Annotated in this window: 50 protein-coding genes and 3 pseudogenes (2 of these 53 running past the window's edge); 21 read left to right on the top strand and 32 right to left on the bottom strand. The window is 73.4% G+C overall.

The genetic code is table 11. The features are described 5' to 3' along the window. Positions 1–168, bottom strand: partial view of a histidine kinase gene (locus tag P3T27_RS03485; protein WP_280674221.1) — the 5' portion only. Its footprint begins 648 nt before the window's first position; the window shows 168 of its 816 coding nt (coding positions 1–168); it begins with the start codon at positions 166–168; the stop codon falls past the left edge of the window. A 154-nt stretch (positions 169–322) separates the two neighbouring features. Here P3T27_RS03485 and P3T27_RS03480 point away from each other — a divergent pair, with 154 nt between their 5' ends. From P3T27_RS03480 to hemC, 3 genes are all read left to right on the top strand, one after another. After that, positions 323–1,048, top strand: a complete 726-nt coding sequence (locus tag P3T27_RS03480; protein WP_280674220.1) for an ABC transporter ATP-binding protein — start codon at positions 323–325, stop codon at positions 1,046–1,048. Beyond that, the gene (locus tag P3T27_RS03475) at positions 1,045–3,354 is read left to right on the top strand and encodes an ABC transporter permease (protein WP_280674219.1); all 2,310 of its coding nucleotides are present in this window, start codon (positions 1,045–1,047) and stop codon (positions 3,352–3,354) included. Before P3T27_RS03480 ends, P3T27_RS03475 begins: the two co-directional genes overlap by 4 nt. Positions 3,355–3,457: 103 nt before the next feature. Next, positions 3,458–4,393, top strand: coding sequence for a hydroxymethylbilane synthase (gene hemC / locus P3T27_RS03470; RefSeq protein WP_280674218.1), 936 nt, complete (start codon positions 3,458–3,460; stop codon positions 4,391–4,393). A 29-nt stretch (positions 4,394–4,422) separates the two neighbouring features. Here hemC and P3T27_RS03465 read toward each other — a convergent pair whose 3' ends face one another. From P3T27_RS03465 to P3T27_RS03455, 3 genes are all read right to left on the bottom strand, one after another. After that, on the bottom strand, positions 4,423–5,286 hold the full coding sequence (locus tag P3T27_RS03465; RefSeq protein WP_280674217.1) for an LLM class flavin-dependent oxidoreductase: 864 nt from the start codon (positions 5,284–5,286) through the stop codon (positions 4,423–4,425). A gap of 468 nt (positions 5,287–5,754) precedes the next feature. Then, the gene (locus P3T27_RS03460) at positions 5,755–6,564 is read right to left on the bottom strand and encodes an AAC(3) family N-acetyltransferase (protein WP_280674216.1); all 810 of its coding nucleotides are present in this window, start codon (positions 6,562–6,564) and stop codon (positions 5,755–5,757) included. A 176-nt stretch (positions 6,565–6,740) separates the two neighbouring features. Continuing rightward, positions 6,741–7,301 carry a helix-turn-helix domain-containing protein gene (locus tag P3T27_RS03455; RefSeq protein WP_280674215.1) on the bottom strand — a complete coding sequence of 187 codons (561 nt, stop codon included), beginning with the start codon at positions 7,299–7,301 and terminating at the stop codon, positions 6,741–6,743. 76 nt (positions 7,302–7,377) lie between these two features. Here P3T27_RS03455 and def point away from each other — a divergent pair, with 76 nt between their 5' ends. After that, a complete protein-coding gene (gene def / locus P3T27_RS03450) occupies positions 7,378–7,974 on the top strand; it encodes a peptide deformylase (protein ID WP_280674214.1) in 597 nt (198 codons plus the stop codon). A 211-nt stretch (positions 7,975–8,185) separates the two neighbouring features. Here the strand turns inward: def and P3T27_RS03445 are convergent, their stop codons facing one another. Both P3T27_RS03445 and P3T27_RS03440 read right to left on the bottom strand, forming a co-directional pair. Further along, positions 8,186–8,725 carry a GNAT family N-acetyltransferase gene (locus tag P3T27_RS03445; RefSeq protein WP_280674213.1) on the bottom strand — a complete coding sequence of 180 codons (540 nt, stop codon included), beginning with the start codon at positions 8,723–8,725 and terminating at the stop codon, positions 8,186–8,188. A gap of 516 nt (positions 8,726–9,241) precedes the next feature. Next, on the bottom strand, positions 9,242–10,264 hold the full coding sequence (locus P3T27_RS03440; protein WP_280674212.1) for a hypothetical protein: 1,023 nt from the start codon (positions 10,262–10,264) through the stop codon (positions 9,242–9,244). A 131-nt stretch (positions 10,265–10,395) separates the two neighbouring features. Between P3T27_RS03440 and P3T27_RS03435 the strand changes: the two genes are divergently transcribed. Continuing rightward, entirely contained in the window at positions 10,396–11,001 is a 606-nt protein-coding gene (locus P3T27_RS03435) for a TetR/AcrR family transcriptional regulator (RefSeq protein ID WP_280674211.1), read from the top strand. 186 nt (positions 11,002–11,187) lie between these two features. Here P3T27_RS03435 and P3T27_RS03430 read toward each other — a convergent pair whose 3' ends face one another. Together P3T27_RS03430 and P3T27_RS03425 are read right to left on the bottom strand one after the other, a co-directional pair. Further along, a complete protein-coding gene (locus P3T27_RS03430) occupies positions 11,188–11,841 on the bottom strand; it encodes a DUF1707 domain-containing protein (protein ID WP_280674210.1) in 654 nt (217 codons plus the stop codon). Positions 11,842–12,032: 191 nt separating this feature from the next. Beyond that, positions 12,033–12,647: a TetR/AcrR family transcriptional regulator gene (locus P3T27_RS03425; protein ID WP_280674209.1), complete on the bottom strand. Its 615-nt coding sequence runs from the start codon at positions 12,645–12,647 to the stop codon at positions 12,033–12,035. Positions 12,648–12,756: 109 nt separating this feature from the next. Here P3T27_RS03425 and P3T27_RS03420 point away from each other — a divergent pair, with 109 nt between their 5' ends. Then, the gene (locus tag P3T27_RS03420) at positions 12,757–13,500 is read left to right on the top strand and encodes an SDR family oxidoreductase (RefSeq protein WP_280674208.1); all 744 of its coding nucleotides are present in this window, start codon (positions 12,757–12,759) and stop codon (positions 13,498–13,500) included. Positions 13,501–13,577: 77 nt separating this feature from the next. After that, positions 13,578–13,763, top strand: a pseudogene (locus P3T27_RS03415) (hypothetical protein); the annotation flags it as partial. 19 nt (positions 13,764–13,782) lie between these two features. On the opposite strand, the gene P3T27_RS03410 reads toward P3T27_RS03415, so the two are convergent. The 3 genes from P3T27_RS03410 to P3T27_RS03400 form a co-directional block, all read right to left on the bottom strand. Next, positions 13,783–15,231, bottom strand: coding sequence for an SDR family NAD(P)-dependent oxidoreductase (locus tag P3T27_RS03410; RefSeq protein ID WP_280674207.1), 1,449 nt, complete (start codon positions 15,229–15,231; stop codon positions 13,783–13,785). A 188-nt stretch (positions 15,232–15,419) separates the two neighbouring features. Further along, positions 15,420–16,922 (bottom strand): carbohydrate binding domain-containing protein, encoded by a 1,503-nt coding sequence (locus P3T27_RS03405; RefSeq protein ID WP_280674206.1) that lies wholly within the window; start codon positions 16,920–16,922, stop codon positions 15,420–15,422. Positions 16,923–17,277: 355 nt separating this feature from the next. Further along, positions 17,278–17,874 (bottom strand): choice-of-anchor C family protein, encoded by a 597-nt coding sequence (locus P3T27_RS03400; protein ID WP_280674205.1) that lies wholly within the window; start codon positions 17,872–17,874, stop codon positions 17,278–17,280. A gap of 291 nt (positions 17,875–18,165) precedes the next feature. On the opposite strand from P3T27_RS03400, the gene P3T27_RS03395 reads away from it, so the two are divergent. Both P3T27_RS03395 and P3T27_RS03390 read left to right on the top strand, forming a co-directional pair. After that, complete coding sequence (locus tag P3T27_RS03395; protein WP_280674204.1) at positions 18,166–18,909, top strand: GDSL-type esterase/lipase family protein; 744 nt, start codon at positions 18,166–18,168, stop codon at positions 18,907–18,909. A 135-nt stretch (positions 18,910–19,044) separates the two neighbouring features. Next, positions 19,045–20,001, top strand: a complete 957-nt coding sequence (locus P3T27_RS03390) for an aldo/keto reductase (protein WP_280674203.1) — start codon at positions 19,045–19,047, stop codon at positions 19,999–20,001. Between the two features lie 88 nt (positions 20,002–20,089). Here the strand turns inward: P3T27_RS03390 and P3T27_RS03385 are convergent, their stop codons facing one another. The 4 genes from P3T27_RS03385 to P3T27_RS03370 form a co-directional block, all read right to left on the bottom strand. Beyond that, complete coding sequence (locus tag P3T27_RS03385; protein ID WP_280674202.1) at positions 20,090–20,776, bottom strand: GNAT family N-acetyltransferase; 687 nt, start codon at positions 20,774–20,776, stop codon at positions 20,090–20,092. Positions 20,777–20,894: 118 nt separating this feature from the next. After that, on the bottom strand, positions 20,895–21,584 hold the full coding sequence (locus tag P3T27_RS03380; protein ID WP_280674201.1) for a nitroreductase family protein: 690 nt from the start codon (positions 21,582–21,584) through the stop codon (positions 20,895–20,897). 50 nt (positions 21,585–21,634) lie between these two features. Continuing rightward, positions 21,635–23,272 (bottom strand): ABC-F family ATP-binding cassette domain-containing protein, encoded by a 1,638-nt coding sequence (locus P3T27_RS03375; protein WP_280674200.1) that lies wholly within the window; start codon positions 23,270–23,272, stop codon positions 21,635–21,637. Positions 23,273–23,377: 105 nt separating this feature from the next. Next, a complete protein-coding gene (locus tag P3T27_RS03370) occupies positions 23,378–24,613 on the bottom strand; it encodes a trypsin-like peptidase domain-containing protein (RefSeq protein WP_280674199.1) in 1,236 nt (411 codons plus the stop codon). 469 nt (positions 24,614–25,082) lie between these two features. Between P3T27_RS03370 and P3T27_RS03365 the strand changes: the two genes are divergently transcribed. The 3 genes from P3T27_RS03365 to P3T27_RS03350 all read left to right on the top strand — a co-directional run bounded on the left by P3T27_RS03365 (position 25,083) and on the right by P3T27_RS03350 (position 27,778). Continuing rightward, positions 25,083–26,693 (top strand): ABC-F family ATP-binding cassette domain-containing protein, encoded by a 1,611-nt coding sequence (locus P3T27_RS03365; RefSeq protein WP_280674198.1) that lies wholly within the window; start codon positions 25,083–25,085, stop codon positions 26,691–26,693. Positions 26,694–27,168: 475 nt separating this feature from the next. Next, complete coding sequence (locus P3T27_RS03355) at positions 27,169–27,381, top strand: hypothetical protein (RefSeq protein ID WP_280674197.1); 213 nt, start codon at positions 27,169–27,171, stop codon at positions 27,379–27,381. A gap of 25 nt (positions 27,382–27,406) precedes the next feature. Further along, positions 27,407–27,778, top strand: a complete 372-nt coding sequence (locus P3T27_RS03350) for a toxin Doc (RefSeq protein ID WP_280674196.1) — start codon at positions 27,407–27,409, stop codon at positions 27,776–27,778. Between the two features lie 69 nt (positions 27,779–27,847). Here the strand turns inward: P3T27_RS03350 and P3T27_RS03345 are convergent, their stop codons facing one another. The 4 genes from P3T27_RS03345 to P3T27_RS03330 form a co-directional block, all read right to left on the bottom strand. Beyond that, positions 27,848–28,495 (bottom strand): Pr6Pr family membrane protein, encoded by a 648-nt coding sequence (locus tag P3T27_RS03345; protein WP_280674195.1) that lies wholly within the window; start codon positions 28,493–28,495, stop codon positions 27,848–27,850. A 125-nt stretch (positions 28,496–28,620) separates the two neighbouring features. Beyond that, positions 28,621–29,367: a response regulator transcription factor gene (locus P3T27_RS03340; protein ID WP_280674194.1), complete on the bottom strand. Its 747-nt coding sequence runs from the start codon at positions 29,365–29,367 to the stop codon at positions 28,621–28,623. Further along, positions 29,364–30,632: a histidine kinase gene (locus P3T27_RS03335; protein ID WP_280674193.1), complete on the bottom strand. Its 1,269-nt coding sequence runs from the start codon at positions 30,630–30,632 to the stop codon at positions 29,364–29,366. The genes P3T27_RS03340 and P3T27_RS03335 overlap by 4 nt, the downstream gene beginning before the upstream one ends. Beyond that, positions 30,632–31,660, bottom strand: coding sequence for a hypothetical protein (locus tag P3T27_RS03330; RefSeq protein WP_280674192.1), 1,029 nt, complete (start codon positions 31,658–31,660; stop codon positions 30,632–30,634). The genes P3T27_RS03335 and P3T27_RS03330 overlap by 1 nt, the downstream gene beginning before the upstream one ends. Positions 31,661–31,907: 247 nt before the next feature. Between P3T27_RS03330 and P3T27_RS03325 the strand changes: the two genes are divergently transcribed. Continuing rightward, on the top strand, positions 31,908–33,671 hold the full coding sequence (locus tag P3T27_RS03325; RefSeq protein WP_280674191.1) for a hypothetical protein: 1,764 nt from the start codon (positions 31,908–31,910) through the stop codon (positions 33,669–33,671). 21 nt (positions 33,672–33,692) lie between these two features. Beyond that, positions 33,693–34,127, top strand: coding sequence for a hypothetical protein (locus P3T27_RS03320; protein WP_280674190.1), 435 nt, complete (start codon positions 33,693–33,695; stop codon positions 34,125–34,127). A 31-nt stretch (positions 34,128–34,158) separates the two neighbouring features. On the opposite strand, the gene P3T27_RS03315 is transcribed toward P3T27_RS03320, so the two are convergent. Further along, positions 34,159–34,692 (bottom strand): GNAT family N-acetyltransferase, encoded by a 534-nt coding sequence (locus P3T27_RS03315; protein ID WP_280674189.1) that lies wholly within the window; start codon positions 34,690–34,692, stop codon positions 34,159–34,161. Positions 34,693–34,876: 184 nt separating this feature from the next. Here P3T27_RS03315 and P3T27_RS03310 point away from each other — a divergent pair, with 184 nt between their 5' ends. Genes P3T27_RS03310 through P3T27_RS03295 form a run of 4 tightly spaced genes read left to right on the top strand, consistent with a single transcriptional unit; the run spans position 34,877 to position 40,838 of the window. Continuing rightward, positions 34,877–36,145, top strand: a complete 1,269-nt coding sequence (locus P3T27_RS03310) for a CaiB/BaiF CoA-transferase family protein (protein ID WP_280674188.1) — start codon at positions 34,877–34,879, stop codon at positions 36,143–36,145. Between the two features lie 2 nt (positions 36,146–36,147). Continuing rightward, positions 36,148–37,290, top strand: coding sequence for an acyl-CoA dehydrogenase family protein (locus P3T27_RS03305; RefSeq protein ID WP_280674187.1), 1,143 nt, complete (start codon positions 36,148–36,150; stop codon positions 37,288–37,290). Between the two features lie 41 nt (positions 37,291–37,331). Further along, the gene (locus P3T27_RS03300; protein ID WP_280674186.1) at positions 37,332–38,546 is read left to right on the top strand and encodes an acetyl-CoA C-acetyltransferase; all 1,215 of its coding nucleotides are present in this window, start codon (positions 37,332–37,334) and stop codon (positions 38,544–38,546) included. A 39-nt stretch (positions 38,547–38,585) separates the two neighbouring features. Then, entirely contained in the window at positions 38,586–40,838 is a 2,253-nt protein-coding gene (locus P3T27_RS03295; protein WP_280674185.1) for a 3-hydroxyacyl-CoA dehydrogenase NAD-binding domain-containing protein, read from the top strand. A 3-nt stretch (positions 40,839–40,841) separates the two neighbouring features. Here the strand turns inward: P3T27_RS03295 and P3T27_RS03290 are convergent, their stop codons facing one another. The 4 genes from P3T27_RS03290 to P3T27_RS03275 all read right to left on the bottom strand — a co-directional run bounded on the left by P3T27_RS03290 (position 40,842) and on the right by P3T27_RS03275 (position 45,266). Then, the gene (locus P3T27_RS03290; RefSeq protein ID WP_280674184.1) at positions 40,842–41,600 is read right to left on the bottom strand and encodes a MerR family transcriptional regulator; all 759 of its coding nucleotides are present in this window, start codon (positions 41,598–41,600) and stop codon (positions 40,842–40,844) included. A gap of 227 nt (positions 41,601–41,827) precedes the next feature. After that, positions 41,828–42,868, bottom strand: coding sequence for a 2-oxoglutarate and iron-dependent oxygenase domain-containing protein (locus tag P3T27_RS03285; RefSeq protein ID WP_280674183.1), 1,041 nt, complete (start codon positions 42,866–42,868; stop codon positions 41,828–41,830). 347 nt (positions 42,869–43,215) lie between these two features. Next, positions 43,216–43,863, bottom strand: a complete 648-nt coding sequence (locus P3T27_RS03280) for a response regulator transcription factor (protein ID WP_280674182.1) — start codon at positions 43,861–43,863, stop codon at positions 43,216–43,218. Next, a complete protein-coding gene (locus P3T27_RS03275) occupies positions 43,815–45,266 on the bottom strand; it encodes a histidine kinase (RefSeq protein WP_280674181.1) in 1,452 nt (483 codons plus the stop codon). The genes P3T27_RS03280 and P3T27_RS03275 overlap by 49 nt, the downstream gene beginning before the upstream one ends. A gap of 237 nt (positions 45,267–45,503) precedes the next feature. Between P3T27_RS03275 and P3T27_RS03270 the strand changes: the two genes are divergently transcribed. Beyond that, positions 45,504–46,217, top strand: a complete 714-nt coding sequence (locus P3T27_RS03270; protein ID WP_280674180.1) for an ABC transporter ATP-binding protein — start codon at positions 45,504–45,506, stop codon at positions 46,215–46,217. A 121-nt stretch (positions 46,218–46,338) separates the two neighbouring features. Continuing rightward, the gene (locus P3T27_RS03265; protein WP_280674179.1) at positions 46,339–48,732 is read left to right on the top strand and encodes an ABC transporter permease; all 2,394 of its coding nucleotides are present in this window, start codon (positions 46,339–46,341) and stop codon (positions 48,730–48,732) included. A gap of 271 nt (positions 48,733–49,003) precedes the next feature. On the opposite strand, the gene P3T27_RS03260 is transcribed toward P3T27_RS03265, so the two are convergent. The 3 genes from P3T27_RS03260 to P3T27_RS03250 form a co-directional block, all read right to left on the bottom strand. Next, a complete protein-coding gene (locus tag P3T27_RS03260; protein ID WP_280674178.1) occupies positions 49,004–49,771 on the bottom strand; it encodes a MerR family transcriptional regulator in 768 nt (255 codons plus the stop codon). A gap of 106 nt (positions 49,772–49,877) precedes the next feature. Next, positions 49,878–50,951 (bottom strand): DUF2332 domain-containing protein, encoded by a 1,074-nt coding sequence (locus P3T27_RS03255; protein WP_280674177.1) that lies wholly within the window; start codon positions 50,949–50,951, stop codon positions 49,878–49,880. A 1,080-nt stretch (positions 50,952–52,031) separates the two neighbouring features. Next, entirely contained in the window at positions 52,032–52,385 is a 354-nt protein-coding gene (locus P3T27_RS03250; RefSeq protein WP_280674176.1) for a hypothetical protein, read from the bottom strand. Positions 52,386–52,578: 193 nt separating this feature from the next. Here P3T27_RS03250 and P3T27_RS03245 point away from each other — a divergent pair. Further along, a pseudogene (locus tag P3T27_RS03245) lies at positions 52,579–52,671 on the top strand (DUF4440 domain-containing protein); the annotation flags it as partial. A gap of 85 nt (positions 52,672–52,756) precedes the next feature. Here P3T27_RS03245 and P3T27_RS03240 read toward each other — a convergent pair. From P3T27_RS03240 to P3T27_RS03220, 5 genes and pseudogenes are all read right to left on the bottom strand, one after another. Then, positions 52,757–52,987: pseudogene (locus tag P3T27_RS03240) on the bottom strand (two-component sensor histidine kinase); the annotation flags it as partial. A 42-nt stretch (positions 52,988–53,029) separates the two neighbouring features. Further along, the gene (locus P3T27_RS03235) at positions 53,030–53,404 is read right to left on the bottom strand and encodes a hypothetical protein (RefSeq protein ID WP_280674175.1); all 375 of its coding nucleotides are present in this window, start codon (positions 53,402–53,404) and stop codon (positions 53,030–53,032) included. A 41-nt stretch (positions 53,405–53,445) separates the two neighbouring features. Beyond that, on the bottom strand, positions 53,446–54,651 hold the full coding sequence (locus P3T27_RS03230) for an SUKH-4 family immunity protein (RefSeq protein ID WP_280674174.1): 1,206 nt from the start codon (positions 54,649–54,651) through the stop codon (positions 53,446–53,448). A 411-nt stretch (positions 54,652–55,062) separates the two neighbouring features. After that, positions 55,063–55,653: a DinB family protein gene (locus P3T27_RS03225; RefSeq protein ID WP_280674173.1), complete on the bottom strand. Its 591-nt coding sequence runs from the start codon at positions 55,651–55,653 to the stop codon at positions 55,063–55,065. A 250-nt stretch (positions 55,654–55,903) separates the two neighbouring features. Next, on the bottom strand, positions 55,904–56,180 hold the 3' end of the coding sequence (locus P3T27_RS03220; protein WP_280674172.1) for a DUF885 domain-containing protein. Its footprint extends 1,400 nt past the window's final position; the window shows 277 of its 1,677 coding nt (coding positions 1,401–1,677); its start codon lies beyond the right edge, outside the window; it ends in the stop codon at positions 55,904–55,906.

Here is a 56,180-nt window from a genome sequence, read left to right as displayed (position 1 = left end):
TTCGGCGTCCACGGCGGTACGGGCGGCGCTCTCCCGCTCCCGTTCCAGCAGCCAGCCGCGCTCGCCGATGGCCGCCCGGTGCTGCCGGCGCGCCCGGGCGAGCGCGATGCCCAGCCAGCCGGCCGCCGTGCCCGCCGTACCCGCCACCGCGACGGTGGCCCACTCCAACCCCGTTCCCCACACGCCGACAGCTTCCCAGCTCAGCGAGTGATCCACATCATCCGGGGGTGCCGCCCGGGTACATCCCGGGGACTACGGCCACCTGCGGTTACACCCGGGGTGGGACGCCCGGCCCGGGCGGCCGCGCCTACCGTCGTCCACCATGAGCAACGACCACGACGGGACCACCCGGCCGGACGACGCGCAGGTCGTCGTCGAGCTGTCCGGGGTGCACAAGGAGTTCGGCGACGCCAAGGCGCTCGACGGACTCGACCTGCGGATCAGGGCGGGCGAGGCGGTCGCCGTGATGGGCCCCTCGGGCTGCGGCAAGTCCACCCTGCTGAACATGGTGGCCGGGCTGGACCGCCCCACCTCCGGCACCGTCCGGGTGCAGGGCCAGGACCTCGGGCAGCTGAACGAGACCGGGCTGGCCCTGTTCCGCCGCCGCCACGTCGGCATGATCTTCCAGTTCTTCAACCTGATCGACGACCTCCCGGCCCTCGACAACGTCGCCCTGGCCGCCCAGCTGACCGGCACCACCGCCCGCCAGGCGCGCCGCCGGGCACTTGAGCTGCTGGACGAACTCGGCGTCGCGCACCGCAAGGACGTCTACCCGGCCTCGCTCAGCGGCGGCGAGCGCCAGCGCGTCGCGGTGGCCCGGGCCCTGATGAACCGCCCGGCGCTGCTGCTCGCGGACGAGCCGACCGGCGCGCTGGACAGCCGCTCGGGGGAGCAGGTGATGGACCTGCTGATCGACCTCAACCAGATCGGGCAGACCCTGCTGATCGTCACCCACGACCCCAACCTGGCCACCCGCTGCGCCAGCCGGCTGGTCGAGGTCGCGGACGGCCGGGTGGCGCGCGAGCGGATGCTGGAGGCGCAGTCGTGACCGGCGCCGTGTGGCGGGCCTCCCGGGCGGCCGTGAAGCGCCGCCGGGTGCAGACCATCGTGATCGGCCTGGTCGTCTTCTGCTCCACCGCGACGGTGCTGCTCGCCCTCGCGGTGATCAGCGCCGCCCGGGCCCCCTTCGACGACGCCTTCGACGCCGAGCGCGGCGCGCACGTCGCCGCCGCCTTCGACCCGGCCAAGGCCTCGGCGGAGCAACTGGCCGCCACCGCCCATCGGCCGGGCGTCGAGGCGGCCGCCGGACCGTTCGACCAGGCCGTGGTGGAGATCCCCACCGACTGGGTCGGCCGCCCGCCCGGACCGCTGACCCTGGTCGGCCGGGCCGACCAGGGCGGTCCGGTGGACCGGGTGCGACTGCTGGCCGGCCGCTGGGCCACCGCGCCCGGCGAGGTGGTCGTCAACAACCCGGGCGGGGGCGCCGGGGCGTGGAACCTCGGCTATCAGCTCATCACCAGCACGGGGCTGAAGCTCACGGTCGTCGGCTTCGCGACCGACATGAGCCAGTCCTCCGGCGGTTGGGTCACCCCCGCGCAGGCGGCCGCCCTGCACCCCACCGCCCGGCAGATGCTCTACCGCTTCACCGACGCGGCCACCGAGCAGCAGCTCACCGCCTCGCTCGGCACCGCCACCGAGGGCCTGCCCAAGGACGCCGTCGCCAGCTCGCAGTCGTACCTGGTGCTCAAGCAGGCCTTCTCGGCGGGCGCCGACGCCTACCTGCCGCTGATGACGGTCTTCGGCGTGCTCGGCCTCATCGTCGCCGCGCTGATCGTCGGCAACGTGGTGAGCGGCGCGGTGGTCTCCGGCTACCGGCACATCGGCGTGCTGAAGTCGATCGGCTTCACCCCGCGCCAGGTGGTCATGGTCTACCTGACCATGGTCTCGGTGCCCGCGGTCGTCGGCACCGTCCTCGGGACGGCGGCCGGCTGGGCGGCGGCGTACCCGATCCTCGAGACCGCGTTCTCCGGGATCTCGACCGGCGCCGCCGTGATCGAGCCGGCCGGCTGGCTGCCCGCCGCCACCCTGCTCAGCGTCCCGCTGCTGGTCGCCCTCGCCGCGCTCGTCCCCGCCTCGCGGGCCCACCGGCTCTCCGCCGCCCAGGCCATCTCGGCCGGCAGCGCGCCGCGCACCGGACGCGGACTGAAGGTCCAGCGCTGGCTGAGCGGCACCCGGCTGCCGCGCGCCGTCAGCCTCGGTCTCGGCCAGCCCTTCGCCCGCCCGGCCCGCACCGCGCTGACCATGGCGGCGATCGTGCTCGGGGTGGTCACCGTGACCGTGACCACCGGGGTGAGCAGCACCCTGGCCAAGACCATGCCCGCGCCCGACGGCAGGACCCACATCGACGTGCAGACCAGTGTCTTCTCGGACAACAAGATCGCGCCCCGGCTGACCCCGGAGCAGACCGAGGCGATGCTGCACGCCACCCCCGGCGCCGAGCGGGTCTCCGTCCGCGGGCTGGTCCGGATCGGCATCGTGGGACAGCCCCAGCCCGTCTTCGCCAACTTCTACGGCGGCGACGCCATGGTCGACCACCGGCGGCTCGACGTGGTGGAGGGCCGCCCGGCAACCGGACTGAACGAGGTCGAGGCCGGGCCGGCTTTCCTCGACCAGCACGGGGTCAAGCTCGGTGACCGGATCACCCTGGTCCTGGACGGCCGGCAGACCACCGTCACCGTCGTCGGCGAGGAGGTCCAGGGCAACGCCAACTCGATCTCCTCCAACGACGCCACCAGGGCCCTGCTCACCCCCGACCCGCACGTGGTCGAGTACGACGTGCGGCTCGCCGACGGCACCGACGCGCAGGCGTACCAGAAGGCGGTCACGGCCGCCGACCCGAGCCTCTCGCCCTCGATCGTCACGGCGAGTTCGGCAGGGCCCGTCGTCGCGATCAAGACCTTCAGCACGACCTTCAGCGTCCTGCTGTCGGTGGTCGCCGCGCTCGGCGTCTTCAACACCCTGCTGCTCACCATCCGCGAGCGTCGCCGGGACCTCGGCATGCTGAAGTCGATCGGGATGACGCCCCGGCAGGTCGTCGCGATGACGGTCACCTCGGTGGCCTGGCAGGGCGTGGTCAGCGGGATCATCGGCATCCCGGTCGGGATGATGGCGCACCGGCTGATCGTCGAGAACGTCCGGATCATCCACTTCCCGGAGGCGACGAAGGACGTCTGGGGCGCCCCGCTGCTGACCGGCCTCGCGCTGGCGGGCGTCGTGATCGCCGTCCTCGGCGCCCTCGTCCCGGCCCGCTCGGCGGCCCGGCTGCCGATCGCCGAGGTGCTGCACAACGAGTGAGCGCGGGTGGCACACGGACGGCCGGGCGGAGAAGCCGCCCGGCCGTCCGCCGCATGGCTGACACCACGTCAAGGAATGGTGTTCGAGCGCCTATCATCGCGCCATGGCCACCGCTGAGCTGATCCGCATCGTCTCCCGCTCCTCACCCATGGCGCTCGCCCAGGTGGAGCGCGTCCGCGCCGAACTCGCCGCCCTGCACCCGGGGCTGCGCACCGAGGTGGTGCCGGTCACCACCTCGGGCGACCGCTGGACGGGCGACCTCGCCCGGCTCGGCGGCAAGGGTGCGTTCACCAAGGAGGTCGACGCCGCGCTGCTCGCCGGGGAGGCCGACGTCGCCGTGCACTGCCTCAAGGACGTGCCCGCCGACCGCCCGCTGCCCGCCGGCACCGTCTTCGCCGCCTACCTGCGCCGCGACGACATCCGCGACGCCCTCGTCCACCCCGGCGGCCTGCCCCTGGCCGAACTGCCGCCCGGCACCCGGATCGGCACCTCCTCCGTCCGCCGCGTCGCCCAACTCGCCGCCTCCCACCCGCACCTGGTGTGCCTGCCGATCCGCGGCAACGCCAACAGCCGGCTGGCCAAGCTGGCGGCCGGGGACGTCGACGCGCTGCTGCTCGCCGTGTCCGGGCTGGAGCGGATCGGCGAGCAGGCGCGGATCACCGAGATCCTGGACGTCGAGACGATGTGCCCGCCGATCGGGGCCGGCATCCTCGTCCTGCAGTGCCGCGAGGACGACGTCGTCACCATCGACGCCGTCGCCGGGCTCGGCCACCGCGACACCTGGCGCGAGGCGGCGGCCGAGCGGATGTTCCTGCACGTCCTGCAGGGCCACTGCAACAGCCCGATCGCCGGCTACGCCAAGGCCGAAGCGGACGGCCGGCTCTCGATGCGCGGCCGGGTCTTCAGCCCGGACGGCAAGCAGGTGCTGGACGCCCACGAGTGGGCCGGCGCCCTCGACCCCGAGGACCTCGGCACCTCCACGGCCCTGGCGCTCAAGCGGCAGGGCGCGCAGGACCTGATCGCGGGCATCCCGCACTGACGTCCCCGCCGGCTGCGGGCTGCCGTCCGTTACCGGAACAGCGCCTCGGCGAAGCGGTCCACCTGGTCGACCTCGGGGGACCAGCAGTACAGCATCACCTCGTCCGCGCCGATGGCCGTGTAGCCGGCCACGGCGGCCCGGACCGCCTGCGGTGTGGTGAGCAGGCGGTCCGTCGTCTGGTCGGCGAACTCGCTGAACGAGGAGTACGCGTGGATGTTGCGCCGGGCCTCCTCGACCGTCTGCTCCGAGCCGAGCGCGGCGTTCACCTGGGCCACCAGCCGGGGCCTGCCGTCGCGGCCGTGCCGCTGCCAGGACTTCTCGACGTCCTGGAACAGCCCGGCCATCGACTCCGGCGGCAGCGACGCGCCGAGGAAGCCGTCCCCGAACCGGCCGACCCGGTCCAGCGCGGCCGGGGCGAAGCCGCCGAACAGCACCTCAGGTCCGCCGGGCGTCACCGGCGCGGGCCCGATCGGGCCGACCCCCTCGCCGTACGGCTCGCCGGCCCACAGGCGGCGCAGCACCGGCAGCTGCTCGTCGAGGCGCCGGCCCCGGCGGCGCGGGTCGATGCCGGCGGCCAGGCAGTCGTCCTCCCGGCCGCCGACGCCGATGCCGAGCGTGAACCGCCCGCCGGAGAGCCGGTCCAGGGTGGCGGTCTGCTTGGCGAGCAGCGCGGTGCCGTGGTGCGGCGCGATCAGCACCTCGGTCTGCAGACGGATGCGGGACGTGGCGCCGGCCAGGGCGGCCAGGGCCACCAGGGGCTCGGGGCTGTCGAACACCAGCCGGTCCAGCAGGCCGAGCGTGCTGAACGGGCCGGCGTCGGCCCGTCGGGCCCAGTCGAACAGCAGGGCGGGGTCGTGGACGGGGAGGCCGAGGCCGATCTTGACGGGTTGCATGGGGGATCCTCCTCCGGAGGACAGGCCGAATACGAGCGCCGCCCCTCCACGGGCTCACGTGTCGTGCGCGGCCCTGCTCCCGTTCTGCGGCTCTTCGTTCAAGGGAGCGTGCTCGGCAGAGTGCGGCGACGGTAGCGCGAGGTGGGCCATGAGTTCAACGCCCCTTCCGTCGGGCCCGTGCCGGGAATGAGGTGCGGGAAGTGCGAAGGTAGTTGACGGTCAGTCAGTTTGAGTGGGGCGTCGGGGAGTGGACCTGGAGGCGTCGAGACCCACCGCCCCGTGGCCGGCAGCGGGTTGGGGGTGGCCCTCAATCGCTCATGACGCCCAGCAGAACCTCGCGTTCCGAACGGGTGGCGCCGTCCTCCATCACCCCGCCAGCGTCGTGCCTCCGTCGTCGGCACCCTCGGTGTCGGTCAGGCAGGCAGGCAGTCAGGCAGTCAGGCGGTCAGGCAGGCAGCGCATGCGCCGTCACGTACGGGGCAGCCCTTGGGGCCGGTGCTCGGGCAGCCAGCGCTGCGCGTACGCGACGGCGTCCCGGAGGCGAAAGAGCCGGGTGGCGGCGGCGCCGACCGTGCCGTGCCGGACGGCCTCCGGCCGCTCGGCCTCGAACGCGGCGCCGAGCTCGGTGAAGTCGCCCGCGTCGATGGTCCGGTCCTCGACCGTGAGCCGTTGCCGGCCTTCGGGCGTCACGGCGGCGAACGCGCACTCCTCGCTCGGGCCCGGCACCCGGTACTCGGCCAGGTGGAAGCAGGTGCAGGAGCCGAAGTCGACGCCCAGCAGCAGGACGTGGGCGTCGCGGTCCTCCAGCCGGGCGAGCGGGCTGGCCTCGCCCAGCCGGCAGTCCAGGGCGTGCCCGTCGGTGATCTCGACGGCGCCCGGGCCGAGCGCGGCGAAGGACGTCTGGGGGTGCGTGCTGCGCAGGGCGCCGGGCCAGGTTCGGGCGGTCTCGGGGACGGCGCCCATCCCGAGCGAGGGGCTCACCCGGGGGTCGAACCCGGGCCAGGACGCCCGGATGTCGGGCCACCACTCGGGCGGCACCGGCGGGTTGCTCCACTCGGCGGGGTCGGAGTTGTCCCCGGTGTGCGTCGGTACGGCGAGGGTCCCGGTCGGCCCGAGGACGTCCAGCAGGGCCTGGACGACGGCGACCGCCCCGCCGGAGACCCAGCCGAGGGAGCTGAGCGAGGAGTGCACGAGCAGCGTGCCGCCGGGCTCGACCCCGGCGGCGCGCAGCTCGGCGGCGAGGGACCGGCGGGTGCAGAGCGGGCCTGTGACGTGCATGCGGGCCAGCCTGCCGGTCGAGGGCCCGGGGCGCCAGCGGTTATTCCCGGCACCCGGTGCGGGGGCCCACCCCCTGGTGGATCGGGGTGCCGGCCGTCTGCCGCCGGCCGTGCGAGTCGGCTCCCACCGGCTCCTGTCGACTCCCGCCGGCCCCATCGGCCGACGGGCGCCGCCTGCTACCGCTCGTCCGGGAGGAGCGGGAAGAGGCGGGCCACGGCGGCGACCGGGCGCGCGTCGGCGGGGCGGTGGGCCGGGTCGGTCTCGCGGTCGCGGTAGCGGGCGAGCACCTGGCGGACGGCCTCGCCGACGGCGGCCAGTTCGGCGGGCGTCAGGTAGAGGACGGTGCTGAACGCCTCGTCCTGTCGCCAGTCCGCCGGGGCCTGGTCGCGGTGGGCGAGCCAGCGCTGATAGCTCTCGTCCTCCAGGCCGCGTGCGAGTTCGCCGAACTCGTCCTCCCCGGTGGCCTGGTGGGGCAGCTGCGACTGCTGCGACTGCTGCGGCGCCTGCGGCAGCCGCCAGGGGCGGGCGCGGGCGTCGGTGGCCGGGGCCTCCTCGATCAGGCCGTGGCGGGCCAGCTGCCGGAGGTGGAAGGAGCACAGGCCCGAGCTGTAGCCGAGCCGGGCGGCGGCCTCGGTGGAGGTGAGCGCGGCGGTCTCGGCGAGGAGACCGAGGAGGGCGGTGCGCACCGGGTGCCGGGGGAGGGCGCCGGTGGCGGGTTCGGTGAGGTCTTCGGTCACTTTGCAAAGTCTGCTACTTTGCAAAGTCGATGACAAGGAGATGACAGGACGTCATCCAGTCGACGAGGGAGCGCCGATGTCCGAGCCGCGTGAACGCCCGACCATCCTGCGGATCACCGAGGTGGGGGAGGAGATCCTCCGCCGCACCTGCCGCCCGGCGACCGAGGCGGACTTCGGCAGCGGGCAACTGGCCCGCCTCATCGAGGACATGGTCGCCACCATGCACGTCGCCGACGGCTGCGGGCTCGCGGCCAACCAGGTGGACGTGGACCTGAGCCTCTTCGTCTACGACTGCCGCGACGACCGGGGCGTCCGGCACGTCGGTCACGTGCTCAACCCGGTCGTCGAGCCGCGAAAGCCCGGCCGCCGGCTGATCGAGGACACCGAGGGCTGCCTCTCCGTGCCCGGCGCCAGCACCGAACTGGCCCGCCCGGACCGGACGGTGGTGCACGGCTTCGACCAGCACGGCACCGCCGTCACCATCGAGGGGGCCGGGTACTTCGCCCGCTGCCTCCAGCACGAGACCGACCACCTGGGCGGCCGGCTGTACCTCGACCGGCTGTCCGGCCGGGACCGCAAGGACGTCCTGCGGCAGACCGCCGAGCGCCGGGAACGCGTCCTCGCCCAGCGGGCCACCCGGGCCACTCGGGCCACCCGGGCGTCGGTGCGGTAGCCGGCCGGCCGCCCCGCGGACCTTGCTGAGCTCGACGACCGGGACGAAGCGCGGGCTGTCGGCCGCCTGTCCGGGAGTGAGGATGAAGCACAGCGGACGACAGCGGCGCTCAACCGCGACGTGGGTCTTGGTAGTCAGCCTGCCGCGCGGGCGGACAAGTCGCGATTGCAGACCGCTCGCGCGTGTAGGCGAGTGCGGTTCCGTCGCGAACTCAACTGGCCGGCGTGACCGGAGACCACATGCCGAGCCACTGCTCGGCGCCCCAGGCCTCGAACCGCTCCACCTCGGTGAACCCCAGCTTCGCCGCGAGGCGCATCGAGCCGACGTTGGCGGTCTGGGTGGCGAGCGCCACCGGCTCGCCGGGAAGCGCGCCGGCAAACCAGCCGAGTGCCGCCGCACACGCCTCGGCGGCATACCCGAATCCCCACGCCCGCGGCAGGAACAGGTAGCCGAGATCGACCTTCCCCGCGACAGCCGGGCGACGGTGCCCCGTTGCTCTCCTGAGCAGGATCTGGCCGATCATCGATCCGTCGAGATCAACGACGAAGCTCCCGGGCCAACGCTCGGGCACCCCGGACATCTCGCGCTCAAGCTCGTCACGCGGCCGGGGGCCGCCGAGGTAGGTGTGCACCTCTGGCGAGGCGAGCAGCTCGATGAACGCCGCACGGTCCCGGGGCTCGGGCTCACGGAGCACGAGCCTCTCGGTCCTGATCGGCTCAGGCGGCCAAGCGACGGTTCCCAGATCTTCCATCCGCGCACGCTAACAGGTGGTCAAACCAGCCGAACGGGAACGCTTGTCTTCACCTAGATCCGAACCCCGAACAGCACCTAGGGCGAGCTTCAGGGGAACGCCGCCGGACCGGCTTTCGGCCGGTCCGGCGGCGGGTGAACGGGTGAGGCGGTGGCCAGTAGTCGGCCCGTTCCTCTCCGATCGGCGAGGTACGGCCGGTGGGGCGGTTCAGCGGGTAGAAGATCCTACGCACCGGACATCCTTGCCGGTCCTGACAGTTCGCGCAGGGCTCCCCCGGTGCGAGGTCCCCGCGCCGATCTCCAGAGCCGCGCCGTCGCCCGGTCCCGCGTACGCCGGTACTTCCGCGACCAGCGCGTCCGCGTACCCCGGGCGCCCGGCGTCGTATCCTGCGCAGGAAGTCGGGCCGGCCGACTTCCTGCGCACGGGCGCACGAGGGGGCAGCAGCCGGCGCGAACTCGGAAGAATCAGTAGATCGGTCTGCATATTTTTGCCCGAGGCGCGGGCCGCGCGGGCGGGTCAGTGGTTGTGGTGGTAGTCGGCGAGGGTGGTGAAGGCCTGCTTGGGGTCCCAGGGGAGGTCAGGGTAGACCGATCCGGGGCGGCGGTCCTCGTAGACCTTGACGATGCCGTAGCTGGCGAGGTCGAGGTCGTCGCGGGGGTCGCCGTCGGGGCGGTGCACGTGGTCGTGGAGGGCGAAGGTGAAGACGAAGGTGGCGTCGATGCCGCCGGCGTCGAAGGCCTCCAGGAGCTCGCGCAGGTAGTCGGCCTGGCCGGCCTCGTCGCGCTCGTAGTTGCCGTTCAGGCGGACGGGGCCCTCGGGGGCGTATTCGACGATGTCCAGGCCGAGCGCGCCCCGGTCGCCCGCGCCGCGGTAGCCGGCGGAGCCGAACTCGGTGATGGCGACCGGCTTTCCCTGCGCGGTCAGGTCGCGGACGCCGTCGGCGAAGCGGTCGGCGATCTCGGCGGAGCGGTAGAGGTCGAGGGAGACGAGGTCGAACGGCGCCCAGTCGACGCGCTCCAGCGGCACGGCGGCGTAGGTGACGCGCCCGCCGAAGTGTTCGCGGACGGTTGCCACAGCCTTGCCGAGGAACTCGTTGACCCGGCCGCTGACCGCGCCGACGTGTTCGCGCACGAGCTCGGGCCGGCCGAGCAGGGCGACGCGTTCCTCCGTGCTGTCGCCGGGCAGGAACCCCGGGTTCATCAGGCTGAGTTCGGCCCCCGCGACGAACACCACCTCGGCCCCGCGCCGCCGCAGCCGTTCCGCCCGCTCTGCGCAGTCGGCGAACAGCGCCAGCATCTCCTCGGCGGCGAGCTCCAGCGGGTAGGGGGAGAACCAGACCTCCAGGCCGAGGTCGGCGGCGGATCCGGCGGCGCGCTCGATCCGGTCGGGATCGCCGCCCATGATGCGGACCGCGTTGCAGTGCAGGTCGTCGCGGATGATGCGCAGTTCGCGTTCGACCTCCTTCGGGTCAAACCGCGTACGAGAGTACGACCCGTTCCTCACGAATCCGGTGTCGTAACTGATGCCTTTGGTGCGCACGGTCTCCTGCCTTCCTGTGGGGCTGGCGAATACGGTACGAAAAGTACCCTAGTTGCCGTGGATCGCGGATGGCAAGAAGGATGGGAGGGTACGGGCGGTATCGATGGGCGGGACGGGACGGGACGAGGTCCATGGCCGGGCAGACACGGCGACGCGGGGCGGCACTGGAGGAGGCGATCCTGCAGGCGGCGGTGGCGGAGCTCACCGAGTCCGGATTCGCCGGGCTGACCATGGACAAGGTCGCCGCCCGCGCCGGCACCAACAAGAACGCGATCTACCGCCGCTGGCCGAACCGCCTGGCCCTCGGCATCGCCGCCTACAAGCAGCTGGCCACCGCCGTCCCGCTCCCCGACACCGGCGAACTACGCGGCGACGCCCTGGAGTTGCTGCGTCAGGCGAACCGGCACTGGAGCTCCCCGCTCGGCGCGATCCTGCGTGACCTCCTGGTCGCGGCCGGCGGCGCGACGGAGTTCCTGGCACAGCTCCAGGACCAGTCCGGCGATGCCGCGGCCGCGCCCTGGCTCACCGTTCTGGGCCGCGCGGTCGCCCGGGGGGAGGCCGCCCCCGAGGTGCTCCACCCGAGGGTCGCGACGGTGGCGGTGGTGCTGCTGCGCAACGAGTTCGTGGTGCGCGGCGTGCCGAGCGCGCCCGACGACGTCCTCGTCGAGATCGTCGACGAGGTCTACCTCCCGCTGGTCCGACGCCGCGGGGAGGACGCCGGCCAAGCCCCGGGGTGACGCCCGGCGCGGGGCGGCTCCGCGCCGGGCCGGGAGACGGTGACGGGCGAGCGGTACTTCGCGCCGGCGCGACAAGGACGAGGCCCGCCGCCCCGCCTTCGCACGGCTCCTTCCGGCGGACGGCCTGGATCGGGCAAGCCCGCCGCCGCGCCCGTTCGCCTGCCGGATGCGGTTGGACAGGGCAGGTCAGTCGCCGGCGGGCAGGGCCGTGCGCTTCCTCAGCAGCCACTGGCCGGCCGTCCTCCGCGGCTTCCGCACGACGACGCGACCGAAGCTCTTCTTGCCGAGCAGTTCCACTCGCAGTGCGATCGGCGTACCGGGGGTCGGGGCCTGGTGGTTCTTGACCTTGCTGAACTCCAGATTCAGGGCGTCGGGATCGACCACGATGCCCGGTTTGACGATCAGCGTCAGGTTCTTGCCGCGCATGTCCAGGTCGATCTGCAAGGTGTCGTGTGTGATCACCGCCTGCGTGAAATCGAGTGTCACCTCGCACCACTCCACGGAGAGCTCCAGCCGTCGCGGCACCACCCAGTGCCCCACCCGCTCGACCGCACTGAACTTGCGGTCGATCCGCAGGACGTCCTTGGCCTCCGCCACGACCCCACCGGCCAAGGCCGACGCGGGCGGCAGGTCGGCGGTGAGTTCGGTCAGCTCGCGGACCGTCCGCGCCGACAGGGCGGCCTCCAGGCGCTGGTCCAGTTCGTCCGCGGTCAGTCGGCCGTCGCCCGCCGCGACACACAGCAGGTCGGCCACCCGATCCCGGTCCGCATGAGAGGCCCGCAGCTCGGGCTGCGAGCTGCGGCCAGTGCGCTTTCCGGCGGGCGAGAGCTCTCGCGACATACTTCCCGTCCTGAGCTTGACGAAGGTCTTCGCGCGATGGGGTCAGCGGCGCGGATGGGAACTAACGCTATATCGCGATATACGTTCCCGCCAGGCCCGGCCGGAGAGTGGATGGCTGTGGCCGGAGCCGTGGCCGCGCACGTTCGCCGGGTCGTCGTTGCGCCACCCGGCGAACGTCGCCGGTCACGGCGTCAGTCGTTCCCGGCGACCAGGGATTCGGTGAGTCGGTCGGCCACGGTGGCGTCCAGGGGGGCGTGGCCGAGGAGGAAGCGGTACCAGAAGACGCCGTAGATCTGGTCCACGATCAGGTCGAGGTCGGTGTCCTCGGCGAGTTCGCCGCGTTCGCGGCCGCGGGTGAGGAGGTCGCGCAGGGTGGTGCGGCGGGCGGCGGTGAAGGTCTGCATGAGGTCGGCGAGGTGGGGGTCGCGGGCGGCTTCGCGGACGAGGGTGCGCAGGGCCGGGGCGGTGGCGCCGCGTTGGGCGCCGTCGAAGGTGGTGGTGATGAAGGCGCGCAGGTCGATGCGCAGGGCGCCGGTGTCGGGGCCGGGGACGTCCTGGTCGGCGCGGTCGGTGAGGGCGTCGAGCAGGACGGCGCCCTTGGAGGGCCACCAGCGGTAGACGGTCTGCTTGCCGACGCCGGCGGTGCGGGCGATGGCGTCGATGGTGACGGGCGTGCCGTCCGACTCGGCGAGCAGGTGCAGGGCGGCGTCGAGGATCGCCTGGTGGGCGGCCTCGTTGCGGCGGCGTCCGGTGTGCGGGCGGGTCGGGCTGTCCGGAGAGCTCTGGGGGTGGTCGTTCGCCGTCATGACGTTCCCTTCGTCTGCGCTTTCGCTGTCCCCACTTGACAAGACTAGCAGTCTCGATAAACATCATTACCGGAACTAGCGGTCTCGACAATATGAAGGACGCGCCACCATGAGCACTACGTCAAACCTCTTCACCGGTCGGCACGTCGTCGTGATGGGCGGCAGCTCGGGCATCGGCGAGGCCGCGGCCGCCGCCTTCGCCGCGGACGGCGCCGAGGTCGTGGTCACCGGCCGCGACCGGGACCGGCTGGACGCCGCCGTCGCCCGGATCGGCGGCAGGACCAGCGGCTACCGGTTGGACGCCGCCGACCCCGAGGCCGTCGCCGCCTTCTTCGCTCAGGCCGGCACCGTCGACCACCTGGTCGTCGCCGTCAGCGGCGCGGCCGGCAGCGGCCCGTTCGCCCAGCTCGACCTGGCCGACCTCGCGACCGGGTTCGACGCCAAGTTCTGGCCGCAGGTCCGCGTCCTGCAGGCGGCCCTGCCGCACCTGCGGTCGGACGGATCCGTCACGCTGATCACCGCCGCCTCCGCCCGCGCCGCCATCCCCGGCACCGCCGGACTGGCCGCCATCAACGGTGCGCTGGAGGCGATGGTCCCGCCGCTGGCCGTCGAACTCGCCCCGCTGCGGATCAACGCCGTCTCGCCCGGCGTCATCGACACCCCGTGGTGGGACCGCGTCCCGGTGGAGCAGCGGACGGCGCTGTTCGAGGGCCTCGCCGCCACCACCCCGGTCGGCCGGGTCGGCCGGGCCGAGGACGTCGCGCGGGTGATCCACCTGCTCGCCGCCAACACCTTCGTGACGGGCGTGGTGTTCGACTGCACGGGCGGGGCCAACCTCCCCACCGGGCGTTGAACCAGGCGGAGTTGAGGTAGCGGAGTCGAGCGTGGCCGGTCCGGGGGCGGCTCCGGACCGGTCACGTTGTCACAGCTCGCGCGTACGGGGACATCGCCATCGCGCCGTTCGCCGTACGGGTCGACGGGGCGTTGTTCGGCCTGGTCATCGAGGAGGACGACGAGGACGAAGATGAGGACGGGGACGGGGACGGTGTCTGGGCCGAGCTCTACCCCGACGGCCTCGGCTTCCACGCCCCGTGGGACGGCTGCTACGACACCTGAGCCAGCCGGGCCGCCCCGCTCACCACTCGGCCTCGCGGTAGTCCTTGAGGAACACCCCCGACACCGGGTGGCCCGCCTCGCCCCGGACGATGGGGTCGTAGACCCGCGCCGCCCCGTCCACGATGTCGAGCGGGGTGCGGAAACCCTGGGCGGCGAGGTGGGTCTTCTTGGGGGCCGGGTTCTCGTCGGTGATCCAGCCGGTGTCGACGGCGCACATGTGGACGCCCTGGGGGGCGAGTTCGGCGGCGCTGGTGCGGGTGAGCATGTTGAGGGCGGCCTTGGCCATGTTGGTGTGCGGGTGGCGCGCGGTCTTGTTCCGGACGGCGAAACGGCCCTCCACGGCCGTCACGTTGACGATGTAGCGCGCGGGGCGGGAGGAGGCGAGGAGCAGGGGGAGGAGGCGGTCGCAGAGGAGGGCGGGGGCGAGGGCGTTGACGAGTTGGGTCTCCAGCACCTCCGCCGGGTCCAGGGCGCCGAGGCGGACGGACCAGGAGTTGGCGGGGGAGAGGTCGGGCAGCAGCCCGGCCTCGTCCGGGACGTCGGAAAGGCCGGGGAGGCCGGGGAAGGCCGGGAGGTCGAGCAAGGGCGCGGCGCCGGACGGAAGTCGGGCAGGCTCGGCCAGGGGCCGGAAGCCGGGGGCGTGGGTGACGGCCCGGCGGTCGGGGGCGGGCAGGGCGGTGCGCTCGCCGGCGGCCAGCCGGGCGTAGGACTCGGGCGGGCGGCGCAGGGTCTGGGCGGCGTTGTTGACGAGGATGTCGAGTGGGCGGCCGTCGGCACGCAACTGCTCGGTGAGGTCGAGGACTTGGCGCGGGTCGCGGAGGTCGATGCCGACGACGGTGAGGCGGTCCCACCACTGTGCGCTGCCGGCGGCGGCGCGGAAGCGGCGGACGGTGTCGTGCGGGAAGCGGCTGGTGACGGTGAGGTCGGCGCCGTCGCGGAGCATCATCAGGGCGAGTTGGAAGCCGATCTTCACCCGCCCGCCGGTGAGCAGGGCGCGGCGGCCGCGCAGGTCGGTGCTGAGGGCGCGGCGGGTGGTGTTGTCGGCGGCGCAGCCGGGGCAGAGCATGTGGTAGAAGCCGTCGACCTGGCGGTAGGGCTGCTTGCAGACGTAGCACTTGCGCGGTGTCCGCAGCTCGCCGACGGGTCGGCCGGCGGGGGCGAGCGGGGTGTCCTCGCGGCGGTTGCGGGCGCCGGTGGCGGTGGTGGCGAGGAGCTCGTCGTCGGCCTGCCGGACGGCCTGCTTGGCTTCCTGGCGGCGGCGCTTGCGGCTCTCCATGACGAAGGAGCTGAGCTGCCGCTCGGCGTGCAGGCGGGTGCGGTCGTGCGCGGGGAGGGCGCGCAGGCGGCCGAGGGTGCGGCTGAACGCGGCGAGTTCCTCGGGGCTGAGTCCGGCGGCGCCGGCGGCCTCGGTGGCCGCCGTGATGGTGATGCGCTGGTTCTCGTCGTCCCGGACCGTCGTGCCGGTCATGTCCGCCCCCTCGTGCCGTGCAGGTGGGAGGGACTGTAGTGGACGGTCCGGGACGATGAGATGCCAATTTACGGCGGCCGCCGGCACGCCTGGACGCTGGCGTGCCTGGACGCCTGGACGCCTGGACGCCTGGACGCCGGGGTGCCAGCGGCCCCCCGGCCCACCGGCACCCCGACCGCTGACGCGGGTCAGCCCGCGTACTGGGCGAAGATCTTCGCGAACTCGTACGGCTGCTGCGGGATGTTGGTGCACTTGGAGAGCGAACCGCCGGTGCAGGCGTTGGCGTCGCGGGTGGCGTCCCAGAAGGCGAGCAGGCCGAGGTGGTTCTGCTTGGCGAAGGTCACCAGCTGCTGGGCGGCGGCCTGGTTGTAGATCTGGTGGTCGTCGTTCTCGCCGAGCATCGGGGTGACGCCGACCATGGCCCACAGCTGGGCGTCGGTCTTTGCCGGGTAGAGCGCCTTGAGCTGGCCGAACAGGGCCTGGGCGGCCTGCACGGCGGCGTTGCCGTAGTCGGTGCCGGCCCGGTAGTAGTCCATCGCCATGATGTTCACCAGGTCGACGTTCACCCCGGCGTCGCGGGCGGACTTGACGATGGCGACGCCGTCGGCGGTCAGGCCCTCGGGTAGGACGGGCAGCGTGAACGACACCTTGAGGCCGGGGTGGGCCTGCTGGAGCTTGGCGAGCGCGGCGGAGCGGCGGTCGTTGGAGGCGGTGTCGGCGATGGCCGCGCCCTCGATGTCGAAGTCGACGTAGCGCAGGTTGTAGGCGTTGACCACGGCGTCGTACTCGGCGAACAGCGCGTCCACGGTGGTGCAGGCGGCGGCGAGTTCGGTGCCGCTGGCGCCGCCGAAGGAGAGCTTGACGTCGCCGCCGGCCGCGCGCAGCGCGTCGATCTGGTCCTTGGCCCAGCCGGTGCGCGGGTCATAGGCGTTGAACCAGCTGGCCTTGCAGCCGACGCCGGTGACGAAGCCCATGGTGTAGGCCTTGAGGTTGCCGGACTTGGCCATGTCGGGCATGGACGGGGTGGGCCAGGCGCCCATGTCGATGTACGGCGCGACGGGGACGGCGACGTTCGGCGGCGGGGTGGTCGGGCCGCCGGTGGGCGTGCCGGTCGGCGTGCCCGAGGTGGGCGGCGGGGTGCTGGGGCCGCCGCCGGGGCCGGTGAGCGTGATGTCGTCGGCGAGGTAGGCGCCCTGCCCGTACCAGCCGTGCAGGTAGACGGTGACGCTGGTGGTGGCCGGTCCGGTGGTGAAACTGGTGGACAGCTGTTGCCAGTTGGCGCCGCCCGGGGTCCAGGTGGCCGGGTCGGTGACGCCGCTGCCGGTGGCGCCGAGGTAGACGTACTGGCCCTGCACCCAGGCGCTGAGGTTGTACGTGGTGTTGGGCTGGACGCTGACGGTCTGGCCGCACTGCGCGGTGTCGCTCGCGCTCACCGACCCCTTGAGCGCGTAGCTGCCGCTGTGCGCGCCGGAGTTGACGACGCTGCCGGTTCCGGCGGAACAGCTCCAGGGGCTGAGCGTGCCGCTTTCCAGGCCGGGGTTGGCGAGCAGGTTGCCGTCGGCGGCGCCGGCGTTCCCGGCGAGCGCGGCGAGGCCGCCGGCGGCGAGTGCGGTGGCGGCGGCGAGGCTCAGCAGCTTGGTGCGGCCGGCGGGGCGGCGGTGTGTGGGGGCGGGCTGGGGCGCGCTGGGCATGGGGGTGCCTCTCGGGACGTGGGGCCGCCCGCGCCGCGAGAGGGGGAGACGCGGGGCGGGCGGCAGCTTGGGGGCTGGTCCGGTGCGGGGGCGGAGCGCGGTGCTGAGCATCAAACTGGACTAGACCAGCTGTGCACGTCAAGCACTTCCGGGGCATCGAATGCCCACCGTGGGAAGGTTTTAGGAACGGTTTAAGGCGCCGCGCCGAGCGCCCGGCCGGAGCTCCGCCGGACCCCCGGCCGGAGCTCCGCCGAAATCCCGGCCGTGCGGGACGGCGGGAGGAACGCCGGTGGGCCGGCGGCCTGGGCCGCCGGCCCACCGGGCCCGGCATTCACCGGATCAGCAGATCAACTGATCACCCGCAACACGGCTTGCACTCCTTGACCTGGACGTCGTCCACGACCGGGCCGGCCGCGCCGGTGGTGGTGCTGGCGAAGGTCAGCGTGGTGGAGGCGCTCTGCGCGACGAAGCTCAACTGGCGGCCCACGTAACCCATGGCGGCCAGTGTCTTGCCGGTGATGTCGAAGGAGAAGTCCTGGAAGTCCTGGCCGTCGACGAGCACCCGGCCGGTCTTCACGGCCGGCGCGGCTGAGGGGTTGCCGGCCAGCGCGTACGTCACGGAGTACGTGGCGCCCGGGACGGTGGTGAAGGTCTGGGCGACGGCGCCGGTGTTGGAGCCGTTGAGGTCCACCGACTGGTCGCCCTCGGCGGCCTGCCAGAAGCCGGCGCCGATCAGGTCGACGCTGCCGCTGGTGACCCTCCACGGGCCGATGCTCTGACCGGCGGTCAACTCGGTGAAGCTGTTCGCCGGGACCTTGGGCGACTCGAAGCTTCCGTCGTCGAAGCGGCTGAGGGCGCGGTGGCCGCCGGCGGCCTGCGCCGGGACGGCCACCGCGGTGGCACCGGCCACGAGCAGGGCGACGGTGGCGAGGCGGGCACGCGAGAACGACATGGGTTTCTCCCCAACTGGTCTACCGGATGGATGAGCCGATGATCGGCTGCGCACAGAGCGTCCGCCGCCGCGGTGAAGCCTGCCAAGGCCGGAGAGGTGGCGCCCGGTGGTGCGGAGAGCCCGCCGACGGGCTCTTGCGCGCCGGTTTGACGGGTGGTCGCCTGTGCCCGCCCGGCGCCGGGCCGTGGTGGGAACGCACAGGTCTGACAGCCGGGCCACCGGGCACGGTGGTGAGAACCGACGTACGCGCTCCATGGGTGCCTCGGGCGCATCCCACCCTAGGGTGAGCCGATGGCGACTCATATGATCAACGACCCCTTTGGTGGCCCGCGGATCTGCTTCATCGGCGACTCCTTCGTCCAGGGCCTCGGCGACCCGGAGTTCCGCGGCTGGGTCGGCCGCGTCCTCCAGACCGCCGCACCGGACGCCACCGCGTTCAATCTCGGCGTCCGGCGCAACAGCTCGGCGGACGTCCTGAACCGCTGCTGGGCCGAGGTCGAGGCCCGCACCCGGCCCGGGGCCGACAACCGGCTGGTGGTCTCCGTCGGCGCCAACGACGCGATGGCGCAGGACGAGGCGATGGCGTGGTCCGCCGAGCCGGCCCCGGGCACCGCGCCGACGCAGGGCACCGCGCCGACGCAGGGTGCCGTCCAGCCGGACGACCGGCCGCCCCGGGGCAGCGCGCCGCGCGTCGCGCCCGACCGCACCCTGGCCAACCTCGCCGCCCTGCTGGACGGTGCCCGCGAGCGCGGGATCGGCGTCCTGGTGGTCGGCCCGCCGCCGGTGGTCTGCGGGGGAGCGGAGCACCTGGCACGGCTACTGAGGCTCGCCCCCGCGCTGGCCGCGCTCTGCGCCGGGGCCGGCGTGCCGTTCATCGACGTCACCCGGGCGCTGGCCGAGGATCCGGTCTGGGTGGCGGAGGCCGGTGCCGCGGACGGCGCGCACCCGGGCGCGGGCGGGTACGGACGGCTGGCGGAGCTGGTGCTCGGCGGCGGGTTCGGCGACTGGATCCGGTCGGAGCCCGGGCGGGCCTGACCTCCGGTGCCGGTACGGGCCTGACCCCAGTGGTCGGTACGGGCTTGACCTTGAGTGCACTCCAAGGTGAAAGCTGGACGCGTTGATCCACCGCACCACCACCGCAGACCCGCACACCACGATCGGAGCACCGTCATGCGCAAGGCCACGTTCGGCACCAACGGCCCGGAGATCGGCGTCCTCGGCCTCGGCTGCATGGGGATGACCTGGGCCTACGACGTCCAGAGCCGGGACGACGAGAACTCCGTCCGGGTGATCCGGCAGGCGCTGGACCTCGGCGTCACCCTGATCGACACCGCCGACATGTACGGCCCGTACACCAACGAGGAGGTGGTCGGCGCCGCCCTGGCCGGCCCGTACCGGGAGCGCGCGTTCCTCGCCACCAAGGTCGGCATCGTCCCGGGCGAGGTCGGCCAGTCGGGGGCCCGCGACGGCAGCCCCGAGCACGTGCGCCGCTCGATCGACGAGAGCCTGCGCCGCCTCGGCACCGACCACGTCGACCTCTACCAGCTGCACCGGGTCGACCCGGCCGTCCCGATCGAGGAGACCTGGGGCGCCCTCGCCGAGACCGTCGCGGCCGGCAAGGCCCGCCGGATCGGGCTCTCCGAGGTGACCGTCGAGGAGATCAAGCGGGCCCAGTCGGTGCACCCGGTGGCGTCCGTGCAGTCCGAACTCTCGCTCTGGACCCGGGACGTGCTGGCCGAGGTGCTGCCGTACACCGAGGAGCAGGGCATCGCCTTCCTGCCGTTCTCGCCGCTCGGCCGGGGCTTCCTGACCGGCAGCATCTCCTCCTTCGAGGAACTGCCCGCGGACGACTTCCGCCGCCGGCTGCCGCGTTTCCAGCAGGACGCGCTGAAGGCGAACCTGGCGTTGGTGGGGAAGGTCAAGGAGGTCGCCGAGCGGGTCGGTGCGACGCCCGCCCAGGTGGCGCTGGCCTGGGTGCTGGCGCAGGGCCGGTACGTCTTCCCGATCCCGGGCACCAAGACGCCGCGCTACCTGGTGGACAACGCGGGCGCGGCCGAGGTCGTGCTCTCGGCGGCCGACCTGGCCGAGCTGGACACGCTGCCGACGCCGACCGGCGAGCGCTACTGAGCCGAGCGGGCGGAGCGGCCGGAGCGAACGAGGCGGCCGGAGCGGACGAGGCGGGCGGAGCGGGCGGTCCAGGGCGCTCCGCCCCGGGTCACCGTCCGGACCCCCTGATCCAGATCAGCTGCCGCCCGGTCTCGGCAGGAGCCCGGACGGCGGCCTCGGCGACCCGGTCGAGCCGGTAGCCGAGCTTGCGCGGGATGGCCGCGCTGGCGCCGTTCGCCTCGTCGCAGTGGATCTCCACCCGCGCGATGCCGGGCAGGGCCAGCGCGGCCTCGGTCAGCGCCCCGGCCGCGGTGGTGGCGATGCCGCGGCCGGCGTGCCGGGCGGCGACCCAGTAGCCGATCTCCAGCGCGCCGGGGCCGATCCGGCCGTGCAGGCCGAAGGCGCCGACCACGCCGCCGGGCTCGCTGTCCAGGCTGACCAGGTACATGAAGTCGGTGCCGGCTTCCCAGGCGAGGGAGCCGGCCCGGGCCAGCTCGGCGGTCTGCGCCCGGGTGGGGGCCTCGGCCGCCCACTCCATCCAGGGCCGCAGGTGGTCCAGGTTGGCGCGGACGGCCTTGTTGAGCGCCACCGCGTGGCTGCTGCGGCGGCGCAGCAGCGAGATCCCACCGGGCAGCCGCAGCGACTCGGGCGGCCGCCCGGTGGTGACCTCCCCGCAGGGACGCCGTTCGTCGGTGCCCGCAGCACCGGGGCGCCGCCCGGTGGCGACCTCGTCGGAGCCGGGGGTGTGGCGCGGAGTGGGCGGGTACTCGCAGGACCGTTGTCGCGGGTGGCTCATGACCGCGATTATGTCCTTGGCCGGAACCTGTCACCAACGGATTTCCCCGTCGCCGACGCACTCCTCGGTGCACGATCCTGCCCCGCCCCGGCGCACCCGGGTGTGCGCGCCCGGCGGGTCAGAGCCGGATCAGCACCTCGTCGAGTTCCTTGCGCCGCAGGTCCGGCACGCGCGCCCCCTCGGCCGGGTAGCCGACCGGGATGACGTACGCGGCGCGCTCCTCCACCGGGCGCTCACAGACCTCGTTGAGGAACTTCATCGGGCTCGGCGTGTGGGTCAGCGTGGCCAACCCGGCCTGGTGCAGGGAGGCCAGCAGCAGCCCGACCGCGATCCCCACCGACTCCTTGGTGTAGTACGGGCGCGGCGAGGCGGGCCCCTTGTGCACCTCGAACACCACGATCACCGCCGGCGCGTCCTCCAGGAACGGCTTGCGCCAGTCGGTGCCGATCGGCGCCAACGCGGCCAGCCACTCCTCCGACGCCCGGTGCGCGTAGAACTCGCGCTCCTCGGCCTCGGCGGCCTCGCGCAGCCGCCGCTTGCGCTCCGGGTCGGTGATCACCACGAAGCGCCAGGGCTGGACGTGTGCGCCGCTGGGCGCGGTGTTGGCGGTCCGGATCGCCCACTCGACCACCCCGTCCGGGATCGGACGGGTCGCGTAGTCGCGGACGGTCCGGCGCTGCGCCATCACGTCGTGAAAGGACCTGCTGCGGGCCTCGGCCTCGTGGGCCGGCACCGTCATCGGGCGGAGCGGGACGCTCGGGTAGGAGCTGCCGTCCGCCGTGCCGTCGACCGTACGGTTCTCAACCATGGCCGACAGCACAGCACATGACGCCCGCGCCGGGAAGAGGTCAAGACCACTTACCGCTCGTGCACCCGCCCGTCCCGGACCTCGATCCGCCGGTTCACCGCGACGGTGTCCAGCATCCGCCGGTCGTGGGTGACCAGCAGCAGGGTGCCGGTGTACGAGCCGAGCGCCGACTCCAGCTGCTCGATCGCGGGCAGGTCCAGGTGGTTGGTGGGCTCGTCCAGCACCAGCAGGTTGACCCCGCGCGCCTGCAGCAGCGCCAGCGCGGCCCGGGTGCGCTCGCCGGGGGAGAGGGTGCCGGCCGGGCGCATCACGTGCACCGCCTTGAGGCCGAACTTGGCCAGCAGGGTGCGCACCTCCTCCGGCGTGAGTTCCGGTACGGCGGCGGCGAAGGCGTCCGACAGCGGCTCGCCGCCGAGGAACAGCCCGCGCGCCTGGTCCACCTCGCCGACCACCACGCCGGAGCCCAGCGCGGCGCTGCCGCCGTCGAGTTCGAGCCGGCCGAGCAGGGCGGCCAGCAGCGTGGACTTGCCCGCGCCGTTGGTGCCGGTGATGGCGATCCGGTCCGCCCAGTCGATCTGCAGGTCCACCGGGCCGAAGGAGAAGTCGCCACGGCGGGCGATGGCCCCGCGCAGGGTGGCGACGACCGAGCCGGAGCGCGGCGCGGTGGCGATCTCCATCCGCAGCTCCCACTCCTTGCGCGGCTCCTCGACCACGTCCAGCCGCTCGATCATCCGCTGGGTCTGCCGGGCCTTGGAAGCCTGCTTCTCGGTGGACTCGGAGCGCATGGCGCGGCCGATCTTGTCGTTGTCGGAGGACTTGCGGCGGGCGTTGCGCACGCCGTGCTCCATCCAGCCGCGCTGCATCCGGGCCCGGGCCTCCAGCCCGGCCTTGGTGTCGGCGTACTCGTCGTACTCCTCGCGGGCGTGCCGACGGGCCACCGCGCGCTCCTCCAGGTATGCCTCGTAGCCGCCGCCGTACAGGTTGACCTGCTGCTGGTGCAGGTCCAGCTCCACCACCTTGGTGACGGTGCGGGCCAGGAACTCGCGGTCGTGGCTGATCAGCACGGTGCCCGCGCGCAGGCCCTTGACGAAGGCCTCCAGCCGCTCCAGGCCGTCCAGGTCGAGGTCGTTGGTGGGCTCGTCGAGCAGGAAGACGTCGTAGCGGGAGAGCAGCAGCGAGGCGAGGCCGGCCCGGGCGGCCTGGCCGCCGGACAGCGCCGTCATCGGCAGGTCGAGCGAGACCTTCAGGCCGAGCGAGTCGGCGACCTCCTCGGCGCGCTCCTCCAGGTCGGCGCCGCCGAGGTCCAGCCAGCGGTCCAGGCTCGCCGCGTACGCGTCGTCGGCGCCCGGGCGGCCCTCGACCAGGCCCTCGGTGGCCTCGTCCAGCGCGGTCTGCGCGGCGGTCACGCCCGTGCGGCGGGCCAGGAAGTCGCGTACCGACTCGCCCTCGCGCCGCTCCGGCTCCTGCGGCAGGTGGCCGATGTTGGCGGACGCCGGGCTGAGCCGCAGCGAGCCGCCCTCGGGAGTGTCCAGCCCGGCCAGCAGCCGCAGCAGCGTCGACTTTCCGGCGCCGTTCACGCCGACCAGGCCGATCACGTCGCCGGGGGCGACGACCAGGTCCAGGCCGGAGAAGAGGGTGCGCTCGCCGTGGCCGGCGGCGAGGTCCTTGACTACGAGTGTGGCGCTCATGATGAGCCCGATTGTAGGAGGAGCGGGCCGGGAGGCGGAAAGCGAAAGGCCCAGGGGACCCCGGCCGCTTCGGCCGCGGGCCCCCTGGGCCGGTCGATCAGCGGGTCACTTGGACTTCTTCGAGAAGTAGTCGAACATCCGGGCCGCCACGTCGTCCAGGTACGGACCGGCCTCCCAGGTGCTGGCGCCGTTGCCGATCGAGGTGTCGCTGACCAGGGCCGGCTTGCCGTCCTTGGGGGCGACCCAGCCGCCCCCGCTGCTGCCGCCGGTCATGTTGCAGCCGATCATCAGCATCGCCGGGCGGCTCGGGTCGCCGGCCTTCTTGGCCGGCTTGCCGCTGTCGCAGTGGTCCAGCTCGACGCCGTCGAACGGCTTGCCGGCCGGGTAGCCGTAGGCGCTGACGCTGGTGAGCTGCTCACGCGGGGCGTTGAACCAGATCGGCACGGAGCCGCCGACGGTCTCCTCCAGCGACTTGCCGTTGCCGCTCGGGTTGGCGACCTTGATGATGCCGAAGTCGTACTGACTCCACGGGCCGCCGTGCTCCGGGTCGGCCTCGGCCGACCACTGCGGCGAGACCATGCCCGCGGTCGCGCCCCACTCGCCGTACGGCTCGGCGTCGGCCTCGCTGGCCTGCTTGCCGCCGCTCAGCAGGCCGTTGCTGTTGTAGGCCGGGGCGAAGGAGATGTTGGTGTAGTAGGCGCCGCCCTTTCCGCCGTGCAGGCAGTGGCTGGCCGTCCACACCAGGTTGCTCTTGCCGGGGTTGGCCGGGTCGGAGACGACGGTGCCGGAGCACACGTAGTCCTCGTTCCCGTCCTTGAAGAAGATCTTGCCGTTGACGTGCAGGTTCTTCGCGTACGGGTGCTGCGTCGGCTTGGCCTCGACGACACTGGGCAGCGGGTCGCCGCCGCCGCTCGGGGGCTGGGCGGTGGTGGGCTGCGCCGGGGCCGGGGTGGCCGGCTTCGAGGTCGGCTGCGCCGGGGCCGCGCCGGTCGGCTGGGCCGGCGGCTGCGTCGGGTCGGGCTGCGGCTGCGGCATCGGCTTGGGCTTGGCGTTCAGGATCTTCTGGAGGGTCCAGTAGCCCTTGACCGCCGGAGTGACGACGTTCTGCTGGGCCCACTTGTCCCAGTCCTCGAACTTCCAGGTCTTCAACTCTTCGACGGTCGGCAGCTTGATCGGCGCCGCACCCGGCTTGCCGGTGGCACTGGCCGCGACCGTCGGAGCCGTGGTCTGGGCCACGGCCGGGTCGCTGTTGTCCGGGCCGCACGCGGTTGCGGCCAGCATGGTCAACGCGGCGACGGAGGCGCCCAGGACGGCACGGTTCGGCCGGGATATCGGTGACATGAGTTCAAATCCCCCTGTGAATAACCGCCATACGGCCCGTTCCGCGGGTACGGCTCGGCGGAGCCGCAGGTATGGCGGTGAGGAAGTCTGCCATGCGGATAAAGACGTCCTCACGCACACCCCCGGCCGGTACGAGGCCGTCACCGGATCGGCACCGGATCGGCACCCGCCCCCCTCCGGCACTCGGAAAACCGGTTGCGGACGTCGGGCGCCGTACGTAGCGTGAACGACCTCACCAGCCAGACAAGGAGAAGGCCGTTGCTCTACTGAGGTCCCGGGACACCGCCCCCGCCGCGCAGGCCTTCCGCCGCGCGGTGTGCGAGTGTGCGACCTCAGCCACGGCCCCCTGGCGAGTCCGATCCGTCTGACCCGGATCCGCGCCACCCCCCTTCGGCCGTGCCGGCCCGCACCCGCGGTGTCTCCCCGTGTTGCTCCTCCTTCCCTTCGGCAACCACCCGGGAGGCCCTCCATGGCACAACCCACCACCACCGCCGTCCTCTGCACCGACCTGTCCTTCGAGTGGCCCGACGGCAAGCCCGTCCTGGACGGCTTCCACCTCGCCGTCGGCCCCGGCCGCACCGGCCTGATCGGGCTCAACGGAGCCGGCAAGTCCACCCTGCTGCGGCTGATCGCCGGCGAGCTGACACCCACCGGCGGCACCGTCCGGGTCGACGGCGAACTCGGCTACCTGCCACAGGGGTTGACACTGGACACCGCTCTGCGGGTGGACGAGGCGCTGGGCATCCGCGCCACCCGCGAGGCCCTGCACGCCATCGAGTCCGGCGACACCGACCAGCGCCACTTCGACGCCGTCGGCGACGACTGGGACGTCGAGGAGCGCGCCCGCGCCACCCTCGACCGGCTCGGCCTGCGCCGCCTCGGCCTCGACCGCACCACCGGTGAGCTCTCCGGGGGCGAGGCCGTGCTGCTGCGCCTCGCCGCCCTGCTGCTGCGCCGCCCCGACGTCCTGCTGCTCGACGAGCCCACCAACAACCTCGACCGGGCCGCCCGCGAGCGGCTCTACGAGACGGTGGCCGGCTGGCACGGCGTCCTGCTGGTCGTCAGCCACGACCGCGAACTGCTCCAGCACGTCGACCAGATCGCCGACCTGCGGGACGGCGCGGTCACCTGGTACGGCGGCAACTTCGCCGAGTACGAGCGCACCCTCGCCGCCCAGCAGGAGACCGCCGAGCGGCTGCTGCGCAACGCCGAGGCCGACGTCCAGCGCCAGAAGCGGGACTTGACCGAGGCCCGCACCCGGCTGGAGCGCAGCGCGAGTTACGGCAAGAAGCGCTCGGTCACCCGCAACGACCCGCACATCTTCGCGGGCAAGCTCAAACGCCAGGGCCAGGAGACGGCCGGGCGGCTCCAGGGCATGCACACCGAGCGGCTGGAGGAGGCCAGGCAGCGGCTCACCGCGGCCGAGGAGGCGGTCCGCGACGACGCCGAGATCCGGATCGACCTGCCGCGCACGGCCGTCCCGGTCGGGCGCACCGTGCTCACCCTGCAGAAGGTCCGGCTGCCCTACGGCAGCACCGCCGACCTCGACCTGCGCGGCCCCGAGCGGATCGCCCTGGTCGGCCGCAACGGCTCCGGCAAGACCACCCTGCTGCGTACCATCGCGGGCGAACTCCCGCCGCTGGAGGGCGAGATCACCACGCCGGTGCCGCTGCGTCACCTGCCGCAGCGGCTCGACCTGCTGGCCGACGAGCTGACCGTCGCGGAGAACGTCAAGCTGTTCGCCCCCGCCGCCGGGGACAACGCGATCCGCGCCCGGCTGGCCCGCTTCCTGTTCCGCGGCGGCCGGGCCGATCAGCTCTCCGCCACCCTCTCCGGCGGCGAGCGGTTCCGGGCCACCCTGGCGGCCCTGCTGCTGGCCGACCCGCCGCCGCAGCTGCTGCTGCTCGACGAGCCGACCAACAACCTGGACCTCGCCAGCGTCCGCCAGCTCACCCAGGCGCTCGCCGCCTACCAGGGCGCGCTGATCGTGGCCAGCCACGACCTGCCGTTCCTGCGCGGCCTGGGCCTCACCCGGTGGCTGGAGCTGGACGGCGAACTGCGGGCGGTGGATCCGATGTAGCGGGCCCCGTCACCGCAGTCCGTCGGTCACCGGCCACTCTTCGCTGGTCGCTGGTCGCTGGTTGCCGGTCACCGGTCACCGGTCCTCGGTCCTCGGTGAGGACGCGCCGGGCCGTGCTCAGGGCCGAGTCCCTGAGCGCGGCCAACTCCTCGTCGGTGAACACCGGCGTGCGGATGTCCGGCGGGATGCCGGGCCGTCGAAGGTGCTGCCGTCGGGGGTGAGGTACTTCTCGTTCGGCAGCACCACCAGGAGGTCCGGCGAGAGGGGCTTGATTCCGTCGCCCTGGCTCCGACGCTACGGTCGCCCCCACCGCCCCGACGTCATCCCGCGCGCTCAACCCCCGCCCGACTTCGGGGTTACCCGCGGCCTCGCCGAAACCGCTCCGAGGGGGTATCGACAGCAAACCCTTTTGGCGGCGGGTGAAAATCCGCCGGTGGTGGTCCCAACTCCGGTGTGCTCCAGTAGCATCGGCGCCATGCCTGCGCTCAACATCGAGTACACGGAGCACGAGCTCGCCGCGATCCGCGAGGCCGCGGCCGCGGACGGGAAGAGCATCAAGGCGTACATCCACGACCTGAGCGTGCGGGAGCAGCAGCGGCGGGTGTTCGTGGATCACGCGGTGGCGTTCTGGAGGTCGCACCGGGCGGAGTTCGACGCCGCGTTCCCGGAGGACGCACCGGCGGCGTGACCGGCGGGGTGGGGGTGCGGGGGTGATGCTGCTCCACGTCGACCTGCGCTGGCTGCTCGACGTGCAGGAGCTGGCCTCGCCGGAGGACCTCAGCGTGCGGGACTACTCCGCGCTGCAGGCCGCCGTCGCCCGGCACCGGGTGAACACCGCGCAACTCGGCCACGACGCCGACGCCGCCTGGTGCGCGGCCACCCTGATGCACACGATCGTGTTGCTGCGCCCGCTGCCGGTGCGCAACAACCTGTACGCCTGCATGACGACGGCCGCGTACATGCACGCGGCCGAGGAGGGCGTCGACCCGCCGTACGGGGCGTTGGTCGAGCTGGCCCGGGACATCGCCGAGGGCCGGGCGGACGTGTTCGCGGCGGCCGACCGGATCCGCTCCTGGCGGATCTGAGGCCGGCCGCCGGTCAGGCGTCCAGGCGTTGAGGCGTCCAGGCGTTGAGGCGTTCGAGCGGCCGGGCGTTCAGGACTTGGCGGGCTTCAGCCTGTTCGCGGCCAGCGTTCCCAGCCGGTCCAGCCCGACCACGACGGCGGCGAGCACGACGAACTCGACGGTCAACAGGGCGATCTGGCCCCAGACGTAGCCGTAGCCCTTGGTGGTGGGGTCGAAGAAGAAGTACGGGTAGGGCATCGGGTAGTCGCTGAACAGCGCGTTCCGGGCGAGCACGATCGCCGCGTAGCCGAGCGGGAAGCCCAGCCAGAGCGGGACGTCCTTCCAGACCGCCGCGTTGCGCGGCTTCAGCACCAGCCAGTCGGCGATCACCATCACCGGCGTCACGTAGTGCAGGAAGAACGACGACCAGTGCGCGAGCTGGTCCGGCCCGCTGACCAGCCCGGGCAGCGGGTTGGCGCCGTGCTGGAGCAGGATGTGCGAGACCAGCCCGGTGATCAGTATGTACAGGGTGGCGGCGCCGCGCAGGCGGGGCGCGGGCGCGTCCACGGTGTCGCGCTTGGTCATCCAGTACACCGCGCCGATGAAGTAGCCGAGCACGATGACGTTGCTCTGTACGGTGAAGTACACCAGCGGCGCGGTCCCGAGGGTCAGGCCGAGGCCCGCCGAGAGCACGATGCCTATGCGCCACCACAGCGCTGGGCGGGTCCGGACGGTCATGCGGCCACCAGTTCGGTTCAGGCGATACGGGAGGTATCGGACGGGTTGAGGGGGAACGTCGCACTCTACTCGCAGGGAGCGGGCGGACGAAAGGAACGGTCCGACGCACGGGCCCCGGCAGGCCCTCAGCCCGGCAGGACGAAGCCCGACTCGTAGGCCGCGATCACCGCCTGGGTGCGGTCGCGGGCGCCCAACTTGGCGAGCACGCTGCCGACGTGCGTCTTCACCGTCTCCTGGCTGACCACCAGCTCCCGGGCGATCTCGCCGTTGTTGAGCCCGGTGGCCATCAGCCGCAGCACCTGCCCCTCCCGCTCGGTCAGCCGCCCGATCGGCCGCCGGTCCGGGGCGGCGGCCCTGCGGGGGTCCGCGCCGTGCCGCAGGGCGAGTTCGCGGACGGCCGCCGGGAAGAGCAGCGAGTCCCCGCGCGCGACCAGCCGCACCGCCTGGACCATCTCCTCCGCCCGCGCCCGCTTCAGCAGGAACCCGGCCGCGCCCGCGCGCAGTGCGTCGTACACGTGGTCGTCGTGCTCGAAGGTGGTGACCACCAGGATCCGCGGCGGCTCGGCCATCCCGCCGACCAGCTGCTCGGTGGCCCGGATCCCGTCGATGCCGGGCATCCGGACGTCCATCAGCACCACGTCCGGGCGCAGTTGGCGCACCAGCGGGACGACCTCGGCGCCGTCCGAGGCCTCGCCGACCACCGTGAGGTCGGGCTCGGCGTCGATCACCACCCGCAGGCCCGTCCGGACCAGCCGCTCGTCGTCCGCGATCACCACGCGGATGCTCCCGTCGTTCTTGTGCTCGCCGTGGTCGCCGTGGTCGCCGTGCTGGCCGTGCTCGCCGTCGTGCTCGGCACCGTTGTGCTCGTTCATCGTGTCCCTCCCGCCGGCAGCCAGACGGCCAGCCGCCACGTCGTTCCGTCCTCGCTCGGCCCCGCCGTGCTCCCGCCGAGCAGGGCCGTCGCGCGTTCCCCGATCCCGCGCAGCCCGCGCCCGCCGCCGGGGCGGCTCGGCCGGGCGGGGCCCAGCGGGTTGGTCAGTTCGATCTCCAGCCGGCCCCCGGCCAGCGCGACCCGCAGCCGGGCGGGCGCGGGCCCGGCGTGCCGCAGCACGTTGGTCAGGCCCTCCTGGACGATCCGGTACGCCTCGCGGGAGACCTCGGCGGGCAGCCGGGCCAGGCCCGGAGCCAGTTCGGCGTCCACCGTCACGCCGGTGCGGGCGAGTTGGCGCAGCAGGTCGTCCAGCCCGCTGAGGGTGGGTCCGGCGGGCCCGGTGGCGCGGGCATCCTCCTCGCGCAACAGCCCGAGCACGGCGTCCAGTTCGGCGACGGCCGCCCGCGCGGTCTCCTCGATCGCCTGCAGCGCCTCGGCGGCGAAGTCCGGGTCGGTGCGCAGCACCCGGGCGGCCGCCGTGGCCTGGATGCCGACCGCGCTGAGCGCGTGCCCGACCGAGTCGTGCAGTTCGCGGGCCAGCCGGTTGCGCTGGGCGAGCACGGCGGCCCGGCGTTCGGCGGCGGCCAGCCGCTCCTCCGGGGTCGGGCCGAGCAGGGCCGGCGCCCAGCGGGCCAGCAGCGCGCCGAAGCCGGCGCTGGTGGCGACGATCAGCACCAGGAGGGCGAAGCCCAAGGCGGGGCCGGTGAGCATCCAGCCGGGGAACCGGTCCTCCCAGTACTTCGTGAGGTCATCGGCGGCGCCGAAGGAGAACAGCAGCACCACCGCGAACGGCACCCCGCCGAGCGTCATCCCGGCCACCACGCCGCCGAAGAAGAGGTGCAGCACGTACCAGAGCGCGGTGCGCCGGCGCGCCGCCCATGAGCGGGCCGGTCCGGCGGCCAGTTCCTCGGGCCGCTCCGCCGCGCAGAGCGCCCGCGCCGCCGTCCCCTCCAACGCCCGTACGGTCGGCAGCAGTGCGGTGACGGCGGCCATCGGCAGTGACGTGAACAGCGCGGCGAACTGCAGGAGCAGCTGGCGCGGCTGCCCCTGGTCGGCGTTGAGTGCCCCGAGCATCACCACCGAGAGGAGCCAGTACGGCATCAGCAGCGCGCCGCCGAGCACCAGGTGCACCCAGCGCAGCCGGGCCCGCCGGCCCAGCAGCGCCCCCGCCACACGCCGTGTCCGGCCGCCCGCCCCCGTGTCCATCAGTGCGACTCTACGTCAGCGGTCCCGGGGCGGGTCCGGCGGATCTCGCCGGGTTCCGCCCGCCGCGCCCCCGGGCCCGCCGCGGCCCGCTCGGTCAGCGCCACCGCGCCGACGACCAGGACCAGCAGCCCGGTGACCACCTGGGCGGTCTGCACCAGCGGCATCAGCCCGGGCACCGCCTTCCGTAGGTCCGTCACGGTGGTCGTCGTCGCGCCGAGGGCCACCAACTGCCAGCAGCCCCAGCCGAACAGCGAACCGGCCGCCGTCCAGGCCACCAGCAGCGGAGTGCGCAGCCGCCGCCGCGGCCGGATCCGGAACACCAGCGTCAGCAGCGCCGCCGCCGCGGCCACCGCCATCACCGCGGAGACCCCGTCCATCACCGCCACTCCCGGGTTGTGGTCCGCCACCAGGGCCGGCGGCAGTCCGGCGGTGCCGCCCGCCGCCCAGTACGCCCGGGCCGCCGCGACGCCCAGGCCGAGCAGGGCGGCGACGCAGGCGAGGCAGCGCTGCACGGTCAGCGTGGGGGAGGCGGGCAGGTCGCCGATCCGGTCCCGCAGCAGGCCGGGCCAGCGCCGCCGGGCGTACAGCGCGAAGGCGGTGATCAGCGCGACGCCCTGGACGGCGAACCCGCCGTACACCACGGGGAAGACCCAGGCGCCGGTCCCGCCGGGGCCGTCCTCGCCGCTTCGCGGCTCCGGCCCGGACAGCAGCACGCTGATCAGGTACAGCGGCAGCGCCACCAGGATCGTCCCGAGCAGCCCGGTGGCCACCCACATCGGGAACGCCACCAGCCCGGCCGGCGCCCGTCGCCCCCAGGGGCGTGTGAAGGCCAGCGCGAGGGCCACGGCGATCGCGTCCATCCCGAAGGTGAGCAGGTTCACCAGCCACAGCTCGTCCATGGCGCCCGGATCGTCGGACCCCACCGGGTGGCCGGTCAACCACAGTGACTTGAGCGTCAGATACGGCACCGTCGCCGCCACGGCGACCCAGGCGGCCGTGGCCCGCACCGCGTTTTCCTTGATCCTCATGCCCTCCACGGTCGCCCCGGATCCGGGGTCGGCGCGTCAACCCCGTGAACGGTCACCCTCCCCCTCCGGGGGGATCTCGATCCGCGGCCCTCATCCCGGCGCGGGGAGCCTCGTTGATTCGGGCACACACCTCACGGGAGACACGCCGCACGGGACACCGTCCGCACGGGACACCGTCCTGGCGGGGCGCACCCCGCACGGGACGGACACCCCACGAGGCGTGCACTCGACGGGAGGGGACACCGCCATGACCGAGCCGTCCGTACCGCTACCGCCGCCCCGGCGGCCGCACTTGCCCCCGAGGCCCGCCGGCCCGCCGGCGTCCGACCCGCTGCAGCAGCTCATCCAGGCCCAGAGCGGGGCGCCGCGCGGCGACGCCACCGCCTACCTGCGGGCGGGGGCGCACCTCGACCCGGCCTTCCGGGACGCGGTGATCGAGGAGCTCGCCGAGCACCCGTACCGGGTACCGCCGCCGAGCCCCGGGGTCGACCTGGTGGCGGTGCTCAAGGAGTGCTACGCCGCCCGGCGGCAGGCGGTGGGGCGGGCGGTGCTGGTCCTGCTGGCCGCGGCAGCGTTCGCGGTCTGCGTGATCCTCGCCGTGCTGATGTCAGGGAACGTCGACGGATCGCAGGCGTTCGACCTGCTGGTGCGGGTCTGGTTGCTGGAACTGGCCGTCCCGCTGGTGTTCGTGGCGGCCTGGCTGATCCGGTCCGACCGGCCCGGGCGTCGACGGACCGGCAACTGGCTGGCCCTCGGCTGCCTGCTGCTCGCGATCCCGGCGCTCGGGTGGCAGTGGGTCGCCGCCGTGACGGCCGTCTGGTTCGCGGTGGCCCTCGCCGGCCGTCGACGGCTCGAACAGACCTTGTACGACCTCGGCACCGGCCGCGCGGCCGTCCCCGAGGACCACCACCATCAGGAGCTGTACCGGCGGCTCGCACATCAGCAGGCCGACCCCGACGTCGTCTACAGCGACTACGCGCCCTTCGTCGGCGCCGGGATCGAGGTCGACCACTGGTCCTTCGCCGACGACCTGCGGCCCGACCCGTCGGCCCAACCGGCCTCCCAGGAGCAGGTGTTGACCGTCCCGGTCGTGCACGCCCGGCTGCGCACCGAGCTCGCCCGCCTCGGCGCGGTCGGCGCACCCGCCTACCCGGGCGACCGCCTGCACGGGATCGCCGTGCACGACCTGGTGTTCAAGAGCGGCAAGCGCCTCGGCCCCGCCGCCGACTGGTGCGGCCACGGCCCGGGCACCGCCTTCGCCGCCCTCGCCCCGTACGCGGCCCGCTGCGCCGCCGCCCTGAACGGGGGAGTGCACGACCCGGCGTGCTGGTGGGTGGACAGCGTCGACCTCGCCGCCGAGGAACGGCTCCGGCACTATCTGGCGGTACGGGTGGCGGGCTGGCAGGGGGAGATCGTCGTCACCGTGTTCGTGCGCGCCCAACTCCAGGGCGGGCAGCTCTTCCTGGAGAGCAGGGCCTTCGTGCTGCCGCCGATCGCCCGCGCCTACCACGCGATCGACACCGCCGCCCCGCCCGCCGACCTGGGTGACTGGCTCGGCCTCTGCCTGGCGTCGCTGGCGTCGCTGCCCGCCCTGGTGGCGGGCTCGGTCGGCGTGCTGCGCCGCGCCGCGCGCAGCCGACGGGCGGTCGGCCGGAACGCCCTCCGGTACGCCCGGATGTGCCGGGAGAACCGCCTGGTCGAGCACGGGCCCACGCTGTCCGTCCGGGAGTTGGGTGCGGAACCCGCGTACCAGCAGCTGTTCCAGGAGATGGACGTCCAGCGGTTCCTGAAGAGCGTCCGGGCCCGGATCGTGTCCGCCGTCCACGACTGCCTGCGGGACCACGGGCTGCGGACGGACGGGGCGAGGACGCTGCAGAGCGTGGTGATCAACCACGGCGTGCAGGTGCAGGGCGACGTCCACGGCGTCGTGCAGAGCGGAGACGCGGCCAGCGCGTCGTACTGGCCGCTCGCCAGCCCGGCGCCGCGCGTCGGTAGTACCCGACAGGACTGATCGGAACAGGAGTTGACGGACATGACGAACGACGGCGGCCACGGGATCAGCATCACCGGGAACGTCACCGGCATCGTGCAGAGCGGCAGCCACGCCCGCGCCGAGTACACCCACCACCAGCCTGCCCCCGCCCCGGGCGAGGCACCCGAACTGCGCGCCCTGCTCGCGGCGGTGGACGCGCTGCGCGCGCAGTTGCGGGTGCTCGCCCCGGGTGAACTGCCGCCCGCCGACGCGGAGGTGGCCGGGCAGGCGCTCGACGAGGTGGCGCAGGCCGCCGCCGAAGAGCGCCGACCGGACACGGGCGAGGACGGCCGGGACGGCCAAGGTGGCCAGGGCGGCCAGGGCGGCGGCCGGGTCAGGCGCGCCGTGTTCACGCTCACGGGCGCCCTGGGAGCCGCTACGGCCCTGACCGAGGCCCTCCAGGCCCTGACCGGGGCCGCCGCTCCCTGGTTCTGACCGGCCTCGGCCCAAGCCCCGGCCGCCGGGCTCAGGCGGCTCGGTGGATCAGCCGGTCCTCCTGGTCGACCCGGCCGTCCGGGTCGGCCACCAGCCCGAGGCGCTCGGCGAGCCGGCGGGAGGGCAGGTTGTCGGCGTGGATCAGCGCGACGACCGGGACGCCGGGGAAGCGGGGGAGCGCCTCGGCCATCGCCCCCCGGGCGGCCTCGGCGGCATAGCCCCGGCCCCAGGCCGACGGGCGGAAGCGGTAGTAGAGGTTGAACACCTGCTCGCCGTCGAGCGTGTGGAGGTAGAGTCCGGCGAAGCCGATGACCGTGTCCGGTTCCTCCCGGGTCGCGACGGTGCAGTACCCGACGCCGTCCCGCTCCCAGTCGGCGACGAACCCGTCCAGCATCTCCTGGCTCTGTGCCAGGTCCCGGTGCGGCCCGTTCGGGTTGTAGCGGTTGGTCTCCGGATCCCCGTGGACGGCGAACACGGCCTCGGCGTCGCCCTGTCGGGGCTGGGTGAGCAGCAGCCGCTCGGTGGTCGCGACGATCGTGCGGGCCGTGCGCTCGGTGACGGTCATGGGTGGTTCCCCCGTGCTCTCGTAATGGCTGCTATGCACCATAGGCCATTACTCCGACAACTGCCCGGGAGTTGTCGGGGCCGCCCGGCGGGTGTGGTCCGGGGGTCTTGTTACCGGCGGGTCGCTTCTCTATCATCGCGAGTGTTACAGCTTTACTGTCAAACCCAGAAGGGTTCCGCAGCCAGTGCGTGACGAAGGCAGTTCGCCGGCCGCCGCCTCCGGGCCGCTGGCGGGGGTCCGGGTGGTCGAACTCGCGGGGATCGGGCCGGGGCCGTTCGCGGCGATGGTGCTGGCCGACCTGGGCGCCGACGTGGTGCGGGTGGACCGGCCCGACCCGTCGCCGCTGGGCGTCGACCCGGCGTACGACGTCACCAACCGCAACAAGCGGTCGGTGCTGATCGACCTCAAGTCCCCGCAGGGGCCCGCCCGGGTGCTGGACCTGGTCGAGCGGGCGGACCTGCTGATCGAGGGCTACCGGCCCGGTGTCGCCGAGCGGCTCGGGGTCGGGCCGCAGGACTGCCTGGCCCGCAACCCGGCGCTGGTCTACGGGCGGATGACCGGGTGGGGCCAGCAGGGGCCGCGCGCCGCCAGTGCCGGGCACGACCTCGGGTACGCGGCGGTGGCGGGGGTGCTCGGCATGGTCGCCGGCCCCGGCGGGCCCGAGGAGGCACCCGGCATCCCGGCCAACCTGCTGGGCGACTACGCGGGCGGCTCGCTCTACCTGGTCGTCGGCCTGCTCGCCGGGCTGCACCACGCCAGGAGCACCGGCACCGGCCAGGTCGTCGACGCCGCGATCGTGGACGGCGCGGCGCACCTGTCCAGCATGCTGTGGGGATTGCTCGCGGCCGGCCACTGGCAGGACCGCCGGGGTGCCAACCTGCTGGACGGCGGCGCGCCGTTCTACGCGATCTACCGGGCGGCCGACGGCGGGCACCTGGCCGTCGGTGCGCTGGAGCCGCAGTTCTACGCCGAGTTCGTCCGGCTGCTGGGCCTCGGCCCCGACGCGCCCGGACAGTACGACCTGGCCCGCTGGGCCGAACTGCGGTCCCTGATCGCCGAGCGCTTCGCCACCCGGACCAGGGCCGAGTGGGAGGCCGTCTTCGCGGGCTCGGACGCCTGCGTGGAGCCGGTGCTGACGATGCGTCAGGCCGCTGCCGACGTACACCTGGCGGCGCGCGGCACCTACGTCGAGGCGGACGGTGTCACCCAGCCGGCCCCCGCCCCGCGCTTCTCCGCCACCCCCGGGACGCTGCGTCGGCCGCCGGCCCGGCCCGGTGCGGACACCGCCGAGGTGGCCCGCGACTGGGCCGTCCCGTCCCTCGGCTCCGATGCGGGGCCCGTCGAAGCGGGGCTGCCCCAAGCAGGACGGACCGACGCGGGGCGATCCGACGCAGGGCGATCCGACGCAGGGCGATCCGAAGCGGGACAATCCGAAGCAGGACAAGGAGCGTAGCGTTGCAGCGCGAGATCTTCACCGAGCAGCACGAGGACTTCCGGGCCACCGTGCGGGCCTTCCTCGCCAAGGAGGTGCTGCCGCACTACGACCGCTGGGAGAAGGCCGGCATCGTCGACCGCTCCGCCTGGCTGGCGGCCGGACGCCAGGGCCTGCTCGGGATGGCCGTCCCCGAGGAGCACGGCGGTGGCGGCGCCCCGGACTTCCGCTACGCCGCCGTGCTGGCCGAGGAGTTCGCCCGGGCCGGGGCCGCCGGCCTGGCGATCGGCCTGCACAACGACATCATCGGCCCCTACCTCACCGCGCTCGCCACCGAGGAGCAGAAGCGCCGCTGGCTGCCCGGCTTCTGCAGTGGCGAGCTGATCACCGCGATCGCGATGACCGAGCCCGGCACCGGATCCGACCTGCAGGGCATCCGTACCCAGGCGGTCGACCAGGGTGACCACTACCTGCTCAACGGCGCCAAGACCTTCATCTCCAACGGCATCCTCGCCGACCTGGTGATCGTGGTCGCCCGCACCACCCCCGAGGGCGGCGCGCACGGGCTGAGCCTGCTGGTGGTCGAGCGCGGCATGCCCGGCTTCGAGCGCGGCCGCAACCTCGACAAGATCGGCCAGAAGGCCCAGGACACGGCCGAGTTGTTCTTCGAGGACGTCCGGGTGCCGAAGGAGAACCTGCTCGGCGAGCTCCACGGCGGCTTCGTCCACCTGATGCAGAACCTCGCCCAGGAGCGGCTGACCATCGCGGCCGCGGCGATCGCCGGCGCCGAGTACCTGGTCGAGATCACCACCGCCTACGTCAAGCAGCGCGAGGCCTTCGGCCGCCCGCTGGCCAAGCTCCAGCACGTGCGCTTCGAGATCGCCGAACTCGCCACCGAGTGCGCCGTCACCCGGGCCTTCGTCGACCGCTGCATCACCGAGCACAACCGCTACGCGCTCACCCCGGCGGACGCCTCGATGGCCAAGTGGTGGGCCACCGAGCTGCAGAAGCGCACCGCCGACCGCTGCCTCCAACTGCACGGCGGGTACGGATACATGAGCGAGTTCCCGGTCGCCCGGGCGTTCACCGACGGCCGCATCCAGACCATCTACGGCGGCACCACCGAGATCATGAAGGAGATCGTCGGCCGCTCCATCCTCGGCTGAGACCTCCTGCGAAACCCCCTGCCCCGAAAGGCGTTTCCACCGTGACCACCGAAGCGTACGTCTACGACGCGATCCGCACCCCGCGCGGCCGGGGCAAGGCCACCGGCTCCTTGCACGGCACCAAGCCGATCGATCTCGTCGTCGGTCTGATCCACGAACTGCGCCGCCGGTTCCCGGACTTGGACCCCGCCGCGATCGACGACATCGTGCTCGGCGTGGTCAGCCCGATCGGCGACCAGGGCTCCGACATCGCCCGGATCGCGGCCATCGCGGCCGGCCTGCCCGACACCGTGGCCGGCGTCCAGGAGAACCGCTTCTGCGCCTCCGGCCTGGAGGCCGTCAACCTGGCCGCCGCCAAGGTCCGTTCGGGCTGGGAGGACCTCGTCCTGGCCGGCGGCGTGGAGTCGATGTCCCGCGTCAAGATGGGCTCCGACGGCGGCGCCTGGGCGATGGACCCGATGACCTCGTACGAGACCAACTTCGTCCCGCAGGGCGTCGGCGCCGACCTGATCGCCACCATCGAGGGCCTCTCCCGCACCGACGTGGACGCCTTCGCCGCCGAGTCCCAGGCCCGCGCCGCCAAGGCCCAGGCGGACGGCCTGTTCGACCGCTCGGTGGTCCCGGTCCGCGACCGCAACGGCCTGGTCGTGCTGGAACGCGACGAGTTCATCCGACCCGGCACCACCGTCGAGACCCTGGCCGGCCTCAAGCCCTCCTTCGCCGGCATCGGCGAGGCCGGCGGCTTCGACGCCGTCGCCCTGCAGAAGTACCACTGGGTGGAGGCCATCGACCACGTCCACCACGCCGGCAACTCCTCCGGCATCGTCGACGGCGCCGCGCTCGTCGCCATCGGCAGCCGCGAGGTCGGCGAGCGGTACGGGCTGCGCCCGCGCGCCCGGATCGTCTCCGCCGCCGTCTCCGGCTCCGAGCCCACCATCATGCTCACCGGCCCCGCCCCGGCCACCCGCAAGGCGCTCGCCAAGGCCGGGCTCACCGCCGCCGACATCGACCTGGTCGAGATCAACGAGGCCTTCGCGGCGGTCGCGCTGCGCTTCATCCGCGAACTGGGCTTCCGGCACGACCAGGTGAACGTCAACGGCGGTGCGATCGCCCTCGGCCACCCGCTCGGCGCCACCGGCGCGATGCTGCTCGGCACCGTGATCGACGAGTTGGAGCGGCGCGACCTGCGCTACGGCCTGATCACCCTCTGCGTGGGCGGCGGTATGGGCGTCGCCACCATCGTCGAGCGCGTCTGACCCGCTGGTAGACCTGGTAGACCTGGAGACCCTGAACTCATGAGCGACACCACCACCATCCGCTGGCAGCAGGACCAGGACGGCGTGGTCACCCTCGTCCTCGACGACCCCACCCAGTCCGTCAACACCATGAACGAGGCCTTCACCGCCGACTTCGACGCCGTCGTCGACCGGCTGGCCGGCCTCGCCGCCTCCGACGAGCTGCGCGGCGTGATCGTCACCTCCGGGAAGAAGACCTTCTTCGCCGGGGGAGACCTCCGGATGCTCTCCGCCGCCCGCCCCGAGGACGCCGCCGCCGTCTTCGAGAAGTCCCTGCGGATCAAGCGGGCGCTGCGCAAGCTGGAGACCCTCGGCAAGCCGGTCGTCGCCGCGGTCAACGGCAGCGCGCTCGGCGGCGGTCTGGAGATCGCCCTCGCCTGCCACCACCGGATCGCCCTGGACACCCCCGTCAGCCGGATCGGCCTGCCCGAGGTCACCCTCGGCCTGCTGCCGGGCGGCGGCGGAGTGGTCCGCACGGTCCGGCTGTTCGGCATCACCGACGCGCTGCTGAAGTTCCTCCTGCAGGGCCGTCAGTACCGCCCGGCGCAAGCGCTGGAGCACGGGCTGGTGCACGAACTCGTCACCGCCCCCGAGGAGCTGACCGCCCGGGCGCGGGCCTGGATCGAGGCCAACCCGACCGCCGTCCAGCCCTGGGACGTCAAGGGCTACAAGATCCCCGGCGGCACCCCCTCGACCCCGGCGTTCGCCGCCAACCTGCCCGCCTTCCCGGCCAACCTGCGCAAGCAGCTGAACGGCGCGCCCTACCCGGCGCCGCGCAACATCCTGGCCGCCGCCGTGGAGGGCGCCCAGGTCGACGTCGACACCGCGATGGCGATCGAGGCCCGCTACTTCACCGAGCTCGCCTGCGGGCAGACCAGCAAGAACATGATCCAGTCGCTGTTCTTCGACATGCAGGCGGTCAACTCCGGCGCCGGACGCCCCAAGGGCATCGAGAAGCGGCCGGTCCGCAAGGTCGCCGTGCTCGGCGCCGGGATGATGGGCGCGGGCATCGCCTACGCCTGCGCCAAGGCCGGCATCGAGGTCGTGCTCAAGGACGTGAGTGTCGAGGCCGCCGAGCGCGGCAAGGCCTACTCCGCCGGGCTGCTGGACAAGGCGATCGCCCGCGGCCGCTCCACCGAGGCCGAGCGGGACGCGCTGCTCGCCCTGATCACCCCCACCGCCGAACCCGCCGACCTGGCCGGCTGCGACGCGGTGATCGAGGCCGTCTTCGAGAACACCGAGCTCAAGCACAAGGTGTTCCAGGAGGTCGAGGGCGTCCTCGCCCCCGACGCGCTGCTCTGCTCCAACACCTCCACCCTGCCGATCGGGCTGCTCGCCGAAGGCGTCGAGCGCACCGCCGACTTCATCGGCCTGCACTTCTTCTCCCCGGTCGACAAGATGCGCCTGGTCGAGATCATCCGCGGTCCGCAGACCGGCGACGAGGCGCTCGCCCGCGCCTTCGACCTGGTCCGGCAGATCGACAGGACCCCGATCGTGGTCAACGACTCGCGCGGCTTCTTCACCTCGCGGGTCATCGGCCAGTTCCTCAACGAGGGCGTCGCCATGGTCGGCGAGGGCGTCCACCCGGCCAGCATCGAGCAGGCCGCCGCCCAGGCCGGCTACCCCGCCAAGGTGCTGTCGCTGATGGACGAGCTCACCCTCACCCTGCCGCGCAAGATCCGCGACGAGTACCGGCGCGCGGTCGAGGCCGCGGGCGGCACCTGGACGCCCCACCCGGCGGACGCGGTGGTCGACCGGATGGTCGACGAGTTCGGCCGCCCCGGGCGCAGCGGCGGCGCGGGCTTCTACGAGTACGGCGAGGACGGCCGGCGCGGGCGGCTCTGGCCGGGGCTGCGCGAGCACTTCGGAGGGGAGGGCTCTGGGCTTGAGGGTTCTGGGCTTGAGGGTTCTGGGCGCGAGGGCGCTGGGCCTGAGGGCTCTGGGTCCGAGGGCGTCGCGATCCCGCTGGCGGATCTCAAGGAGCGGATGCTGTTCAGCGAGGCGCTGGACTCGGTGCGCTGCCTGGAGGAGGGCGTGCTGACGTCGGTCGCCGACGCCAACGTGGGCTCCATCCTCGGCATCGGCTTCCCGGCCTGGACGGGCGGCGTCTTCCAGTACATCAACGGGTACGAGGGCGGCCCGGCCGGCTTCGCGGCCCGCGCCCGCGAACTCGCCGCCGCCTACGGCGAACGGTTCGCGCCGCCCGCGCTGCTGGAGCGGATCGCGGCGGAGGGGCGCACCTTCACTGACTGACCGTCAGTCCTGGGCGGGTGAGGCCGTGCCCCGTACGGCCTCACCCAGCTCCTCCCGCAGGGAGCGCTGGAACGCCGTGACCAGGGCCTGCGCCACCATCGGCTGGATGTGGTCGGTCAGGGCCTTCATCCGGGCCACCTCGTCCGGCGCGGGCTCGCTCTCCCGGTACGGCTTCCACACCGTCTCCCGGAACAGCCGCTGCAACTCCCGGGCCGTCGCCCGGCTGTGCTCCAGCAGCACCGCCCGCGCGGCCAGCAGCGTCTCCAACGGGATCGGCACGTCCAGGATCCGCACCCCGAGCGGCAGCAGGCCCGGATCCACCCGGAACAGCTCCGGATCGGCCGTCCGCTCCAACGCCCCCATCGCGACCAGGCGTTCCACCTGCTCCTCCGACAGCCCCCGCCCGGCCCGCCGCTCCAACTGCGCCCGGCCCAGCTCCTCCGCCGCCCCGGGCGTCCAGGACGCCACCAGCGCCCGGTGGATCGCCAGGTCCAGCGGTGTGCTGTCCTCCGGCAGCCGGGCCAGATAGCGCTCGATCGCCGCCAGGGTCAGGCCCTGGCGCTGCAACTCCTCGATCAGCTCCAGCCGGTCCAGGTGCGCCGCCCCGTACCGCCCGACCCGGCGCGGCCCCAGCTCCGGCGGCGGCAGCAGCCCCTTCGTCCCGTAGAACCGCACCGTCCGCACCGTCACCCCGGCCCGCGCCGCCAACTCGTCCACCGTGAGCCGGACCACCCCGTCCTCCACGGCCCCGTGCTCCCCCATCCGTCGCCTCCCGCGCTGGCACACTTCCACTGTGACAGCAGCAGTGTGACAGTGCCCGCCCCGCTGGTCCACCGCGTGCGGCGCCGTGCCCCGTCGGCCGGTCGGAGCACACGGGGCAGGTCCGCCGTACGGGCCGGGGCCGCCGCAGACGCGAGTCCGCCCCCGCCGCGCGGGTGACGGCGGGGGCGGACTCGGGCGGCGGTGCTTGTGACCTGCGGTCCCAGGCCCTAGCGGGAGGCGGCCTCGGTGAGGTCGGCGTGGTGGCGGCGGGTGACCTCGGGGTGGGCCCTGGTGTAGCCCTTCCACTCGTTGAGGCCGAACTCGGCGAACAGCGGATTGGCCGGGTCCTCGGTGGCGCCGGGGGCGTGGTGGGCGAGCGGGAAGTCCAGCGGCTCGATGTGGGCGTCGAGGCGGGGGTTGTAGAAGAACGGGACGGAGAAGCGCTCGCGGGCGCCGACCGGGCTGACCACGCGGTGGTTGGTGGCCTTGAGGTAGCCGTCCGTTGCCACCTCCAGCAGTTCGCCGAGGTTGACCACGAAGGCGCCCGGCATCGGCGGGACCTCCAGGAAGGTGCCGTCCGGACGCTCGACCTGGAGTCCGCCGACGGTGTCCTGGAGCAGCAGCGTGATGAAGCCGTAGTCCTTGTGGGCGCCGACGCCCTGGCCGGCGCCGTCCGGGGCGGTGCCGGGGTAGCGGACCAGCTTGAGCCGCAGGTGGGGGTGGCCGGCGAAGGCCTCGTCGTAGAAGTCGGGGCGGGCGCCGATCGCGGTGAGGAGCTCGTGCAGCAGTCGGCGGGCGATCTCGCTGAGGTGGTCGATCCAGCCGAGCGCGGCGGTGCGCAGCTCCGGGAGCGCCGCGGGCCACTGGTTGGGGCCCTCCAGCCACCAGTACGGGGGCTCGTCGCCACCGGGGACGTGCGGGGGCAGCTCGGCGCCGATGTCCAGCTGGTCGCGCCAGTCCTGGCTGCCGCCGGTGCGCTCGTCGCCGGTGCGGGTGTAGCCGCGGTAGTGCGGGGAGTTGAGGTTGCTCACGGCGAGCCGGTCGGCCTCGGGGAGGGCGAAGAAGGCGCGCATCGCGTCGGTGAGCGCGGCCGTCTCCTGCGGCGTGACGCCGTGGCCGACGAGCTGGAAGAACCCGACGTCGGTGGCTGCGGCGCGAAGCTCGTCGTGCAGTCGGCGGCGGTCGTCCGGGCCGCCGGCGGCGAGCGAGAGGTCGATCACCGGGAGGGAGCCGGGTATAGGGGTGTGCTGCTGCGACATGTGTGACATCCGCTGGGTCTCGTCCCGGCCGACCCCGGTGATCGACCGGGGAGGCGGCCGGAGCAATCGCCTGGTGCGGCGGGTGCTCCGGGAGCCGGGAGGTGGAGGCGGCCGGGTGGGGGCCGCCTGGTTGAGGGGGCGCGAGGTTCAGCTGGAGCGTCGACAGGACATGCTCGTCACGCGGAGCAGGTCCACGTGGCGGCGGCGAACAAGGATGAGCACGTCACCAGCCTAGATGACCTTCTCTGCGGCGGGCGAGCCCCCTGCGGTGGAGGGATATCTCTCAGTTGTCGGTGGATCCTCAGGTTGGGAATCCCCGGACCCTCGGATGGGGAACCCTTCGTGTGCGGCTCCTTTCAGCCGTTGTTGAGGTAGGCGAGCACGGCCAGGACGCGGCGGTTGTCGTCGTCGGAGGGCTGGAGGTCGAGCCTGACGAAGATCGACGCGGTGTGCTTGGCGACGGCCCGTTCGGTGATCACCAGCTGCTGGGCGATCGCCGCGTTGGAACGGCCCTCGGCCATCAGCCCCAGCACCTGCCGCTCGCGCGGGGAGAGGGTCGACACCGGGCCGGCCGAGGAGTTGTGGGTGAGCAGGCGGGTGATCACCTCCGGGTCCATCGCGGTGCCGCCCTGGGCGACCCGTTGCACCGCGTCGATGAACTGGGTGCCGTCCAGCACCCGGTCCTTCAGTAGGTAGCCGATCCCGCCGGTGCTGCCGGCCAGCAGCTCGCGCGCGTACAGCTGCTCCACGAACTGCGACAGCACCAGGACGGGCAGGCCGGGGTGCGCCTGACGGGCCGCCAGCGCCGCCCGCAGCCCCTCGTCGGTGAAGCTGGGCGGCAGCCGGACGTCGACCACGGCGATGTCCGGCCGGTCGGCGGCCACCGCGGAGAGCAGTTCGTCGCCGGTCTCGACCGCCGCGGTGACCTTCATGCCGTTGGCCTCCAGCAGCCGGGTCAGGCCGTCCCGGAGAAGGAAGAGGTCTTCGGCGATGACAACGCGCACGGGATCTCCAGGTTCACAATGGTCGGGCCACCGGGTGGGCTGCTGATCGCGAGCACCCCGTCGAAGGCGGCCAGTCGTCGTTCGGTTCCGCTGAGGCCGGTTCCCCGGGACGGGTCGGCGTTGCCGCGCCCGTCGTCGGTGACCGATATCCGCAGCAGCCCGTCACTGTGCCCTATCTCGATCCACACGTGCGAGGCACCGGCGTGTTTCACCACGTTGGCCAGCAGCTCGCTCACCGCGAAGTAGGCGGCGGACTCCACCGGGGCGGGCGCCCGCCCGGGCAGCCCGCCGGCGAAGGTGACCGGCAGCGGGAGGTCCAGCGCCGTCGCCTCGATCGCGTCGGCCAGGCCGCGGTCGGCGAGCACCGGCGGGTGGATGCCCCGGACCAGGTCGCGCAACTCGCCCAGGGCCCTCACCGAGGACATCCGGGCCTCGGCCAACAGGGGCTGCAGGGCCTCCGGGTCGTCCTTCAACTGCTCGGCGACGGTCAGCAGCATGCCCAGGGCCACCAGCCGGGCCTGCGCCCCGTCGTGCAGGTCCCGCTCGATCCGGCGCAGCTCGGCCGCCCCGGCGTCGATGGTGTCCGCCCTGGTCCGGGCCAGATGGCTCACCTGGCGGGCGAGTTCGGTCTGCCGGGACGGGCCGAGCAGGGCGCGGGCGGCCCGTTCGTGCATCCGCAGGACAGGCGGTGCGGCCCACAGGGTAGCCAGCGGGGCGATCACGACCCCCATTCCGTAGACGGGGCCCAGCGGGAGGAAGGGGCCGTTCCGGCCGAGCACCTGGAGGGCGATCGGGGTCAGCACGACGATCGCGGCGGCGAGCAGGACGGCGCAGCCGGAGAGGAACACCCACAGGACGTCCCGCCAGGTCGCCAGGTCGCCCAGCCAGCCACCGGAGCGCAGCCGCCGCCACGGCCCGGTGTCGGCACGGCGGTACGGCACCGGGATCGGCCGGCCGCTCCACCGGCCGACGACCCGCCGGTTCTCCGTCGCGATCCAGCGCGTCCCGAGCAGGCCGAGCACCAGCATCGCCGGGGCCAACCACAGCGAGCCGGACCGGCCGCCGGGCGGGGCGCCGCCGTAGAGGTCGGCGGCCATCAGCGCGAGCGTGCCCGGCGCGAACAGGGCGGCCCCGACCGCCCGGCCGGCGCCTCCGGTGGCCCAGCAGAGCGCCCAGAGGGCGACCGGTGCCAGTGGCACCAGCAGCATCAGTGGCCCGCCCAGACCATGTTCGAACGGCTCGGCGTCGTCGGGGCCGAGCAGGGCGGCGGTCAGCAGGACCGGCCCGGCCAGCAGCGCCAGCAGCCCCGTGACGGCCAGCGTCACCATGTAGAGCGCCCGCACGCAGGCCGCGAGGGCGCCCTCCACCTGCGCGGTTGCCCTGGACAGCACGGTCGTCGTCATTGCGCGCCTCCTCTCCGGTCGGTGGCCACACGGGCCCCGGGTTGATCATTCGGCGGTCAGTCTGCCCCGCCGAACCGGTCCAGCGCTCTAGGCCTGCGCCCCCAATCCGAGGTGTATCTGGATACACCTCGGAGAGGCCGTCCAGACGGCTGTCCGGACCCCGCCCCGGATTCGTAGCGTCATGTCCCGTCAGCCGGCCCGGGTTTCCGGTGCCGGACCTCGAACCGTGGAGGGCCCGTGAACGCGCCGATCATCCGGATCCGCGGCGTCAGCAAGACGTACGACCGATCCGACGCCGCCCGCCCCGCGCTGGCCGGGCTCGACCTGGAGGTCCGGGCCGGCGAGGCGCTGGCCGTGCTCGGCCGCTCGGGCAGCGGCAAGTCCACCCTGCTGAACCTGATCGCCGGCCTCGACCGCCCCAGCGAGGGCGCCGTCGAGGTGGACGGCGTGGCCGTCCACGAGCTCGGCGAGGCCGCCCTGGCCGAGTACCGGCGGAAGCGGATCGGCATGGTGTTCCAGTTCTTCAACCTGTTGGAGGACCTGAACGTCGAGGACAACGTGCTGCTCCCGGCCCAGCTCGCCGGGATGCGGCGGGAGCAGGCCCGAGCCCGGGCCGGCGAGCTGCTGGAGCGGCTCGGGGTGGCCCGGCACGCCCAGGCCTTCCCCGGCCGGCTCTCCGGTGGCGAGCGTCAACGCGTCGCGGTGGCCCGGGCGTTGATGAACCGCCCGCCGCTGCTGCTCGCCGACGAGCCGACCGGGGCGCTGGACACCGCCTCGGCCGCCGACGTCCGCGACCTGCTGCGGGGGCTCAACGCGGAGGGCCAGACGATTCTGCTGGTCACCCACGACACCGCGCTCGCCGAGGCCTGCGCCGACCGGACCATCGAGCTGCTCGACGGCCGGCTGGTCCGGGACACCGCGGCCGTGCCGACCTCCGGCGGTGTGCGATGACCGGGCGAGCCGTGGAAAGGACGTGCGTGGGCGGGTGCCCTGCTCGGGCGAGGCACGCCGGGCGGACGACGGGACGGCGCGCGTGGGCGGGTGCCCCGGCCGGGCGAAGCGGGGTGGGCGCATGAGCGCGCTCGGCAAGGTGGTCCGGGCGGGGGTCGGCCGCAAGCGGGTGCAGACCCTGGTCATGGTGCTCACCACGATGGCGGCCGTGACGGCGTGCATCCTCGCGACGGGCCTGCTGGTCGCCTCCCAGGGCCCCTACCAGCGTTCCTTCGCCGACCAGCACGGCGCGCACCTCAACGTGCTGTACGACCCGACCAAGGCGAGCCCCGCCCAGCTCGCCGCGACCGCGCACACCCCCGGCGTGACGGCTTCGGCCGGCCCCTACCCGGCGCTCTCCGTCCAGCCGCGCGCCGGTGCCGACGTCCGGATCCCGCCGCCCGGCAGCCCGCTCCCGCCGATGACACTGGTCGGTCGGGCCAAGGACGGCCCGATGGACGGCCTGCGGATCACCATGGGCCGCTGGGTCGCCGGCCCCGGCGAGGTGGTGTTCCTGGACGGCCACTCGCCGCTGGCCGTCGGCGACAGCCTGCAGTTCCCGGACCTCCCCGGGCATCCGACCCTCAAGGTCGTCGGCCTCGCCACCTCCGTCTCCTGGAGCGCGGACGGCTGGATCGCCCCCGAGCAGGTCGCCGCGCTCACCGCGCCCGGTACGAAGCCCGCCGCCCAGTACCTCTACCGCTTCGCCCACGCCGACAACGACACCGAGGTGGAGGCCGACCGCGCCGCGCTCGCCGCCGCGGTGCCGGGCGGCGCCCTCGCCAAGGCCACCTCGCACCGGCCGGCCCAGGCGGAGGCCAACCGGACGGCCGCGACCTTCGTCCCGTTCGTGACGGCCTTCGGGGTGCTCGGCCTGGCCATGTCGGTGCTGATCATCGGCGTCGTGGTCAGCGGCGCCGTCAGCGCCGCCACCCGGCGGATCGGCATCCTCAAATCGCTCGGCTTCACCCCGGCCCAGGTGGCGCGCGCCTACGTCGGCCAGGCGCTGATCCCCGCCGGGGTCGGTACGGCGCTCGGCGTGCTCGGGGGCAACCTGCTCTCCGTGCCCGTCCTCGGGGTGGCGCACAAGGCCCTGCGCGGCGGCCTGCTCGGTATCCCGCTCTGGGTGGACGTCGTCGTCCCGGCCGTGGCCCTGGCCGCCGTGACGGGCACCGCGCTGGTGCCCGCGCTGCGGGCCGGCCGGCTGCGCACGGTGGAGGCGCTCGCGGTCGGCCGGACGGCGCCGGGCGCCCGGCGAGCGGCCGCCCGCGGCGGTCCGGTCCGGGCCGGGGCGCCGGGCCCGATCGTCAGGCTCCAGCACCTGATCGGCCGGCTGCCGGTGCCGCGCGCACTGAGCCTCGGGCTGGCGACCCCGCTCACCCGCCCGGCCCGTTCGGCGACCACGGCCGCCGCAGTGGTGCTCGGCACGGCCGGGGTCGCCCTCTGCGTGGGCCTGACACTCTCACTCGGCGCCTTCCAGGACGGCCTGCAGGCCGAGCGTTCGAGCAAGGTCGTCGTCCAGATCCCGATCGAGAGCTCCACGAAGGCCGTCGACCACGTGGACGAGGCCGCGGTGGCCAAGGCGATCACCACCCGCCCCGGCACCCGGGCCTGGTACAGCAGCGCGCCGACACCGGTCGCCGTGGCCGGGAACACCGGGCGTTCGGCGGTGATCGCCTTCACCGGGGACGCCTCCTGGAGCGGCTACCAGATGATCTCCGGCCGATGGTTCCAGGGCCCCGGCGAGGCGGTCGTCGCGACCTCCTTCCTGCGGACCAACCAGGTGCGCGTCGGCGACACCGTCACCCTCACCGACAACGGGCGCAGCATCCCGGTGCGGATCAGCGGCGAGGTCCTGACCACCAACGACCTGGTGTTCGTCGACCGGGCCACGCTGGCCCCACTCGGCACCGCCGTCCAGACCGATGCGGTCGGCTTCCACATCGACCTGACCCCGGGGACGGACGCGAAGGCGTACGCGGACGGACTCGACGACGCGGTCCGGCCGCTGGGCCTGAGCGCCGAAACGGGCGGGCAGCAGATCAACATCGTGATGCTCGCCATGAACACCCTGGCCGGGACGCTCACCCTGCTGCTGGCCGTGGTGGCCGGCCTGGGCGTGCTCAACACGGTGCTGCTGGACACCCGGGAGCGGGTGCACGACCTCGGGGTGCTCAAGGCGCTGGGGATGTCGCCCCGGCAGACGGTCGGCATGGTGGTCACCTCGGTCTGCGGCAGCGGGCTGGTGGCCGGGCTGATCGGGGTCCCGATCGGGATCGTGCTGCACCACCAGGTGATGCCGGCGATGGCTCGCGCCGCCGGGGTCGGGGTGCCCGAGGCGGACCTCACCGTGTTCGACCCGTCGGTGGTGGGGCCGCTGATACTCGGCGGCCTGGTGCTGGCGCTGCTCGGCGCCCTCCCCCCGGCCACCTGGGCGGCCCGCACCCGGACGGCCACGGCGCTGCGCACCGAGTAGCGGCGGCCGGGCGGATTGGGCGAGTCGGGCAGGCCGACCCCGGTAGGCCGGGGCAAGTTCGGTAGGGCGGTCAGGGGTTCCGGACGGCGTGAAGGGCCGCTTCCGTGGGGCCCGTCCCCCCACGGAAGCGGCCCGGTCCGAGGACGACCAGGGCCCGGCGGCGTCCGTCCCCCGAACGGCCGCCGCCGGCCCGGCCGCCCGCTGACGGGCCCCGCCTGCGGTCCGCCGGCTCAGGTCCCGCTCACGGGCCTCCGCCGGCGGCCCGCCTGGCTCAGGCCGGCCGCGCCGCCGCGTACGCCTCCATGGCGGCCCGCTGGTACGCGGCCAGGCCCGGGGCGATGGCCTCGTACGCGGCGCTCCACTGCGGGTTCTCCGTGCAGGAGCGGGCGATCGCGCGGTACTCCTCGACCGAGACCGTGCGGAGCGCGGTGAGCGCCTGGTACTCGGCGTCGATGTGGCTCTGCACGGCCTCGGCGTCCGCCGGGTGGCCGGCCGCCATCAGCTCCGCCAGGTGGACCATCCGCGCGGTCCGTTCGCGTTGCCCGGCCTCGATCTCGGCCTGGCTCATCGCGGCGGTCGCGCGCCGGGCGGCCTCGGCGTGCTCGGGGAAGTCGCGCAGGCTCTCCTCGACGTCGGCGGGCTGGATGCCCTCGAACAGGTTCTCCGGGCGGTTGATGCTGGTCATGGGTGTGCCGTCCTTCCGGGAGCGTTCCAGGTCGGCGATCGTGCGGGAGACGGTGGCGGCCAGGGTGTCCAGCCGGTCGCGCTCGGCGAGCAGCCGGTGCTGGTGGTCCCGCAGGGCCTCCAGCTCGTCCACCTGATCGCCCAGGATCCGGGCGATCTCGGTCAGCCCGACTCCGAGCGCCCGCAGCACGAGGATCTGCTGCAGCTGCAGCAACTGCCGCTCCTCGTAGTAGCGGTGGCCGTTGGAGCCGATCCGGGCCGGGGGCAGCAGCCCGATCTCGTCGTAGTGCCGCAAGGTTCGGGCGGTCAGGCCCGACATCCGGGCAACCTCCGCGATGGGCCAGGCCGATGCCATGTGTCGTCTCCCTCGCTCACGTTCGCGTGGACCAGGGCCGGTTCCTCCGGCCCTGGTCACGACGGTAGAAGCTGCCGCTGCGGCAGTTACAAGCCCCGGACGGGCCCTACGCGCCGGACCGCTCCAGCGGCCCGAATCCGTCGCGCGGCCCGAACCCGTCCAGGGGCTCGAACCCGTCGTGCGGCCTGAACTCGTCCAGGGGCTCGAACCAGTCCAGGGACTGCCCGTGCGGTCCGGTGAAGGCCACCGGCCGTTCGTCCAGGGCGAGCGCGAACAACCCGGAGCCGGCGGGCGCCGGGCGGGGGAGACGCCGCTCGACGACCGGCAGCACGGAGAGCGCCTCGTTGGAGATCCAGTGCCCGGGCAGACCGCGCATGGTCGCCGCGAACTCCTCCCGGGCCTCCGGGGACAGGTAGGCGAGCACCGCACTGTGGAACACCACCGGCGTCGCCCCCGCGGGCACCTGCGCCACCAACTCCCGTACCGTCGCGTTGAGGTCGCCGCGCACCAGGTACGGCGGCTCGGCCCGGGCAACCTGGACGGCGCCGCGCAGCCGCTCCAGCCGGTGGGTCTGCTCGGGCCAGACCAGCGACTCCAGCCAGCGCATGTCCTCCTCGTCCCGGACGTCCAGCGGGTTGAGGTCGATCCCGGCGCGCCAGACCACCTCGGGCAGTCGATCCCACAGCGGCACCGGCCCGCGCACCGCGCACTCCAGCGTCACCGGGCTCCCCTCGGCGCCGAACTCCTCTGCGGAGCCTTCCACTTCACCCACATACTGGTACCGATACCGGTCCGGGTACAGGCAGAGCCCCGCCGAGGCCCCCACCTCGATCAGCGCGAGCGGCTGCGGCAGCGCCGCCAGCAGCGGCAGCAGGGTGGCGCACCGGCCGGCCTCGTTGGTCTGCGTCCGCCGCTCCAGCGTCGTCGCCGCGACTTCGTCCCAGTGCGCCACCGTCCAGTCGCGGAAGGCCGGATAGCCGTCCTTCACCGGCCCACCGAGGTGACGGACCGCGCTGAACAGCAGGTTCGGCTGCCGCTTCGCGGCCGGCAACCCGTCCAGCAGCGCGCGCAACCCGGCATCCTCGGCGACGCGTTCGGCCAGCTCCTGGTAGCTCGCCGAGTTCCCGCGAGCCTCCCGCTCCGCGAACGCTTGGTAGAGGCCCCCCGTGGTGCTGTTCACGTCCCGTACTTCCTTTCTCCCAACCGATTTTGTCGCAGCCTTGGCCGCGCCCTTTGCCATCCGCTGTACGGACCCTAGCCCAGCCAACCCGATTCTTGTATTTGATCGGGCTTCCGCAGGTGCTCGGCGAGGTGGCGGACGAGGCGATGTCGGCCGCGAGGGCGAGGGCTGCTTCATCGGCCGGCGGGCAGGTGCTCAATCTCTCATCACGGGTTTGACAAACCACCGCTAGAGCGGACTTCCCGCGTGCCATGGCGGCCCCGGAGCGCAGCGCCGACCGGTGCCGAGCAAGCCTGCGACCAGGCCCTTTGAGTGACCCGCGCATTTCTGCCGCGAATTGGCGTCGCGATACCCGTGGTCGCGGAAATAGTTCACACACCCGATGGGTGGCCAATTCATTCTGCTTTGTTCATACGTTCTCCCTCCTTGCCGTCCTGCTGGGCCCCGTCGTGAGCACGACCGCTGTCGGCGCCGCGCGGTCGGACGTCGGTGGAAGGTGGCCCCGCGCGCAGTGATGTGACGGCCGGCCATGTGCCAACCGGCCAGGAGTCCACGGTTCAGCGGATGGGTGGTCGCCTTCCCTTCGGTCGGCGTGCGGCGTGCGGCGTGCGGCAGGTGGCAGACTGCCCGACCCTTTCGTCATCACGCGCCGCGATGTAGTGTGATCAAAAAGGGAATAGGGCGAAAAATATTAGTGAGAGCGAACGTTGAAATGTCTATTGAAGGGTATAGGGTCAAGCGAGTAAAGCGAGTGAAGCGAGCCGGTGGGCTCACGGCGGCCGCCATAATGGCGATCAGTACGCTCCTCGGTGGCGCCAGTACAGCCCTGGCGAGGCCCGCTCTTTCCCTGCCGAATTCTGTAGTCGCAGCAGCCCCGTCACAAGGTAGTGATCAGGGCGGCTACGGCTATACGGCAGGGTATGCTGCCGGCTCACGTTTCTGCGCATCGGGCGAAAAGCTCACGTCGGGGCCGCCGCCTGCCAGCGAATCAGGGCTCCCATCCGATCTCGCTGATGCGATAAATAAGGCGCCGCCCAATAGTCAGGAGCGGCAAGATGCAAATAATAGGGCGAAAGATTATCAGGTGAACTTCGGTAAAGGATGGACCGCCTCGATAGCTGAATGCCAGAATTCGGCGGAGCCTTCGCAGGGCACCACTTCGGTGCCGTCCACGCACGCCAGGATGCCTTCCGAGCCGTCGACGCCGTCGACCACGCCTTCCGGGCCGTCGGCACCGTCGATCGCGCCTTCCGAGCCGTCGACGCCGTCGACCACGCCTTCCGGGCCGTCGGCGCCGTCGATCGCGCCTTCCGAGCCGTCGACGCCGTCGACCACGCCCTCTGGGCCGTCGGCACCGTCGATCGCGCCTTCCGAGCCGTCGACGCCGTCGACCACGCCTTCCGGGCCGTCGACCACGATGGCGCCTTCGGACACGAACGGCAATCCCTGCAACTGCTAGCCAGCATTTCGTGACGGTTCGTCGGTTCGTCCGGCGAGCCGTTTCGGATGTTCGCATTGGTGGTGGGCATGACTGGGGTCCAGCTCCCGCGTCGGGTGAGCGCCGGGTTCCGCGGCTCCAGCCACGGGGTGAGCCGTCGGGACAAAGCGTCGCGGTGTCACCAAGCCGGTCGACGCCCGCTGCACCTACGAGTACGAGAAGCGCGGCGGCCGGTGGCTGATCGTCAACCACCATTCTTCAGTGCTCCCGGCCGAGGGCTGAGCCGCAGCCCGGTTCGCTGGTCGGCACGCGAGGTACCGGCACGCGAGGCATCGGCACGCGAGGCATCGGTGCGCGAGGCGACGGTGCGTAGCGTGATCCGCACGCCGAGCCCGCCGCCGGGCGGGTCCACGAGGGCCACGGTGCCGCCGCCGTTGACCCGGACGGTGATGGTGCCGCCGTCGGAGGAGACTTCCAGGGCGTCGGAGAGCACGTTGTCCAGCACCTGGTCCATGCCCGGTCCGGTCGGCACGTGCAGCCGCTCGCCGGCGTCCCCGGTCAGGGCGATCGCCACCCCGCGCTCGTCGGCTGCCGGGCGCCGGCCGCCCGGCCGCCCCGCCGCCCCACAGAACCGAAGGGCCTACCAGCCCGGCCCGTGCCCAGGCTGCCAGTCCAACCCCAGGTGCGGGCGCGGGCGGTGGATCCGCAGCAGCGTGCCCACCGACCAGACGACCAGGGTCAGCAGGGCGTAGAACAGCAGCAGCGCCCAGAACGGGGTGGTGGACACGCTCCGGTCCTCGAACCGGCACCACGCGTCCGGCGGCAGCCAGGACGCGCCCGTCTCCACCAACCGCCCGCCGCCGGGCACCAGGCCCAGCTCACAGCGCGCGCCGAAGCCCAGCGACCGCACGTACAGCAGTCCGTACAGCGCACCCGCCGCGGCGAGGGGCAGGACGGCGCCGCAGGTGAGCAGCACCGTCCGCCTGCGCCCGGCCGCCGTACGGATGTTCGTCACCGGGGCAGCGTACCGGCGGGCGGCCCGGGGCGCCGCAAGGATCACCCGAGCAGGCCGCCCATGTGCGCGTCCTCGGCGAGCAGCCGCCACGAGCACCCGGGCGAGGCGAACGCCTCCGGGTCGACGGCCTCCACCAGCCGGTCCACCACGGTGCTCAGCAGTGACTGGGGGTCGAACACCGCCCAGGTGTCCCGGCCCCGCCCGTAGTCCCAGCGCTCCCACTCGGCGCGCAGTCGCTCGTACGTCCACAGCGCGTACAGCAGGGCGGACAGGTCGCGGTTGAGGTAGGCCTCCGGCTGGCCGTCGTCGTACCAGTCCGGCAGCTCCAGCCGTCCGGTGGCGCCGTCCAGAGCGATCGTCAGATCCGTCGGCCAGTCCCCGAGCGCCAGGAACTCCCGCTGGTACGGGCGCTCCTCCTCGCCGTCGAAGTACTCCGGGTAGGCCTCCGCCATCGTGACCAGCGGCTCCTCGCAGACCCCGAACATCGCCCCGCCCAGCGGCAGTCCGACCTCGGTCAGCAGGCGCCGGGTCGGCTCGTGCACCAGCCCGGCGGGCAGGTCCTCGGCCCGGTAGCGGTGCACCAGCCCCGCGCCCCCGCCTGCGCCTGCGTCTGAGTCCGCACCCTCACCCGTCAGCGAGGCGAGCTCTGCCACCAGCTCCGCGCCCACCTCGTACGCGGGCCCGTCCGGGCCGCCCGGCAGCGCACCCCAGCCCAGCGCCCGTACCAGCAGCGCCGTGTCCCAGTGCGGGGACGGCGTCGCGGACCGGCCGAACAAGCCCGGGTCGACCTCCCGCATCCGCCGCTCGGCCCCGGCCATCACCTCGGCGACCACCGCCGGCCCGCGCCGCCCGCCCAGCGCGTCCGCCCGCAGGGCCGCCTCGGCCACCGCCTCCACCTCCCGCACCAACCCGGCCAGTGCGGGCAGGTCGGAGGCCAGCAGGTCCCGCCGTATCTCCCCGTCGGCCGCCCCCGCCACGTCGCCCAGGAACACCTCGCCGGTCACCCCGTCCAGCAGGACCGGGCCACCGGCCGCGGCGAACGGCGCGCAGTACTCCGTCTCACCCAGCACGAACAACCGCCCCGTCCCCGGCACGGCCGCCAACGCCCCGTCGCCGAGCACCCCGAAGTCCAGGAACGCCCCGGAGGCCGGCAGCCCCTCCCGGATCAGGAACTCCCGGCTCCCCGCATGCACCACGCCGCCCGGCAATCCGTCCGCCGCCACCTGCGCGCACCCCGTGTGCCCCACGTGCCCCACCCTCCACAGCCCCGACCCTTGACCCCCAGACCCTAGCCGCCCCACCCGACAGCGCCGCCGACAATTCCCGCGCCCGGGCAGGCACGCAGCGCGGAACACCCTCGACCTCCCCGGCGCCCGGCGCCAACTCCCCGCCCGCGCCGGCCGTCCGCCGCTACGGCGCGGCTCACCGCCTACCGCCGCCGGGGAGCTCCAGCCGGACCAGGACGCGCCAGGTCTCCGGGGCGGGCTCCACGTGGGCGGCGCGGACACGGTGGCGCCCGGCGGGCAGGGCGAGGCGCAGCCGCCCCTCGGCCGCCGACTCCCCGCCCGTCCACGCGGCGTCGAACAGATCCGCCGGGCCTGCCGCCTGCCAGGACAGCCTCGCCGGCCCGGTCGTAGTCCCGGGCGCCGCCGGACGGGTCAGGCGAGTCCGCCGGCCTCCCGCGCGGCCTGCTCCACGCGGGCGTGGTGGGCCTGCCACCAGGCGGCGTCGCCGGGCGCGGTGTTGGCCCCGTCGGGGCGCTGGCCGGTGCCGCCGTCGACGAGTTCGCGGACGAGGTCGGCATGGCCGACGTGGCGGTGGGTCTCGGCGATCATGTGGACGAGGACCCGGTGCAGGGTCTGCTCGGCGCGGTTGCCGAACGGCACCCGGCCGATCGCGTCCAGCGGCAGCGCCTCGATGGTGGCGTCCGCGTGCGCCCAGACCCGGCGGTAGCGCCCGACGATCTCCTCCGTGCTCTCGTCCGCCCGCGCCCACAGGTCGGCGTTCGGTTCGGCGCCGCCGGTGATCCACAGCGGCGTCGGCTCCGCGAACGGCCGCCCGAAGGTGTCGCCGAAGTACATCGCCTCGGCCCCGGTGACGTGCTTGACCAGCCCCAGCAGGTTGGTCCCGGTCGGGGTCAGCGGGCGCCGGAGGTCGTACTCGGACAGGCCGTCGAGCTTCCACATCAGGACGTCGCGGGCGTCCTGGAGGTAGATCCGGAGGTCGGCCTTGGGGTCGGTCGTGGTCATGGCACCAGTCTGTGGACCACGCCGAACCTGTCCACCGATTTCAGGCCCGCCCGGCAGCGCCGACCCGCGTCGGCGCTGCCGGGCGGGACGGCCGGAGTCAGACGGCGCATCGGCGGCCGGGGGCGCGATCTCACCGAAGGTTGAGCGCCGGAGTGTTCGTCTCGGCCTTGACCATGGCCGGACCGAGAACGTGGACGGGCCCCGTTCCGGAGGTCGTCATTCCCGCGGAACGGGCCCGTCGCTGCCGGGTTCACAGGGTGGAGAGCTGGTCGACCAGGTCGTCGAGGCCGAGCGAGCCCTGGGAGAGCGCCTTCATGTGCCAGGTCTTGAGGTCGAACGCGGCGCCCCGCCGGCGGCGGGCGGCTTCGCGTCCCTGCAGCCAGGCGCGCTCACCGAGCTTGTAGCCGATGGCCTGACCTGGCCAGCCGAGGTAGCGGACGATCTCGCTGCTGCGCAGTTCGGCGGGGCTGCCGTTGTAGGTGGCCATGAACTCGGTGGCGAGTTCGGGGGTCCAGTGCTCACCGGGG

Source organism: Kitasatospora sp. MAA19, assembly GCF_029894125.1.
GTDB lineage: Bacteria > Actinomycetota > Actinomycetes > Streptomycetales > Streptomycetaceae > Kitasatospora.
Note: the sequence above shows the minus strand (reverse complement) of the source record. Positions and strands in the feature narration are given on the sequence as shown.

Coding starts and splice junctions, on each gene's coding strand:
- P3T27_RS03410 (WP_280674207.1), bottom strand. CDS start 15,231: ATGACCGGCACGACGGTCCGGGACGACGAGAACCAGCGCATCACCATC.
- P3T27_RS03265 (WP_280674179.1), top strand. CDS start 46,339: ATGAGCGCGCTCGGCAAGGTGGTCCGGGCGGGGGTCGGCCGCAAGCGG.
- P3T27_RS03365 (WP_280674198.1), top strand. CDS start 25,083: ATGGCACAACCCACCACCACCGCCGTCCTCTGCACCGACCTGTCCTTC.
- P3T27_RS03425 (WP_280674209.1), bottom strand. CDS start 12,647: ATGACGGCGAACGACCACCCCCAGAGCTCTCCGGACAGCCCGACCCGC.
- P3T27_RS03345 (WP_280674195.1), bottom strand. CDS start 28,495: ATGACCGTCCGGACCCGCCCAGCGCTGTGGTGGCGCATAGGCATCGTG.
- P3T27_RS03355 (WP_280674197.1), top strand. CDS start 27,169: ATGCCTGCGCTCAACATCGAGTACACGGAGCACGAGCTCGCCGCGATC.
- P3T27_RS03350 (WP_280674196.1), top strand. CDS start 27,407: ATGCTGCTCCACGTCGACCTGCGCTGGCTGCTCGACGTGCAGGAGCTG.
- P3T27_RS03260 (WP_280674178.1), bottom strand. CDS start 49,771: ATGGCATCGGCCTGGCCCATCGCGGAGGTTGCCCGGATGTCGGGCCTG.
- P3T27_RS03340 (WP_280674194.1), bottom strand. CDS start 29,367: ATGAACGAGCACAACGGTGCCGAGCACGACGGCGAGCACGGCCAGCAC.
- P3T27_RS03335 (WP_280674193.1), bottom strand. CDS start 30,632: ATGGACACGGGGGCGGGCGGCCGGACACGGCGTGTGGCGGGGGCGCTG.
- P3T27_RS03420 (WP_280674208.1), top strand. CDS start 12,757: ATGAGCACTACGTCAAACCTCTTCACCGGTCGGCACGTCGTCGTGATG.
- P3T27_RS03445 (WP_280674213.1), bottom strand. CDS start 8,725: ATGGAAGATCTGGGAACCGTCGCTTGGCCGCCTGAGCCGATCAGGACC.
- P3T27_RS03330 (WP_280674192.1), bottom strand. CDS start 31,660: ATGAGGATCAAGGAAAACGCGGTGCGGGCCACGGCCGCCTGGGTCGCC.
- P3T27_RS03400 (WP_280674205.1), bottom strand. CDS start 17,874: ATGTCGTTCTCGCGTGCCCGCCTCGCCACCGTCGCCCTGCTCGTGGCC.
- P3T27_RS03375 (WP_280674200.1), bottom strand. CDS start 23,272: ATGAGCGCCACACTCGTAGTCAAGGACCTCGCCGCCGGCCACGGCGAG.
- P3T27_RS03320 (WP_280674190.1), top strand. CDS start 33,693: ATGACGAACGACGGCGGCCACGGGATCAGCATCACCGGGAACGTCACC.
- P3T27_RS03435 (WP_280674211.1), top strand. CDS start 10,396: ATGGCCGGGCAGACACGGCGACGCGGGGCGGCACTGGAGGAGGCGATC.
- P3T27_RS03385 (WP_280674202.1), bottom strand. CDS start 20,776: ATGAGCCACCCGCGACAACGGTCCTGCGAGTACCCGCCCACTCCGCGC.
- P3T27_RS03285 (WP_280674183.1), bottom strand. CDS start 42,868: ATGTCACACATGTCGCAGCAGCACACCCCTATACCCGGCTCCCTCCCG.
- P3T27_RS03290 (WP_280674184.1), bottom strand. CDS start 41,600: ATGGGGGAGCACGGGGCCGTGGAGGACGGGGTGGTCCGGCTCACGGTG.
- P3T27_RS03460 (WP_280674216.1), bottom strand. CDS start 6,564: ATGCACGTCACAGGCCCGCTCTGCACCCGCCGGTCCCTCGCCGCCGAG.
- P3T27_RS03390 (WP_280674203.1), top strand. CDS start 19,045: ATGCGCAAGGCCACGTTCGGCACCAACGGCCCGGAGATCGGCGTCCTC.
- P3T27_RS03380 (WP_280674201.1), bottom strand. CDS start 21,584: ATGGTTGAGAACCGTACGGTCGACGGCACGGCGGACGGCAGCTCCTAC.
- P3T27_RS03430 (WP_280674210.1), bottom strand. CDS start 11,841: ATGTCGCGAGAGCTCTCGCCCGCCGGAAAGCGCACTGGCCGCAGCTCG.
- P3T27_RS03295 (WP_280674185.1), top strand. CDS start 38,586: ATGAGCGACACCACCACCATCCGCTGGCAGCAGGACCAGGACGGCGTG.
- P3T27_RS03395 (WP_280674204.1), top strand. CDS start 18,166: ATGGCGACTCATATGATCAACGACCCCTTTGGTGGCCCGCGGATCTGC.
- P3T27_RS03225 (WP_280674173.1), bottom strand. CDS start 55,653: ATGACCACGACCGACCCCAAGGCCGACCTCCGGATCTACCTCCAGGAC.
- hemC (WP_280674218.1), top strand. CDS start 3,458: ATGGCCACCGCTGAGCTGATCCGCATCGTCTCCCGCTCCTCACCCATG.
- P3T27_RS03405 (WP_280674206.1), bottom strand. CDS start 16,922: ATGCCCAGCGCGCCCCAGCCCGCCCCCACACACCGCCGCCCCGCCGGC.
- P3T27_RS03315 (WP_280674189.1), bottom strand. CDS start 34,692: ATGACCGTCACCGAGCGCACGGCCCGCACGATCGTCGCGACCACCGAG.
- P3T27_RS03480 (WP_280674220.1), top strand. CDS start 323: ATGAGCAACGACCACGACGGGACCACCCGGCCGGACGACGCGCAGGTC.
- P3T27_RS03325 (WP_280674191.1), top strand. CDS start 31,908: ATGACCGAGCCGTCCGTACCGCTACCGCCGCCCCGGCGGCCGCACTTG.
- P3T27_RS03275 (WP_280674181.1), bottom strand. CDS start 45,266: ATGACGACGACCGTGCTGTCCAGGGCAACCGCGCAGGTGGAGGGCGCC.
- P3T27_RS03465 (WP_280674217.1), bottom strand. CDS start 5,286: ATGCAACCCGTCAAGATCGGCCTCGGCCTCCCCGTCCACGACCCCGCC.
- def (WP_280674214.1), top strand. CDS start 7,378: ATGTCCGAGCCGCGTGAACGCCCGACCATCCTGCGGATCACCGAGGTG.
- P3T27_RS03370 (WP_280674199.1), bottom strand. CDS start 24,613: ATGTCACCGATATCCCGGCCGAACCGTGCCGTCCTGGGCGCCTCCGTC.